General features: G+C 46.2%; 41 protein-coding genes and 1 tRNA gene. 26 read left to right on the top strand and 16 right to left on the bottom strand.

Features of this window, described 5'->3' with window-relative positions:
- The first annotated feature begins 56 nt into the window (after window positions 1-56).
- The 4 genes from QZZ36_RS08005 to QZZ36_RS07990 all read left to right on the top strand — a co-directional run bounded on the left by QZZ36_RS08005 (window position 57) and on the right by QZZ36_RS07990 (window position 3,818).
- Window positions 57-1,688: a recombinase family protein gene (locus QZZ36_RS08005; protein ID WP_295079651.1), complete on the top strand. Its 1,632-nt coding sequence runs from the start codon at window positions 57-59 to the stop codon at window positions 1,686-1,688.
- A gap of 381 nt (window positions 1,689-2,069) precedes the next feature.
- Window positions 2,070-2,342 carry a hypothetical protein gene (locus QZZ36_RS08000; protein WP_295079648.1) on the top strand — a complete coding sequence of 91 codons (273 nt, stop codon included), beginning with the start codon at window positions 2,070-2,072 and terminating at the stop codon, window positions 2,340-2,342.
- 66 nt (window positions 2,343-2,408) lie between these two features.
- Entirely contained in the window at window positions 2,409-3,074 is a 666-nt protein-coding gene (locus QZZ36_RS07995) for a methyltransferase domain-containing protein (protein ID WP_365686013.1), read from the top strand.
- A gap of 150 nt (window positions 3,075-3,224) precedes the next feature.
- Entirely contained in the window at window positions 3,225-3,818 is a 594-nt protein-coding gene (locus QZZ36_RS07990) for an FMN-binding protein (protein WP_295079645.1), read from the top strand.
- Window positions 3,819-4,262: 444 nt separating this feature from the next.
- Here the strand turns inward: QZZ36_RS07990 and asnB are convergent, their stop codons facing one another.
- The 6 genes from asnB to gltB all read right to left on the bottom strand — a co-directional run bounded on the left by asnB (window position 4,263) and on the right by gltB (window position 15,341).
- Window positions 4,263-5,843: an asparagine synthase B gene (asnB, locus tag QZZ36_RS07985; RefSeq protein WP_295079642.1), complete on the bottom strand. Its 1,581-nt coding sequence runs from the start codon at window positions 5,841-5,843 to the stop codon at window positions 4,263-4,265.
- A 153-nt stretch (window positions 5,844-5,996) separates the two neighbouring features.
- A complete protein-coding gene (purF, locus tag QZZ36_RS07980; protein WP_295079639.1) occupies window positions 5,997-7,418 on the bottom strand; it encodes an amidophosphoribosyltransferase in 1,422 nt (473 codons plus the stop codon).
- A gap of 14 nt (window positions 7,419-7,432) precedes the next feature.
- Window positions 7,433-8,014 (bottom strand): ANTAR domain-containing protein, encoded by a 582-nt coding sequence (locus tag QZZ36_RS07975; RefSeq protein ID WP_295079636.1) that lies wholly within the window; start codon window positions 8,012-8,014, stop codon window positions 7,433-7,435.
- Between the two features lie 12 nt (window positions 8,015-8,026).
- Complete coding sequence (locus tag QZZ36_RS07970; protein ID WP_295079633.1) at window positions 8,027-9,304, bottom strand: glutamine synthetase family protein; 1,278 nt, start codon at window positions 9,302-9,304, stop codon at window positions 8,027-8,029.
- Between the two features lie 13 nt (window positions 9,305-9,317).
- Window positions 9,318-10,802, bottom strand: coding sequence for a glutamate synthase subunit beta (locus QZZ36_RS07965; protein ID WP_295079630.1), 1,485 nt, complete (start codon window positions 10,800-10,802; stop codon window positions 9,318-9,320).
- A gap of 3 nt (window positions 10,803-10,805) precedes the next feature.
- Window positions 10,806-15,341 carry a glutamate synthase large subunit gene (gene gltB, locus QZZ36_RS07960; protein WP_295079627.1) on the bottom strand — a complete coding sequence of 1,512 codons (4,536 nt, stop codon included), beginning with the start codon at window positions 15,339-15,341 and terminating at the stop codon, window positions 10,806-10,808.
- Window positions 15,342-16,102: 761 nt separating this feature from the next.
- On the opposite strand from gltB, the gene QZZ36_RS07955 reads away from it, so the two are divergent.
- The 5 genes from QZZ36_RS07955 (at window position 16,103) to QZZ36_RS07935 (ending at window position 22,576) form a co-directional block, all read left to right on the top strand.
- Window positions 16,103-17,695, top strand: a complete 1,593-nt coding sequence (locus QZZ36_RS07955) for a CTP synthase (protein ID WP_295079624.1) — start codon at window positions 16,103-16,105, stop codon at window positions 17,693-17,695.
- Window positions 17,696-17,842: 147 nt separating this feature from the next.
- Window positions 17,843-19,930 carry a glutamine synthetase III gene (locus QZZ36_RS07950; RefSeq protein WP_295079621.1) on the top strand — a complete coding sequence of 696 codons (2,088 nt, stop codon included), beginning with the start codon at window positions 17,843-17,845 and terminating at the stop codon, window positions 19,928-19,930.
- Between the two features lie 5 nt (window positions 19,931-19,935).
- On the top strand, window positions 19,936-20,784 hold the full coding sequence (gene dapF / locus QZZ36_RS07945) for a diaminopimelate epimerase (protein ID WP_295079618.1): 849 nt from the start codon (window positions 19,936-19,938) through the stop codon (window positions 20,782-20,784).
- Window positions 20,771-21,970, top strand: coding sequence for an LL-diaminopimelate aminotransferase (locus QZZ36_RS07940; RefSeq protein WP_295079615.1), 1,200 nt, complete (start codon window positions 20,771-20,773; stop codon window positions 21,968-21,970). The genes dapF and QZZ36_RS07940 overlap by 14 nt, the downstream gene beginning before the upstream one ends.
- A 312-nt stretch (window positions 21,971-22,282) precedes the next feature.
- Window positions 22,283-22,576, top strand: coding sequence for a hypothetical protein (locus QZZ36_RS07935; protein WP_295079611.1), 294 nt, complete (start codon window positions 22,283-22,285; stop codon window positions 22,574-22,576).
- A gap of 75 nt (window positions 22,577-22,651) precedes the next feature.
- Here QZZ36_RS07935 and QZZ36_RS07930 read toward each other — a convergent pair whose 3' ends face one another.
- The 9 genes from QZZ36_RS07930 to QZZ36_RS07890 all read right to left on the bottom strand — a co-directional run bounded on the left by QZZ36_RS07930 (window position 22,652) and on the right by QZZ36_RS07890 (window position 30,987).
- Window positions 22,652-23,929, bottom strand: coding sequence for a hypothetical protein (locus tag QZZ36_RS07930; protein ID WP_295079608.1), 1,278 nt, complete (start codon window positions 23,927-23,929; stop codon window positions 22,652-22,654).
- Between the two features lie 184 nt (window positions 23,930-24,113).
- Window positions 24,114-24,314 carry a hypothetical protein gene (locus QZZ36_RS07925; RefSeq protein ID WP_295079605.1) on the bottom strand — a complete coding sequence of 67 codons (201 nt, stop codon included), beginning with the start codon at window positions 24,312-24,314 and terminating at the stop codon, window positions 24,114-24,116.
- A gap of 5 nt (window positions 24,315-24,319) precedes the next feature.
- Window positions 24,320-25,183, bottom strand: coding sequence for a DUF4097 family beta strand repeat-containing protein (locus QZZ36_RS07920; RefSeq protein WP_295079602.1), 864 nt, complete (start codon window positions 25,181-25,183; stop codon window positions 24,320-24,322).
- A gap of 1 nt (window position 25,184) precedes the next feature.
- Entirely contained in the window at window positions 25,185-25,886 is a 702-nt protein-coding gene (locus QZZ36_RS07915) for a DUF1700 domain-containing protein (RefSeq protein WP_295079598.1), read from the bottom strand.
- A complete protein-coding gene (locus QZZ36_RS07910) occupies window positions 25,873-26,205 on the bottom strand; it encodes a PadR family transcriptional regulator (RefSeq protein ID WP_295079595.1) in 333 nt (110 codons plus the stop codon). Before QZZ36_RS07910 ends, QZZ36_RS07915 begins: the two co-directional genes overlap by 14 nt.
- A gap of 362 nt (window positions 26,206-26,567) precedes the next feature.
- On the bottom strand, window positions 26,568-28,508 hold the full coding sequence (locus QZZ36_RS07905) for a serpin family protein (protein WP_295079591.1): 1,941 nt from the start codon (window positions 28,506-28,508) through the stop codon (window positions 26,568-26,570).
- A 160-nt stretch (window positions 28,509-28,668) separates the two neighbouring features.
- Window positions 28,669-29,571, bottom strand: coding sequence for a M15 family metallopeptidase (locus tag QZZ36_RS07900; RefSeq protein ID WP_295079587.1), 903 nt, complete (start codon window positions 29,569-29,571; stop codon window positions 28,669-28,671).
- 310 nt (window positions 29,572-29,881) lie between these two features.
- Window positions 29,882-30,430: a GNAT family N-acetyltransferase gene (locus QZZ36_RS07895; RefSeq protein WP_295079584.1), complete on the bottom strand. Its 549-nt coding sequence runs from the start codon at window positions 30,428-30,430 to the stop codon at window positions 29,882-29,884.
- An 11-nt stretch (window positions 30,431-30,441) separates the two neighbouring features.
- Window positions 30,442-30,987 (bottom strand): GNAT family N-acetyltransferase, encoded by a 546-nt coding sequence (locus QZZ36_RS07890; protein WP_295079581.1) that lies wholly within the window; start codon window positions 30,985-30,987, stop codon window positions 30,442-30,444.
- Between the two features lie 240 nt (window positions 30,988-31,227).
- Here QZZ36_RS07890 and nudC point away from each other — a divergent pair, with 240 nt between their 5' ends.
- The 5 genes from nudC (at window position 31,228) to QZZ36_RS07865 (ending at window position 37,798) form a co-directional block, all read left to right on the top strand.
- Window positions 31,228-32,058, top strand: coding sequence for an NAD(+) diphosphatase (nudC, locus tag QZZ36_RS07885; protein WP_295079576.1), 831 nt, complete (start codon window positions 31,228-31,230; stop codon window positions 32,056-32,058).
- Window positions 32,059-32,236: 178 nt separating this feature from the next.
- Complete coding sequence (locus QZZ36_RS07880) at window positions 32,237-34,147, top strand: EAL domain-containing protein (protein ID WP_295079569.1); 1,911 nt, start codon at window positions 32,237-32,239, stop codon at window positions 34,145-34,147.
- Window positions 34,148-34,312: 165 nt separating this feature from the next.
- Window positions 34,313-35,758, top strand: a complete 1,446-nt coding sequence (locus QZZ36_RS07875; RefSeq protein ID WP_295079566.1) for an efflux RND transporter periplasmic adaptor subunit — start codon at window positions 34,313-34,315, stop codon at window positions 35,756-35,758.
- A 5-nt stretch (window positions 35,759-35,763) separates the two neighbouring features.
- The gene (locus QZZ36_RS07870) at window positions 35,764-36,477 is read left to right on the top strand and encodes an ABC transporter ATP-binding protein (protein WP_295079562.1); all 714 of its coding nucleotides are present in this window, start codon (window positions 35,764-35,766) and stop codon (window positions 36,475-36,477) included.
- Window positions 36,437-37,798, top strand: coding sequence for an ABC transporter permease (locus QZZ36_RS07865; protein WP_295079559.1), 1,362 nt, complete (start codon window positions 36,437-36,439; stop codon window positions 37,796-37,798). Before QZZ36_RS07870 ends, QZZ36_RS07865 begins: the two co-directional genes overlap by 41 nt.
- Window positions 37,799-37,847: 49 nt before the next feature.
- Here QZZ36_RS07865 and QZZ36_RS07860 read toward each other — a convergent pair whose 3' ends face one another.
- A complete protein-coding gene (locus QZZ36_RS07860; RefSeq protein WP_295079555.1) occupies window positions 37,848-38,348 on the bottom strand; it encodes a GNAT family N-acetyltransferase in 501 nt (166 codons plus the stop codon).
- 232 nt (window positions 38,349-38,580) lie between these two features.
- Between QZZ36_RS07860 and QZZ36_RS07855 the strand changes: the two genes are divergently transcribed.
- The 12 genes from QZZ36_RS07855 (at window position 38,581) to QZZ36_RS07800 (ending at window position 55,033) form a co-directional block, all read left to right on the top strand.
- Window positions 38,581-39,951, top strand: coding sequence for an FHA domain-containing protein (locus tag QZZ36_RS07855; protein WP_295079552.1), 1,371 nt, complete (start codon window positions 38,581-38,583; stop codon window positions 39,949-39,951).
- Between the two features lie 12 nt (window positions 39,952-39,963).
- Entirely contained in the window at window positions 39,964-40,743 is a 780-nt protein-coding gene (locus tag QZZ36_RS07850; protein WP_295079549.1) for a PP2C family serine/threonine-protein phosphatase, read from the top strand.
- 16 nt (window positions 40,744-40,759) lie between these two features.
- Window positions 40,760-42,451 carry a serine/threonine-protein kinase gene (locus QZZ36_RS07845; protein WP_295079546.1) on the top strand — a complete coding sequence of 564 codons (1,692 nt, stop codon included), beginning with the start codon at window positions 40,760-40,762 and terminating at the stop codon, window positions 42,449-42,451.
- Between the two features lie 14 nt (window positions 42,452-42,465).
- Window positions 42,466-42,858 (top strand): hypothetical protein, encoded by a 393-nt coding sequence (locus QZZ36_RS07840; protein ID WP_295079543.1) that lies wholly within the window; start codon window positions 42,466-42,468, stop codon window positions 42,856-42,858.
- Entirely contained in the window at window positions 42,858-43,772 is a 915-nt protein-coding gene (locus QZZ36_RS07835) for a hypothetical protein (RefSeq protein WP_295079540.1), read from the top strand. Before QZZ36_RS07840 ends, QZZ36_RS07835 begins: the two co-directional genes overlap by 1 nt.
- Window positions 43,769-49,504, top strand: a complete 5,736-nt coding sequence (locus QZZ36_RS07830; RefSeq protein WP_295079537.1) for a hypothetical protein — start codon at window positions 43,769-43,771, stop codon at window positions 49,502-49,504. The genes QZZ36_RS07835 and QZZ36_RS07830 overlap by 4 nt, the downstream gene beginning before the upstream one ends.
- A gap of 328 nt (window positions 49,505-49,832) precedes the next feature.
- Window positions 49,833-51,038: a sugar-binding protein gene (locus tag QZZ36_RS07825; protein WP_295079534.1), complete on the top strand. Its 1,206-nt coding sequence runs from the start codon at window positions 49,833-49,835 to the stop codon at window positions 51,036-51,038.
- A 142-nt stretch (window positions 51,039-51,180) separates the two neighbouring features.
- Window positions 51,181-52,716, top strand: a complete 1,536-nt coding sequence (gene mmsA / locus QZZ36_RS07820) for a multiple monosaccharide ABC transporter ATP-binding protein (protein WP_295079531.1) — start codon at window positions 51,181-51,183, stop codon at window positions 52,714-52,716.
- A 19-nt stretch (window positions 52,717-52,735) separates the two neighbouring features.
- The gene (locus QZZ36_RS07815; protein ID WP_295079528.1) at window positions 52,736-53,917 is read left to right on the top strand and encodes a sugar ABC transporter permease; all 1,182 of its coding nucleotides are present in this window, start codon (window positions 52,736-52,738) and stop codon (window positions 53,915-53,917) included.
- A gap of 77 nt (window positions 53,918-53,994) precedes the next feature.
- A complete protein-coding gene (locus QZZ36_RS07810; RefSeq protein ID WP_295079525.1) occupies window positions 53,995-54,330 on the top strand; it encodes a hypothetical protein in 336 nt (111 codons plus the stop codon).
- 20 nt (window positions 54,331-54,350) lie between these two features.
- The gene (locus tag QZZ36_RS07805; RefSeq protein ID WP_295079521.1) at window positions 54,351-54,773 is read left to right on the top strand and encodes a hypothetical protein; all 423 of its coding nucleotides are present in this window, start codon (window positions 54,351-54,353) and stop codon (window positions 54,771-54,773) included.
- Between the two features lie 184 nt (window positions 54,774-54,957).
- Window positions 54,958-55,033: transfer RNA gene (locus QZZ36_RS07800), tRNA-Trp, on the top strand.
- Window positions 55,034-55,133: the final 100 nt, after the last annotated feature.

The raw sequence follows: 55,133 nt of genomic DNA, 5'->3' as shown, positions 1-55,133 counted from the left end.
TATTGCGCTATAATGATAACATAGCTTGCTGTATCTGTCGGAAAGAGAGGTTTAATATGACAGACAAGATCACAGCATTATATTGTCGCCTGAGCCAGGACGATATGTTACAGGGTGAGAGCAACAGCATCACCAACCAGAAGGCTATCCTCAAGAAGTACGCAGAGGATAATGGTTTCAGCAATACCGTGTTTTATGTAGATGACGGAGTTTCGGGAACGACATTTGAGCGTGACGGCTTCAAGGCTATGATGGCTGACATTGAGGACGGCAAAGTAGGTACGGTCATCACTAAGGATTTGAGCCGCCTTGGTAGAGACTATCTGAAAACCGGAGAATACATCGAGATCATTTTCCCTGATTACGATGTTCGCTATATCGCTATCAACGATAATGTAGATACCTTCAAGTCAGAAAATGAGTTGCTTGCATTCAAGAACATTTTTAATGACTGGTATGCTCGTGATACAAGCAAGAAAATAAAAGCTGTTTTCAAGGCTAAGGGACAGTCGGGAAAGCCACTTTCTGTGCCGATTTACGGCTATAAAAAGTCCGAAGCTGACAAAAATCTGTGGCTCGTTGACGATGAAGCTGCTGAGGTTGTCCGCAGGATATTCAAGCTCTGCATAGAGGGTTACGGTCCGGTACAGATTGCCCGTATTCTCACGCAGGAAGGTATCCCGACTCCTACAGCCTACGCTCTGTCACAGGGTAGGGATAACGGTCACAAGAACGCTAAGCTGCACCGCTGGAGCGGAAAAACCATCAGCCACATTCTTGACCGTCCTGAATACATCGGTCATACGGTCAACTTCAGAACACACAAGAAGTCCTACAAAAACAAGAAGACCGTGAGAAATCCACAGGAAGAATGGCTCATCTTTGAGAATACTCATGAGCCTATCGTAACTCAGCATGAGTTTGATTTGGTGCAGGAGCTTCGCAAGAACAAGCGCCGTCCCACCAAACATGAGGAAGTCAATCCATTTTCGGGTATGGTCTACTGTGCGGACTGTGGAAAGAAGATGTATCTGTGCCGAGCGACAAGTCTGACCGCCGATCAGGAACATTTGAAGTGTTCCACATATTCCTCAGACAAGGACGCTTGTTCCGCTCACTTCATCAGAACTGTTGTACTGAATGAGATCGTGCTGAACGAGCTGAACAAACTGCTTGCCAGGGTTAAAGAGCATGAGGAAGAGTTTGTGCAGGCGGCTATGGACAATTCCGTTCAGAAGCAGTCCTCGGAACTTACAAAAGCAAAGAAAGCCCTGAAACAGGCTGAAAAGCGTATCATTGAGCTTGACAGACTGTTTACAAGGCTTTATGAGGATAATGTTTCAGGAAAAATCTCCGATGAGCGATTTACTGTTATGTCATCAGGCTATGAGGATGAGCAGAAGAAACTAAAGGCAAGCGTTACAGAGCTTACTGCCTATATCGAAACCGCCGAACAGAAGTCCGCCGATGTGACCGCATTCATCAGCGTGGTGCAGAAGTATGAGCGTATCACGGAGCTTATTCCTGAGATCATGCATGAGCTTATCGAGAAGATCGTTGTCCACGCTCCCGACAAGAGTAGTGGGCATCGCACTCAGCAAATTGAAATTCACTACCGCTTCAATGTTGCCGTAACGACTGCCGTTGCTGACAGTATGAAGTACGACAAAAAGAGAAAGGTTGCGTAACCAAGGCAGTTACGCAACCTCATCTTAAAATCTTAAATACTTCTTTATCGGCGCTCCTCTAACTGAAGAAGCTTTTTTATAGCTCTGAATAATACTGAGGAACTCTTCTGCACAGCGCCTGTCAGTTGATGATGTTTCTGTAAGTCTTTTTATCATGAATATTGACAAAGCAGTTTATCTGTGATATAATTAAACAAATGTTATTATATGCTAACAGATAAAAATATTATGCATCATAGTATGGGTGATGAGACATATAAAGACTTTTTTGGATTTCTTTCGTCATAACCATCCTGAGATCGTATCACAAGAGAATAGCGGTCAGCGGGAATTATTTTTTGACTTCAAGTTTGCTAACGCTAACAAATTTGAGATATAAATATGTATACCGTCCGTGATATCATGTGTCACGGCAGAGATATTCCCGAAATTTACTTTGCGACTGCACACGGCGACTTCCGCAATGCTCCCATGACGCATTTCTGTTACGGCAGTGTGGAAACGCTGTACGCCTTGCACCAGGCTATGCGGAGAGTTATCGGAAAGCAGGGGCAAAGTGCGTTATTCATGCGGAGCGTCTATGTATTTCTGATACTGAAATATTATCCGTTTTTCATTCTTCATGATTATCCAAAGGATATTCATGCTGCGTGATCTTTACGGTCGGGAATATGAAGATTACTGCAAGCGTGTCAGCCGATGCATAACATGGAAACGGAAATGAAAGGAATTATCAATATGACAAGCATAGAATACAAAAACTTATCCGTAAAGGAATTCACAAAAGCTGCCGAGATATATGAATCAGGTCATGCAGGCATATATAATATGTGCAAGAAAGACTATCCCGACATACTGGCAGAGCTTGAAAAAGAGCCGTTTAACGATTTGCTGGACTGCGGCTGCGGAACAGCTCCTATGCTGACGCTGCTGCATGAAAAATATCCCGACAAGCACTATACAGGAATAGACCTGACGCCGAAAATGATCGAGGTTGCCAAAGCAAAGAAAATGAAAAATGTAGAGCTTGTGGTCGGTGACTGTGAGAACCTTCCTTTTGCAGAGAATTCCTTTGACGCGGTGATATGCTCCGAGAGCTTTCATCACTACCCGAACCCGCAGAGCTTTTTTAACAGTGTTTACCGTGTGCTCCGTCCGAATGGCAGGCTGATACTGCGGGATATGACGATGAAATCAAATGCAATGCGCTGGTTTTGCAATCGTATTGAACTGCCGCTTGCGCATCTGGCCGGCAAGGGTGATGTTCGCATTTATAGCAGAGAGGAAGTTCAGAATTTTTGTAATAATGCAGGACTGCATATGGAGATCTTTGAAGTAAGACCTGTTTTTCGCCTGCACGCCGTTATCAGAAAAAGCGGGGCTTGAAAGCGAGTGTAAAAAGTATGCTTTTAACTGTTTTTCCGGCAGCCTCCGCACTTGCGGCTTGGATCCGCACATTTTTTAGCAAATATTAACGGTTTATTATAAAGCAAGCTGTTAATTAATTATCAATATACAGTAAAGTGAGGTCAAAAAATGAACAAGAACAAACTACGAAAGAAAAGGATTGTATGCTCTGTATTGTCTGCAGCTCTTCTGACTAATTCTTTTCATGTTGCTGCTGCAGCCAATGCGGCTTCTTCTTATAAAGACGGAACGTATACAGGCACAGCAAGCGGATTTCTCGGTGATATCACAGTTTCCATAACTGTCACAGACGGGGCTATAGCTGCCATAGACGTTACAGATCAAAAGGATACGCCCTCATACTGGGAAAGGGCTGAAGCGGTGATACCTGAGATAATAGCTGCAAACGGCACTGAGGGAGTCGACGCTGTAAGCGGTGCGAGTAAAAATAAAGTCACTGATACAAGTGCTTCGATAAAGCGTACTGCTGACGGTGACCGTGAGATAACTATCACTGACAGCAAGGGGAATGTGCTTGACAAATACACTGTTGATCCACAAACAGGAAAGGGTGTAAATTCAGCAAATGAAGCCGTTGATTTACCGCAGACAGGTATTAATTCAATGTACAAGCTGTTTATTATTTTCGGTGCGTTTATGATGATCGGACTTGGAATACTCTGCATTAAAGGCAGCATGACTGCGCGGCGCAGGGAAGAATAAGTACAAAAAACAGGGCAGGGAATAAATATCCCTGCCTTGCTTTTATATGTTTGGGAGTATATAATTCGAGTTATCTTTTTTTATAAGCGGAATTATCATACCGCCTGCCGCAGCTGTCAGTATGTACAGTATATCCCCCGGAAATGTTCCTAAACATGGTTCAATTTAAAATACGAAAAAGGGAAAAATTATATAAGGAAAGATAAGCTGTTATTGTTCCTGTTCATTATCACTGCAGGGCGTTGATTATTTTCCGTGCATGAAAGTCATATGATTCGTACAGATAACACAAGATTTTAGTTTATATCCCGGTAAATCCGAGTACAGGCTGTTTTCATAAATGTACCTGACGACAATAATTATTATTAATCCCCCTGACAGGTATATCAGAGGGATCGTTGCAATCTGAAAACGACTGAGTGTATTCTCAGTCGTTTTACTTTATTATTCACCGCTTGCGCCATAGTTTGAGAGAACACGCGCAGACGGGTCGTTTACGTTGCAGCCCTCCCATTCCTTGTTAGGCATCCAGAAATCGACTACCATTTCGCTGTTGCCGGGGTAGTATTTCTCGAATATCTCGCGGTAAAGGAGAGACTCCTTCGTGAACGGCTTGGCATGAGTATATTTTGTGCAGTCAAGTTCAAATTCCTCGTCGGAATAATAATTCTCGGCATATTCCTTGAGATAGTCAACCATTGAGTGACCCACAGCGTCTGAGAACGCTGCCTTTTCGCGGTAGAGAATGTCATGCGGAAGGTAATCGCCCTCAAAAGCGTGACGGAGCAGATACTTGCCCTTGTTGTATTTGTTGAGCTTCATTTCCGGGTCTATCGCCATGACGTATTTTACAAAGTCAAGGTCGCCGAAGGGGACACGGGCTTCGAGAGAATTTACTGATATACAGCGGTCAGCACGGAGTACATCGTACATATGTAGCTCACGGACGCGCTTTACGGATTCCTGCTGAAATGCTTCTGCCGACGGTGCAAAATCCGTATACTTGTAACCGAACAGCTCATCGGATATCTCGCCTGTAAGAAGTACGCGGATATCGGTCTGCTGATGGATAGCCTTGCATAGCAGGTACATACCCATACTTGCGCGGATAGTCGTGATATCATAAGTGCCGAGGAGATGTATAACATCGTCAAGGGCTGCGATAACATTGTCCTTAGTGATGATGACTTCAGTGTGGTCACTGCCGATGTAGTCTGCCACCTGCTTTGCGTATTTGAGGTCGATAGCGTCTGTGTTCATACCGATCGCAAATGTGCGTATCGGCTTGTCGCTCTCGCGCTGAGCAATGGCGCATACAAGTGAGGAATCAAGTCCGCCGGAAAGCAGGAATCCTACCTTAGCATCTGCGTCAAGGCGCTTCTTTACGCCTGCGACAAGCTTGTCATGGATATTCTTGCAGACTGTATATATATCGTCGTGTATGACATTGTCAACTGCCGTAATATCACAGTAGCAATGGAACTGACCGTCCTTATAGTAGTGACCCGGAGGGAAAGGCATTACCTTTTTGCAGATATCAACGAGGTTCTTTGCTTCGCTTGCAAAGACAACGGTACCGTCATCGGACTTGCCGTAGTAAAGTGGACGTATGCCTATGGGATCTCTTGCAGCTACGAACTGGCGCTCTGTGCTGTCATATATCACGCAGGCAAATTCGGCATCGAGCATAGAAAACATATCAGTGCCGTATTCTCTGTATAAAGGAAGAAGTATCTCGCAGTCGCTGTCACTTCTGAAACAGTAGCCCATATCGGTAAGCTTGTCTCTGAGCTTGCGGAAGCCGTATATCTCACCGTTGCATACTGCGAAATCACCGTTCAGCTCAAAGGGCTGCATACCCTCTGGAGTAAGTCCCATTATCGACAGACGCTGAAAGCCGAGTATTCCATCAGGTACTTTCACTATCCTCTGGTCGTCAGGACCGCGGCTGACAGTTGCTTTCAGCCCGTCCATAACTTTTCCGGTACCGCCGCTGACGCCGCAGTAACACATTATTGTACACATAGTAAATTCCTCCGAATAATAGGTATATTATATTTATTTCCGCTTGTACATCGCCATTGATGTACAGCGTTTGTTTTGGGCGGATAATCAGGCAGTGTGCCGTATCTTTGATATGATCGGCAATGCTGTATGCGGCAAAGCCGAAATCCGCCCTTACTTATGTATCTTTTCATCGAATTTGTTCTTGTTCCCTGCACCTGAAGTATCTACAGGATAGGAGCCGGTGAAACAGCCCCTGCAGTAGCCGAAGCGGTCGTCCACCAGCTCACCGAGACATTCAACCGGCAGGTACGCAAGGCTGTCAGCGCCGATGTACTGCGCTATCTCCTCAGTTGTACTGCATTTGCCCGCAATGAGGTTTTCCTCGGAGTCGATGTCCGTACCGAAATGACAGGTGTGCAGGAATGGCGGTGATGAAATACGCACATGGACTTCCCTGGCGCCTGCCTCACGCAAAAGCCTTACGATCCTCGCGCTCGTTGTTCCGCGGACTATGGAATCATCTATCATTATCACACGCTTGCCCGCGACGCTCTCGCGGACTGCGTTGAGTTTTATCTTGACCGCATTTTCGCGCTGGTGCTGTTCGGGCTGAATAAAGCTCCTGCCGATATATTTATTCTTTATAAAGCCGATACCGTAAGGTATGCCGCTTTCGTTTGCGTAGCCGAGTGCTGCATCAAGTCCGGAATCGGGAACACCTATAACGATATCCGCGTCAACAGGACTGCTCTTTGCAAGCAGCCTGCCTGCGCAAAGCCTTGCGTGGTGGACTGATATTCCCTCGATTACCGAGTCCGGACGTGCAAAGTAGATGTATTCGAATATACAGATATTACGCCTGTTGGTACAGTTAGTGCGTATTGAACGCAGGCCGTCACTGTCAATTGCGACAATTTCTCCGGCATCAATATCACGAAGGAATTCCGCACCAACCGTTTCAAGAGCACAGGATTCCGAAGCGACAACATATGCCCCGTCATGAGTTTTACCGATACACAGGGGACGAAAGCCGTCAGGGTCGCGGAATGCTATCAGTTTGGTTGCGGTCATGAGTATGCATGAGTATGCTCCCTTTATGTTAGGCATAGCGCGTTCGACAGCCTGTTCAGTAGAACCGGCGGCAATCCTTTCGCGGACTATGGAATAGGCTATCGCCTCCGTGTCGGAGGTGCCGTGGAAGATAGCTCCCGACATCTCAAATGAGCGCCTCAGCTCTGCCGCATTGACCAGATTGCCGTTGTGTACAAGAGCCATATTGCCCTTGATATGACGTATAACAAGGGGCTGTATATTATTGTGATTATGTCCGCCTGTTGTAGAGTACCGGACGTGTCCCACAGCCATATTTCCGCTGCCGAGCTTGTCCAGTTCCTCTCTGCTGAACACCTCCGAGACAAGTCCGTCCGCACGTTTATGCCTGAAGATACCGTCATCACAGACAGTTATGCCACAGCTCTCCTGACCTCTGTGCTGCAGGGCATACAGCCCGAAATAGACAGACGCGGCAACGTCAGAGGTCTTGTTTTCGTATATGCCGAAAACTCCGCATTCTTCGTGGATGCTGTCAAACATTTTCTTCGCCTCACTTATAAATACTGCTCACTCAGCTTATCTATTATCGCCAGTGCCGCAAGACTTTTCTTCTTGCGCTTGTTCATGGCGTACTGTTCAAGATAAGTGTGTGCTTCCTCCTCAGTCATACCCTTGTACTGCATGAGCATGAATTTCGCCTTGTCTATCGCCTGTATCTCTTCTATCTTTTCTTCGAGCCTTCGGTTCTCCTCGTACAGTTTCAGAGAGCGGTTCACGGCGATATCCAGTGTTTTCACCAGCTGATATAGCAGAGTACGGCTGAACGGCTTACCGACTATGATTATACCTGTCTTTTCGGCTCGTCCCGCTATCTTTTCGGTCTGCTCCTCTTTTATCATAAATATGCAGTTTGCAGTAGTATTTTCGATGATGTATTCCGCAAGCTCAAAGCCGTTCTCGTCCATAAGCGGAGAGTTTATTACTGCCAGCTCAACGGAGGGGTCGGCATCGAAAACGGTTTTCGCCTGATATGCTGATTCAACGAGTTTTGGCGTACATCTGAACGAATCGCGGAGGAAATTCACAAGAGCTTCAGAGGCGGTTTTATTACTTGAAACTACAAGAATTTTTTCCAAAGCTTACCTCCGTCAGAGACTGTAAAAATATTGTTTATCCTCAAATGCGCCTTTGTCATATGCTGAGGAATACTCGCGCCATTCAGCACGGCTGTAGTTCATCAGCACGTCAAGTATATTTACAGGCACGTACTTCTTAACGAAGTCCGAGCTCTCAGTGCAGGAAACTGCCTCCTCAAGCGTGGAAGGAAGTCGCTCCGAGCCGGTGTTCTTTTCCGGCAGAGCGTACTTTTCCTCTATGCCTTCAAGTGCTGAATATATCATAAGACCGAGAACAAAATACGGATCGCAGACGCAGTCCGCAGCGCGCAGCTCCACGCAGGCGTTGTCGCTGTCGGGATTCATACGGATAAGCTGAGAGCCCTCCTCGTCCGACCATATAATGTCACGTGGAGCAGTGAACTCTCCCAGTCTCGCATAGGAATTCACCGTCGAATTAGTGAACAGCGTAAACTCACGTATATGCTTCATTATGCCTGCTGCCGCACATCTGAGGAGGTCGTTATCGTTCTGCTTTGTTTCCTCAAGCATATCGTTGTCAGGGAAAACATTGAAGCTGATATGCATACCGTTTCCGCAGTCATCACGCAGCGGTTTGGGCATGAAGCTCGCGTGTACATCGTGTGTTTCCGCGACAGATTTGACCGCGGACTTGAAGCTGAGAAAGGTATCAGCGGCTTTCAGGGCAGAAGAAGCATTAAAGTCTATCTCGTGCTGACCGCAGCCGCTCTCATGGCGTGAGGATATTGGGTGAATGCCCATCTGTTCGAGAGTGAGACATACATCGCGGCGGATATTTTCTCCCTTGTCGTCCGGAGCGATATCGCAGTAGCCGGCATAATCATGGGGAGTTTTCGTTGGCAGTCCGTTGCTGTCCCTGCGGAAGAGAGTGAACTCGCATGATGTTCCGAAGCGGAAGCAGTAGCCTGCCGCGATCGCGGCTTTCATGGCTTTTTTCAGGAAGTATCTGCCGTCGCCTTCAAATGGAGTGCCGTCTTCGTAACGGATATAGCAGAACATTCTTATGACTCTGCCCTGCTGAGGTCTCCACGGGAGAACGGTCATTGTCTGAGCGTCGGGGAAGAGGAAAAGATCCTTTCCGTTTGCAGCCTCAAAACCTGCGATCTTCTTTGCCGTTATGCGGACTCCGCGCTCAAAGGTAACTGCGAGCTCAGATGAAAGAACAGAGATATTTTTCAGTCTTCCTTTCAGATCGCAGAATGTCAGCTTGACGAACTTAACATCATTTTCCTCGATATACTGCAATATCTCATTTTCTGAATAGATCATTTTAGCCTCCGTATCATAAATTGGTGTAACCCATAAGGTATTCGTCCACCTCTGACGCAGCGTCGCGTCCCTCACGGATAGCGCGAACTACAAGTGACTGACCTATGTGCATATCGCCTGCTGTGAATACCTTATCAACATCTGTGGAATGTTTGCCGGGTGCTGTTTTTACATTTGTGCGCTGGTCAAGTGATACGCCGAAAGCGTCTGCAATATATTGCTGACAGCCCAAGAATCCCGCCGCTATGAGACAGAGCTCGCATGGGAGTACCTCCTCGCTGCCCTCGATCTCATTCATAGTACGTCTGCCTGTTTCGGGATCTGTGCCAAAACTTAGCTTTACTGTCTTTACAGCAGACAGTTTTCCGTTTTCGTCCTTGATGAATTCCTTGACAGTTGTGCAGTAGATACGCGGGTCGTGAACGAATAAAGCTATTGCTTCTTCCTGACCGTAGTCAGTCTTGCATACTCTCGGCCACTCAGGGAATGGATTGTTCTCTGCTCTCACGTCGGGGAGCTTGGGCATCATTTCAAGCTGAACAACGGACTTGCAGCCGTGGCGGACAGATGTGCCCACACAATCATTGCCTGTATCGCCGCCGCCGATTATAACGACGTTTTTGTCCTTTGCGGAGATATACCTTCCGTCCTTGAGTTCGGAGTCAAGCAGGCTCTTTGTAGTAGCTTTCAGGAAATCCACCGCGAAGTAAATACCCTCTGCGTCTCTTCCCTCAGCTTTGATATCACGCGGATTAGACGAACCGCAGGCAAGTACGACAGCGTCAAAGCTGCCGAGTATATCATCTGCGGAAACATTTTCACCCACGTTTGAATCGGTTCTGAACTCTACGCCCTCAGCCTTCATAAGCTCCACGCGGCGTTCAATGATATGCTTTTCAAGCTTCATATTCGGGATACCGTACATGAGCAGTCCGCCGACACGGTCTGAGCGCTCAAACACAGTTACGCTGTGACCGCGCTTGTTTAGAGTGTCCGCAGCGGCAAGTCCGGAAGGACCCGAACCGATGACTGCGATACGTCTGCCGCTTCTTACAGCGGGTATCTGAGGCTTCATAAGACCGCTTGCGAAGCCGAATTCAATTATGGAGTTCTCGTTCTCCTTAGTTGTTACAGGCGAATCGTAGACTCCGCAGATGCAGGCCTTTTCGCAGAGCGCGGGACATACCCTTGACGTGAATTCGGGAAAGTTATTGGTCATCAGCAGACGGCTGAGCGCCTGTTCCTTCTGACCGTGATAAAGAAGGTCGTTCCACTCTGGAATAAGATTATTGAGCGGACAGCCCGACATCATTCCGCAGAGCATTTTTCCGTTCTGACAGAAGGGAACTCCGCAGTCCATACAGCGTGAAGCCTGCTGACGGCGCTGCTCCTCGCTGAGCGGTACGTGGAATTCATTGAAGTCCTTTATACGCTCAATGGGGTCTTTCGCAGTTGTTTCAGTCCTTGTATATTCAAGGAATCCGGTTGCTTTTCCCATGGCTCACGCCTCCTTTCTGATGAGCTCGAAGGCTTCGATCATAGCCTGTTCGCTGCTCACGCCTGATTTTTCAAGTTTAGATACGGTTTTTTGTATCTTTGCATAATCGTGGGGTATAACCTTCTTGAAGCAGGGGAGATAATGCTCAAAGTCAGCAAGTATCTGCTTTGCCTTTTCTGAACCTGTAGCTTCTGCGTGTTCGGTTATTATAGCTTTCAGCTCAGCGATATCCTCTTCTTCTGTTACTGTTTCAAGTGAAACGAGAGCCTTGTTGAGACGGGTGTAAAGATCGTGCTCCTCGTCGAGAACGTAAGCTATACCGCCCGACATACCTGCGGCGAAGTTCTTGCCTGTGCGTCCGAGAATAACAGCGCGTCCGCCTGTCATATACTCGCAGCCGTGGTCTCCCACGCCCTCACATACAGCTGTCGCTCCGGAGTTTCTTACGCAGAATCTCTCGCCTGCGACGCCGTTTATGAAAGCCTTGCCGGAGGTCGCACCGTAAAGTGCAACATTTCCGACGATGATATTTTCGTCAGCTTTGAATTTCGAAGCGCTTGGCGGACTGAGGATCAGCCTGCCGCCTGAAAGTCCCTTGCCGAAATAGTCGTTGCTGTCTCCGCAGAGCTGAAGCGTAAGTCCCTTTGGTATGAATGCGCCGAAGGACTGTCCGCCGCTGCCCGTGCATTTAACTGTGAATGTATCATCTGCAAGTACGTTTTCCCCGTGGATACGTGTTATCTCAGCACCTGTGAGAGTTCCTACGGAGCGGTCGGTGTTCACAACGTCAATGGAAATAGTCTTGGAAGTTCCGTTTTTCAGCGCACTTCCCAGCTTCTTTATTATAACACGACGGTCTATGGTCTTGTCAAGCTCAAAATCGTAAATATCATCAGCGTCAAAGTGTTTTTTGCCGTCTGCATTGCTGTGTGCAAGTATATTTGTGAAGTCGATGTTCTTTTCAGCAGCGCTGTCCTTTATGCAGAGCAGGTCTGTGCGTCCAACGAGCTCGTCAACTGTGCGTATACCGAGCTTTGCCATATACTCGCGGAGCTCCTGTGCGATGAAGTGCATAAAGTTAACTATATACTCAGGTTTGCCGCGGAAACGCTTTCTGAGCTCAGGATTCTGTGTAGCTATACCCATCGGACAGGTATCCAGGTTGCATACCCTCATCATAACACAGCCCATTGTTACCAGCGGAGCTGTTGCGAAGCCGAACTCCTCAGCACCGAGCAGTGCAGCAACAAGTACGTCGCGTCCTGTCATGAGCTTTCCGTCAGTCTCAATGCGTACTCTTGAACGGAGACCGTTGAGCATAAGTGTCTGGTGTGCTTCTGCAAGTCCGAGCTCCCAGGGAAGTCCTGCGTTGTATATGGAGCTCTTGGGAGCGGCGCCTGTACCGCCATCGTAGCCGGAGATAAGGATGACCTGTGCGCCTGCCTTGGCAACGCCTGCCGCAACAGTTCCCACGCCTGCTTCCGAAACCAGCTTTACTGAGATACGAGCCTTGTCGTTAGCGTTTTTAAGGTCGTAGATAAGCTGTGCCAGGTCCTCTATGGAGTAGATATCATGGTGAGGAGGTGGTGAGATAAGACCAACGCCTGCCGTTGAGTGACGTGTCTTGGCTATCCACGGATAGACCTTTCCTGACGGAAGATGTCCGCCCTCGCCGGGCTTGGCGCCCTGTGCCATTTTTATCTGTATTTCCTGTGCGGAAACGAGATATTCTGATGTAACGCCGAAACGTCCCGAAGCGACCTGCTTGATAGCGGAGCACTTGTCGGATTTCAGACGCTCCGGACTTTCGCCGCCCTCGCCGCTGTTGGACTTTCCTCCGATGCTGTTCATAGCCACAGCCATGCATTCGTGAGCTTCCTGAGAGATAGAGCCGTAAGACATAGCGCCTGTCTTGAAGCGCGTACAGATACTCTCAACGGATTCTACCTCGTCGATCGGTATCTCATTGGCACTGTCGAAATTGAAATCAAGGAGACTGCGGAGCGTGAGTTCATTGTCCTCGCGGGTAAGAGCTTCTGAATACTTTCTGAATGTGTCATAGCTGCCTGTCCATGCTGCCTGCTGAAGCAGATGTATGGTCTCCGGAGTATAGAGGTGCTCACTCTTTCCGCTGCGGAGCTTGTGGCTGCCTGCGCTCTTTACATCGCTGCTCACATGAAGTCCCAGCGGGTCATAAGCAGCTGTATGGAGAGCTTCTGTACGGCGGCTTATATCAGCAAGTCCGATACCGCCGATACGGCTGACAGTTCCTGCAAAGTAGCTGTCGATAAGCTCCTGTGAGATGCCCACAGCTTCAAATAGCTTGCTTCCTTGATAGGACTGTATAGTTGAAATGCCCATTTTTGAAGCTATCTTTACTATACCGTGGAGAACAGCACTGTTGTAGTCGTCCTCGGCGGCGTAGAAGTCCTTGTCAAGCGAGCCGTCCTCAATGAGAGAGCGGATAGTTTCATGTGCGAGATAAGGGTTTACGGCGCAGGCACCGTAGCCGAGAAGTGCTGCGAAGTGGTGTACCTCCCTCGGCTCTGCGGATTCGAGTATCATAGCGACTGCCGTGCGCTTCTTGGTTGAAACAAGGTGCTGCTGGAGTGCCGAAACCGCAAGGAGAGAAGGTATCGCACAATGATATTCGTCCACGCTGCGGTCCGAGAGTATAAGGATAGAAGCTCCGTCGCGGTATGCCTTGTCAGCCTCGATGAAAAGGCGCTCGATAGCCTTGTCCAGCGATGTTCCGATGTAGTAGGTTATCGGGATAACTGCGCTTTTGAGTCCCTGCTGATTAAGGGATTTTATCTTGAGCATATCAGTCTCGGTGAGGATAGGATTCTCGATTTTGAGAACGTGGCAGTTCTCAGGACGCTCCTCAAGGATATTTCCGTCCTTGCCGATGTAAACACTCGTGTCGGTCACAACTTCTTCACGGATAGCGTCAAAGGGGGGATTTGTAACCTGCGCAAAGAGCTGACGGAAGTAGTTGAAAAGGGGAGGAGACTGCTTGTCAAGCGGAGGGAGCGGTATATCGCTTCCCATGGAAGCGATAGGCTCAGCGCCTTTTTCAGCCATCGGCAGTATGGATGTACGAATGTCCTCATAGGAGTAGCCGAATGCCTTGTGAAGCCTTGCAAGCTCGTCCTTTGAGTAGGTCTTAACTCCCTTGTTCGGGATATGTAGATCGTGGAGGCGTACAAGGTTAGCGTCAAGCCATTCGCCGTAGGGCTGGCGTGAAGCATACATCGACTTGACCTCTTCGTCCTCGATGATACGTCCCTGCTTTGTGTCCGCAAGGAGCATTTTACCCGGACGGAGACGGTCTTTTTTAACGATCTTCTCAGGCGCAATGTCTATACAGCCTGTCTCCGATGAAAGAATGAGGAAACCGTCGTTCGTTATGCAGTATCTTGACGGACGCAGACCGTTTCTGTCGAGAACTGCTCCCATTACGTCGCCGTCAGAGAAAAGTATTGATGCGGGACCGTCCCATGGTTCCATCATAGTAGCGTAATACTGATAGAAATCGTATTTTGCCTTGGAGATGGTCTTGTCGTTCTTCCAAGGCTCCGGGATCGTTATCATAACTGCCAGCGGCAGGGGCATACCCGACATTACCATAAATTCAAGGGCGTTGTCAAGTCTCGCCGAGTCAGAACCGTTTACATTTATCGCGGGAAGTATCCTGTGCATATCATTTTTCAGCGTATCACAGGTCATAGTTTCCTCGCGGGCGAGCATTCTGTCAGCGTTGCCTGTGATAGTATTTATCTCGCCGTTGTGGACGATGAAGCGGTTTGGGTGAGCCTTCTGCCAGCTTGGATTTGTATTTGTCGAGAAACGTGAGTGTACCATTGCGATAGACGATGTGAAGTCCTCACTCTGAAGGTCTGTGTAGAATCTCCTCAGCTCGTCAACGAGGAACATACCTTTATATACGATAGTACGGCTTGAAAGTGAGCATACATATGTATCCTCGTTGGACTGCTCGAATTCGCGTCTCGCAATGAAGAGCCTGCGGTCAAATACCAGTCCCTTGGGACATTCATCGGGGCGCTTTACGAAAGCCTGCATTATACATGGCATACTGTCAATAGCCTTGTGACCGAGTATTGAGGGAGAAGTCGGGACCTCACGCCAGCATACAAAAGTCATGCCGTTATTGTCGATTATCTTTTCAAAGAGCTTCTTTGCGCGGTCGCGTCTGAGCTCATTCTGCGGGAAGAAGAACATACCCACACCGAAGTCGCCGTTCTCTCCGATATCAGCGCCAAGTTTTTTTGCTTCTTTTATAAAGAAGCTGCAGGGCATCTGTACAAGTATTCCTACACCGTCGCCTGTTTTGCCCTCTGCGTCCTTACCTGCGCGGTGTTCCAGCTTTTCAACGATAGTGAGAGCATTTTCCACAACATATCGTGACTGTTCGCCATTGATGTTCACTACTGCTCCGATACCGCAGTTGTCATGTTCAAAACGCGGACTGTAAAGTCCCTGCTGTCGGTAAGGAGCCTCTGTTCTGAAATTGTCCATATCATTCACTAACCTTTCAATAATCCGAGCGCCATTGATCGGATTATAATAAAAAAGACGCTTCAGCATACAGATAGTCTGCTAAAACGTCTTTGTTCCACCATTTATATTAGCACTTCAAAGCGGAAATGTCAATAGGTTAATACAGGTTTTTTGTGCTTTCGTGAAATTTTAACAGTTATTTAATACTAACAACGGGATAAAAATATGCGATACGTCAAATTTCAGAAAAGCTATTGACAAATCATTCGCAGAGAAATATAATGATAATGTAAACGGCAAGGGAGCTGCGGATATGGTATCCGTAGCTCTCTTTTTTTATATACAGCGATGATTTCATACACAAGGAGATGTATGAGGCCTCAGAATTTCTGCATCTGTTGATTTTTATGCTGCAAAAAACTGGCGTACAGGCAAAATTATCAGATTCAATACAGGCGGGGAAGGCTGTACCACATTTCACGGTTCGGCAGAATGAGAAAAAGCATAAGCTGACAAGGGCGTCTGCGGATATTACCGAATCTCCCATACTCCGCGGACTGCCTTTATCACATATCTGCCTCTGCTGCAAAATGTACAGCGTACATTTTGCAGACTGCAACGCAGTCACAAATCCGCTCTGCGGATTTGCAGAGGCAGTATAAACGGAGCGTTTATGGTGCTTTGCACCGTCTGTCGTTTTATACGGCAGATTTCATAATGTTCACCGGACATTTGAAATAGCGTGTATTATAAATGTATTTCAAGGAGCATAAGTAAAAATGTCAAAGTTCATTTTTGTAACAGGCGGAGTCGTTTCGGGACTCGGAAAAGGTATCACAGCTGCTTCACTTGGAAGACTTCTCAAACAGCGGGGCTACAAGGTCACCATTCAGAAGTTTGATCCCTACATCAACGTAGATCCTGGTACAATGTCGCCGTTCCAGCACGGTGAGGTTTTCGTTACAGACGATGGTGCTGAGACTGATCTCGACCTTGGTCACTATGAGCGTTTCGTTGATGAAAATCTTTCGGTACATTCAAATGTCACAACAGGAAAGATCTACTGGAACGTCATCACAAAAGAGCGCCGCGGCGACTATCTCGGCGGTACCGTTCAGGTAATACCGCATATCACCAATGAGATAAAGGACAGAGTTTACAGCGCCGCAAATGAGGCTAATGCCGATGTGGTAATCACCGAGATCGGCGGTACAGTCGGCGATATTGAATCCACACCTTTCCTTGAGGCGATACGTCAGGTGGGTACAGAGCAGGGACGCGAGAATGTATGCTACATACACGTTACACTTGTTCCTTATATAACCGGTTCTGAGGAACTGAAATCAAAGCCCACACAGCACTCCACCAAGGAGCTCCTTTCAATAGGCATCCAGCCTGATATAATAGTCTGCCGCACGGAAAAACGCATACCCGACGATATGGCGGAGAAGATAGCTCTCTTCTGCAATATCCGCAAGGAGGACGTTATACAGAACCTTACAGCGCCGTCACTGTATGAAGTTCCCCTGTGGCTTGAAAATGAAGGACTTGCACATTCGGTCTGCCGGCATCTCGGTATCGCAGACAGTGCTCCTGATCTTACAGAATGGACAGAAATGGTACACCGCGCAGAGAATGCGCACAAAAATGTTACAATAGGACTTGTCGGCAAATACGTGGAGCTCCACGATGCATACCTCTCGGTTGCTGAAGCTCTGCGGCACGGCGGTATCATCAACGATGCGGCGGTTGAGATAAAGTGGATAGATTCCGAGAATGTAACGTCTGACAATGCCGCTGAGATTTTCAGTGACTGCAACGGCATCATTGTCCCCGGCGGCTTTGGTCACAGAGGAATCGAGGGCATGGTGGAATCCATACGCTACGCCCGTGAGAACAAAGTACCGTTTTTCGGAATATGTCTCGGTATGCAGATGACTGTAATCGAATACGCCCGCAATGTGTGCGGACTTGCAGGTGCGGATTCTGCTGAGTTCGGTGAAACACCGTATCCTGTCATCGATATTATGGACGAGCAGAGGAACATTTCGGAAAAAGGCGGCACAATGCGTCTGGGACTTTACCCCTGCAAGCTGACGGAGGGCTCACGCTGCCGCGAGATATACGGCGAGGAACTCATCTATGAGCGACACCGCCACCGTTATGAATTCAACAACGCGTACCGGAAGGTACTTGTGGAAAACGGACTTCAGATCGCAGGATTGTCTCCCGATGAGAAGCTGGTTGAGATAGTGGAGCTTCCGGATCACCCGTGGTTCATAGGAGTGCAGTTCCACCCCGAATTCAAATCAAGACCGAACAAACCTCAGAAGCTTTTTGCAGACTTTATAAGAGCTTCGCTCTTAAATTGATTCGTAATTGTTGTGTCCGCTTACGCGGAATGATTTTAATTTCAATTAATCGCCGTAAGGCGATACCATTAATTTCGCACTCCTAATTCCGAATTCAAGATCAGTTCAGTGCTGATTAATAAATGATAAAAACTGGAGGTAAATATAATGGAAAAGGTAACAGAGTATTTTGGTTCAATGGTATTCGATGAGAGAGTAATGAAAGCTACCCTCTCCGAGAAGGTTTACAAGTCGCTGAAAAGGACTATTGACAGGGGAACTCCGCTTGATATCTCAGTTGCTAATGCTGTAGCAGCAGCAATGAAGGACTGGGCTGTTGAGAAAGGCGCAACTCACTATACTCACTGGTTCCAGCCAATGACAGGCGTCACTGCCGAGAAGCACGACAGCTTCATTTCTCCGGCTCCCGACGGCAGAGTTATCATGGAATTCTCAGGCAAGGAGCTTGTAAAGGGCGAACCTGATGCTTCTTCCTTCCCGTCAGGCGGACTTCGTGCCACGTTTGAGGCAAGAGGATACACGGCGTGGGATCCTACTTCCTACGCATTTATCAAGGACGGCACACTCTATATACCCACAGCGTTCTGTTCATACACCGGCGAGGCTCTCGACAAGAAGGTACCTCTTCTCCGTTCAATGGAAGCTCTCAACAAGCAGGCAATGCGTGTACTGAAACTCTTCGGAAACGAGAACGTCAGAAGCGTCCGCACATCAGTAGGTCCCGAACAGGAGTACTTCCTTGTTGACCGTGAGATGTACAGGAAGAGAAAAGACCTCATAATGACCGGACGTACTCTTTTCGGCGCAATGCCGCCAAAGGGACAGGAAATGGAGGATCACTACTTCGGCTCTATCAAGTCAAGAGTATCCGAGTATATGGCTGATCTCGACAAGGAGCTCTGGAAGCTTGGCATTCTCGCAAAGACCAAGCACAACGAAGTAGCTCCCGCACAGCATGAGCTTGCTCCTATTTACAAGACTACAAACATCGCTGCTGACCACAACCAGCTCACAATGGAAGTAATGAAGAAAGTGGCTGAGCGTCACGGACTTGTCTGCCTCCTTCACGAAAAGCCTTTCGAGGGCGTGAACGGCTCAGGCAAGCACAACAACTGGTCTATATCCACTGATACAGGAGTTAACCTTCTCTCTCCCGGCGAGACTCCATATGAGAACGCACAGTTCCTGCTCTTCCTTGCAGCAGTTATCAAGGCAGTTGACGATTATCAGGACTTACTGAGGCTTTCTGTTGCTACAGCAGGCAATGACCACCGTCTCGGCGCAAACGAAGCACCGCCTGCTATCATCTCCATATTCCTTGGCGATGAGCTCACAGCTATACTTGAAGCTATCGAGAATGACAAGCCCTACGGCGGTACCACCAAGGAAAAAATGAAGCTTGGCGTTGACGTTCTGCCGCAGTTCAGCAAGGATACTACAGACCGTAACCGTACATCGCCCTTCGCATTCACAGGAAACAAGTTCGAGTTCCGTATGCTGGGTTCATCAAACAGTATCTCCTGCGCTAACATTCACCTCAACGCCGCTGTTGCAGAGGTATTAAAGCAGTTTGCCGACAAGCTCGAAAAGGCTAAGGACTTCAACAAGGCTCTCCACGACCTCATCAAGAAGACTATCAAGGAGCACAAGCGCATAATCTTCAACGGCAACGGCTATGATGACGCATGGGTAAAGGAAGCAGAAAAGCGCGGCCTTTCAAACCTCAGGACTACTGCCGACTGTATGCCTAAGATATGCGATAAGAAGAACGTGGAGATGCTCACATCACATGGTATCTTCACCGAGGCTGAGATATACTCGCGCTGCGAGATAATGCTGGAGAACTATGTCAAGTCAGTAAACATCGAGGCTCAGACAATGGTGGATATGGCACGCAAGGAGATAATACCTGCTGTTTCAAAGTTCGCTGCTGATACAGCTTCCGCAGTTTCAGTTAAGAAGAGCGTTTCAAAGGCAGCCTGCAAGTACGAGACCAAGCTGGTTGAGGAGCTTTCAGTCCTCATTGATGAAATGGACGACGCTACAACAAAGCTTGAAGCAACAGTTGCTAAGCTTAAAACTATAAGCGATATCAGGAAGGAGTCCGAATTCGTTCGTGACAAGATGATACCTGCAATGGATAAGCTCCGTGCGGCTGCCGACAAGGCTGAGACTATAACAGCCGAGGACTACTACCCATTCCCTGCATACGACAAACTTCTTTTCGGAGTGTGATATAAATGAGATTCACCAAAATGCATGGCTGCGGAAACGACTATGTATATATAAACTGTTTCGAGGAGAGCGTAAGCTCTCCCGAGCAGCTTGCCAAGGCGGTCAGTGACCGCCATTTCGGCGTTGGCTCGGACGGACTTGTGCTGATACTTCCAAGTGATACTGCGGACTGCCGTATGCGTATGTTCAATCCCGACGGCAGCGAGTCCGAGATGTGCGGCAACGCTATACGCTGCGTTGCGAAATACGTCTACGACAAGGGCATAATTCATAAGCCTGTTGTCACTGTAGAGACGCTGGCAGGCATAAAAATCATTGAGGTCCATACCGACGAAAATAACATTGCAAAAACTCTTACAGTAGATATGGGAGCTCCCGTCATTGAAGCTGCGGAAGTTCCAGTTATTGCCGAAACTTCACCTGTGACAGACCTTGTTCTCGCGGCTTACGGAAGGGAGTTCCGGTTTACCTGCGTTTCAATGGGCAATCCCCACGCTGTCACATTCATCGGAGAGGACGTAGGCAGATTTGAAGTTGAAAAATACGGAAAGATATTCGAGTGCGATGAACATTTTCCACGGAGAGCTAATATTGAATTTGCGGAGATAATATCTTCCGACCGCCTGAAAATGCGCGTGTGGGAGAGAGGTACAGGCGAGACGCTTGCCTGCGGAACAGGCACCTGTGCAACAGTTGCTGCGGCTTGTCTGAACGGCATATGTCCACGCAAGCCCGTGACCGTTGAGCTGCTGGGCGGCGAACTTGTTATCGAGTGGAAAGAATCTGACGGACATATCTATATGACAGGTCCTGCTGAATATACATTTGAGGGAGATTACTATGGCAAGGTTTAATGAAAGATTTCTTGATCTGAAGGAGAGCTACCTGTTCAGTGAGGTGGCAAAGAGAGTAAGCACATTCAAGGAGAAAAACCCCGATGCCGACGTTATAAGGCTGGGTATCGGCGATGTTACACTGCCCCTTGGCAAGTCTGTGGTGCAGGCTATGCACTCTGCCGCCGATGAAATGGGAAAGGCTGAGACCTTCCGCGGCTACGGTCCCGAGCAGGGTTACGACTTTCTCAGAAAGGCTATTGCAGGACATTACAGGAATATAGGCGCAGATGTGGACGAGGACGAGATATTTGTATCCGACGGCGCAAAGTCTGACACGGGAAACATCACCGACCTCTTTTCTGCGGACAATACCGTCCTCATTCCCGACCCGGTTTATCCGGTCTATGTTGATACAAATACGATGAACGGCAGACATATCATCTATATAAACGGAACAGCCGAGAACGACTTCCTTCCCATGCCTGACAGGAGCGTTCATGCTGATATAATCTATCTCTGCTCTCCTAACAATCCCACGGGAGCCTGCTACAACAAGCAGCAGCTGAAAGAGTGGGTGGATTACGCACTTGAAAACGACGCGGTGATACTCTTTGATTCAGCATATGAGAGCTTCATATCGGACAGTGAGCTCCCGCGGACTATATATTCCATCGAGGGCGCGAAGAAATGCGCGGTGGAGTTCTGCTCACTGTCAAAGACAGCAGGATTTACAGGAACTCGCTGCGGATACACGATAGTTCCTAAGGCTATAAAGTCCGTTTCTCCAGACGGACGCGAGATGAGCCTCAACAAGATGTGGAACAGGCGTCAGACTACTAAATTCAACGGTGTGCCATACATCGTGCAGAGAGCTGCAGAGGCTGTGTTCAGCGAAGAGGGACAGAAGGAATCAAAGGCAATGACAGCCTGCTATATGGAGAACGCGCGTATAATCTCAAGCACTATGGACGAGCTTGGTATACGCTACACAGGCGGTATCAATTCCCCGTATATATGGTTCGAGTGTCCCTTCGGAATGGACAGTTGGACCTTCTTTGACCATATGCTCGAAAAGGCAGGCGTTGTAGGCACTCCCGGTGCAGGTTTCGGCAAAAACGGAGACCGCTGGTTCCGTCTGACAGCCTTCAATAACAAAGAGAATACCATTGAAGCTATGAAGCGCTTCAGAAAGCTGTTTGAATAGGCACTTTCCATACATATTATCTTTTCAGTCCCGGAAACGGTTGTGATATACCGCTTCCGGGGCTTGTTTTATATGTACGTCCGCTCGGCTGTAAAAATAATCAGCTGAAGGATATAATATGGAGAATGACTGCATTGACTTTTATTGTAAATTATAGTATAATATTGGTGTCTGATTCACGTAAAATTTTTAAAAAAGCAAAAGCGGCTGCGATCGCAGAATAATGAACCGGTGATTACCGCGGAAACGGATACGATCTACATAACGGTATTATTGCAGTGTCTTGAAGTATTGCTTTAAGGGAGTGAAATTATGATAAAGGGTTTGGGCGTATATGCACCGATGGCATTACTGCCGGGTATAATAATTGATAAGATACGCCGGAGATACAATCCGGATATTTACAGGACAAGCTGCATGATATTAAAGATGGTCTGCGGAGATAATGTTAAATACAGGTTCTGGATCGACAGATCTCCTGAGGCGATGACGTATAATGACATTGTAGTGGTAGAGGTATCAGCCGATGAACTTACATCAGGAGAACAGACTGTAATAGATACGGTCCTGAAGGTAGGCGCTACGTCAGCGATAAAGGAAATATAGAATTACAGGCAGAGTATGTGCATACACTGAAAAAAGGACTTCCCATGCGGGAAGTCCTTAATATTTTAAACTGGATCATTTCTTTTTCGGCTGGATATAATTGCCTTCCTTGAATTCCTTGATGGTTTCTTCAGTGAGGTCGTTATCCATACCGAGGACGTACAGCGAGTCGTTAAGGCGCTCCTTAACAGCTTTTTCATATGAACTCTTATCCGTTTTCTCTCCGTTCACAACATATGTGACTTCAAAATTTGCGTCCTGTTGTTTGCTGTTTTCGGAATTAGCGCAGGTGAATACCTCGGAGAACTTGTAGTTTTCATTGAAGGTATAGATACATTCTGCGGTATAATTCGGATTATCCTCCTTTGAGTAAAGCTCGTTGGCTTTGTCGTCATAGCCGATGGTACCGTCTGAGTTGCCGAAGCTGCCTACAGGTACCGGACAGCCGTTCCATGCGAAGATATTGACATAAGGAGCATAGTGATAAGCACCGGAAATAAAGAGCTCTGGGATATCGTCGCCGTTTATGTCCATAAGCGAGAAGTGGTTATCGTCATTAGCCTTTTTGGTTTTGAGGTAGTCGTTAAGTACAGCTGCAAAGGCTTCCTTCCATTCATCGTATTCATATTCGCCGAGAGCAGCCTTTATAACATCGTCATCAAAGCTGTGATCCTCGCCCATGTTCTTTACGAAACCTGAGAGGAAGTGGTTGTAATCCTCGGTATACTTTTCTTCCGTTACGAAGTTTCCGTCTTCCTTTACAGCCGAATTGGAGCGCTGGAAGGAACCGACATTTGCAAGCGCCTTGCCCTTCAGGCGGTAGAGCTGTATATTCATTACCTGTATATCGTCGTGGTATCTTGTGGTGGTGATGAGGCTTCTGTCCATTATATAATTGAGCATACCGCAGTCTGTGATAGGATCAAATTCGGTATAATATCCTTCGCAGAGGCTCCTTATGAGGTATGTCTTGTTTCCGTAAGGACCATATGAGATAATGAGCTCAGGGACCTTATCGTCGTTCATATCATATATTGTGAAACGTGCGGTATCATCGTATTTATCCGATTTTTTGAAATCCTCAAGAGCTGCACGGTATATTTTAGCCCAGTCTACATTAGCGACCGTGGTCATATCCCTGGAATCTCCGAGAACGAGGATCTCCGAGGGATCGCTGTCGAGCACGGGGTCTGTGGGAGCAGGCTCTGTAGGAGCCGCAGAGGAAGAGCCTTCATCCGTCACGTCGCTGACTGTAGTTGACTGAACTGTGGAATTGTCTGATTTTACATTGCTCTTGCCTGTGCATCCACAGAGAAGAGCGGTTATACATAGTAAAGCAGTTAGCTTTTTCATGATCTGACCTCCATAGAAGATTTTATTGACCGTATGTATTATAACACATATTTTAGGATTTGTCATCACACTTATTGCGATTTTCGTTAATTTTTCATTTTTCTGCATTACTATGATATATTCGTGATCATTCTGCGTTGAATAATGATCCCCCGTACCGGAAAGCACGGAGGACATAACTATATCATGTATTTTCTTCTTGTGTTTGGAGAGGCTCAGGTTCGAGACCTGACACAATAGCGCACAGCTTTCGCGTTGTGCCGTTGTCAAACTCGATGGTTACGACGGTATCACCGCCGAGGGGGAGTGTGTCTGTGACTGTTCCTTTGCCGAAAAGGCGGTGCTTTACGCGGTCGCCTTTTTTGATCTCAACATTGTCGGGCATAAAGATCATCCCTGATTGTAGTAAATGTTTGACGAGCCTACGCCAGTGTCAACATCAATCCTGTATTTGCCGCCTTCCTTGTAGAAATCTTCGGGAGGATTTGTAAGGCGGAATGTCATCGAACCTACCCCTCCGTCAGCATTGATATTGCCGTTCATAGTACCGGTGAACTCGAAATCGCCTACGCCCTGATCTATGTCGATCCCGCCGAGAACTCCGTTTACGGATATCTTTCCGGCGCCGCCGTCTATGTCGAGCAGACCCTCACAGATTATATTGTTTATATCCACTTCTCCCGCGCCGCAGTCGATAATGCCGTTATCGCAGCTTATATCGCTGAAAGTGACTTTTCCTGCACCGCAGTTTATATCGAGACTGCCGCAGCTCAGACCTCTGATATCTGTTTTGCCTGCGCCGAGGTCGAGCACAAGGCTGCTGTAAACCTTTTCGGGAAGCTGTAATGTGATCACGGGATCGATCCTGTCATCACCGAGAAAAGTAGAAAAGGGAACAAAATTGACTTTCTTTTTACCGAAGCCGATCTTGAAGGTATTCCCGGAAACAGATGCGTGAAATGATTCCGGAACGTCCTTGGCATTGATATATATATTGTCATCTTCGCTTTTTCCGATAGTAAGATCTGCCCATTCTATATCAAGGTCAAGTTCTCTGACATCAGAGGCGATGAAGCTTTCGTTCATGTCTTTGACATTGTAGCGGTTTTTTGAACCGAAGGTCCTGTAAAGTATAAGACCTGTGATAAACAGTATTATTCCGAGCAGTATGCATATTATTCCAACGCTGATACTGCCTTTCTTTTTCTCCGTACCTGAAGGTTCTGTCTGTACAGGGATATTATTCTCATTCATTTTATCTTCCTCCTTTTCTGAAAAGACCTGTGAGCCAGCTGAAGAAGCGTTTTACCGATCTTCCGCAGGCAGGTATGACTACATTGAAAGCCGGCTTGAATATCAATATCACGATACCAGCGAATACAAGTCCGCCGCCAAGGAGCATAAGTCCTTCACTGGGGGAGTGGAACATTGCGGGTACAGAAGCAATAAGAAGTCCGACTGCTGTCGCTATTGCTGCAAAAATAAGTGAAGCAAGTACGACGATAAGCACAAAGAGGAGCACTACAACTACAATAAGCAATGGCAGCCATACAGGGAAGGTGAGCACAGCAAGTATTATAAGTGCGATAGTTGCTCCGACACTTCTTTGCTTTGGCTGCGGAGCGGGGGGCGGTACGTATCCGTTCTGGTATGAACCGGAGTTCTGGTACGTTCCGCTGCTGCTGTTCTGATATGTCTCCTGATCCTTCTGAGGTGTATCTGTTCTCTGGGGAGGCATAACGGGAGCAGCGTTTACGTGTATACCGCTCTCACGGAGTATATTTACCGCGACGTCCTCCGGAGAACCCATGGAAGCGGCAGTTTCCTCCTCTTTGCCGAAGCCGGCGTCGAGAAAGACCTCTTCATAATATGTAAGAGCATCATTTATATCCTCTGCGGGAAGACCGCCTTTTTCAAGACTGTTCCTCAGTCTTGTAAGAAATTCAAGTTTGTTCATTATTTTCAGCTCCCTCATTCAATAAAATACTGTCGATCTTTTTCTTATGGCTTCGCCATTCCTCACGATATTCCTCAAGGGAATCGTTTCCCTGAGGAGTTATACGGTAGTATCTCCTGTTCCTGCCCATGAACTCCTTGTCATATGTTTCAAGAAGCTCATTCTTTTGCAGCCGCCTCAGGACGGGATAAAGGGTAGATTCTGATATATCCACAGCCTTGCGGAGATATTGGGTGATCTCGTAGCCGTAGGTGTCATTGTTCTGGACGATAGACAGCACCATTGCGTCGAGAAGCCCTGCATTGATAGAAAAACCCATAGCGCAGCTCCTTTCTGAAAGTATATAATATTTTAAAGCTTGTAATATCTGAGCTCTGATAATATTATATGGCGTATAATATTGTTTGTCAATACAATATTATGAAATTTCAGTAAGACTGTATATCTGCACAATCGTGGCACCGAAAAATAATACTCAGATTGGCAATATATAACAAAAGAGCCTGCTTTTGCAGACCCTTTTCCTGATGATGTGCTTATTCAATAACTGCCGTGGAGAGGGTATAATGCGTTGCGGCGGCTTCCATTATATATAATACAGACTGAGGAGGGAACACAGTCGCTTTATGAGATCGGGCAAAAAGATCCGCCGCTACATGAGCAGCGGCGGAGATAAGTTTATTATGATTCAAGCTGAGTAGCTGCTCCTATGAACAGCGGAACATTGTTCTTGTCAACGATCATGTAAACGAAAGGTCTGTCAAGGTAGATGTATACTTTCTTCTTCTCTATAGGAGCTGCAGAGCCTGCGCCCATAATGACTGCGGTCGCGGCGGCTGCCTTGGTGCCCTTTTCTGTTACCTCTATTTTTGTCTTGTGGAGAACATCATCTATATAGAGGGGAAGAGAGTCCTTAACAGAAAGATCGTTTATCTTTGAAAAATCTGCCTTATCCGCATTGAATGCTGTTTCCATGCCGAGAGCGGGAAGTATTTCCTTCAGAGACTTACCGTAGTTGTACTTGAACTTCGGTATCATTACGTAAAGGTCAACTTTATCAGGATCCTCATATTGCTTCAGACCTTCACAGAGAGCGTCGGCGTCGAGATTGCTGATATACTCATTGAAGTCAACGTCCTCGTGAGGAAGTATTCCGACGAAGCTGTAATTGCCGTTCATATAAGGTTTTTTGAAGGCGTCCGCATTGCCGAGATCGAAATACTGTCTTTCCATGCTGTTCATTTTCTGTATCGGATGCTTGCTGCCGTCAAGGTCAGTGAAGGTTCCGTCCTGTGTGGAAAGATAGGGACTTGCCCATTCTGCTTCAAAATACAGGGTATTTATGAGCAGCATCATGGTATTGGACTTGATATTCGCAGGAGTGATTAGCGTAGGTATCATGCCCTTTGTATTCTTGTTTACCCAGCTGTTAACATCATTTGCTATGCTGTTGGGTTCAAATGAGCTCTTGTATATTTCGGAATTGTAGTATTTCTTATTGGTCTCAAGGAATTCGTCGTATACCTTGAATGTTGGGTCGTCCTTGAACCATATGGAATCGGCGAGATAGATCTTTTCCTTTTCCTTGTCAGGGAGCTGTGATATATAGTAAGCCATATACTCATTCAGCTCGTCGATCGTCAGACCGTTTCCGAGGACTTCTTCCATTTCCTTCAGCGTCTGGTTATCAGCTCCGTTTGCCGTCATCGAAAGAGCCGCGGAAATGGAAAGCGGAGACAGAAGAAGATTCTTTTCGCTGCTGTTCTTGGTCTCATAGCATTTTTTCAGAAGGTCTACGCCTAATTTCATCTCTGCCTTCGCAAAGGAGCTGTCAGTAGCTTTTCCTTCTGATGCCTGAACGCTTACGGTGTTGTCAAGACGGACGCTTCCGATATTTGACATACCGTTGAAGGACTTTTTGCTGCCAAGTGTGAAATCGACTACCTGAGCGAGATCGTTTTCATCTATTACGGTATCGAAATTGATATCAGCATTGAGAAACTGATCATCGTTCAGCTTGTAGGAAAGATTTCCTGCAATGTACTTTTTATAGACAAGTACGTCGAAGGCGTCAACAACGCCGTCGTCGTTGATATCTCCGTAGAAATGCTCGTTCGGGTCTTTTACGGAAATTATCTGCTGTATCGAATATTCAGTTCCTCTGCCTCCATAGCCAGCCCAGTAGCCGGTTTTGGTAAGATCATCGTATTCTTTTACAGAGGCGACCTTGATGTTTACTCTTTGTTCGGGGACGAGCTCCTCAGCCAGCTCACAGCTCGATAAAAAATCATCTAAAGATGTACCGTCGCTGTATGATCTCTCAAGTCTCAAATTTTTGAGGTTTTCATAGTAAAATGTATTTCCGCCGTTTGACGGGAGAAGTGTGATGTTTATTGAATAGGAATCTGCAGATACATTATAGATATAAGCGTCAATGAACTCGTATTCATACATTCCTGTGTTTTCACTGAAAGCGACCTTGATATACTGGTTCCCCTCATCTTTGGTCTCAGCTGCGGTTACAGGAGCGTTCAAAGGCTTTACATAGCCTGTATAGCAGAAAGTAAGAGCAGCGCTCATAACAGCGGCTGATATCCGTTTTAATTTTGTCAGATCTCTCATTTAAAAAACTCCTCTCATGTCATATCGGATATATATTCCGTGCTTTAATTATAGCATTATATTCCTGATTTGTCAATAAAAAATGTAGATTTTCAACAACAGGCAACAGGCCTTTTATAAAAAGATCCGTATCCTTTCCGGATACGGATCATGCAGGTGGTTATTCTTTGTATGCTGAGTCTATGCCGAAGTATTCCTCAAGTGTAAGGCCGCTGTCATGTACAGCGTATGAAAGGTCTGTACCTACATAGCGGATATGCCAGGATTCGTACTGATAGCCTGTTATGCTCTCCTTGCCCCTGGGGTAGCGGAGTATGAATCCGTACTCATGGCAGTGGTTTTCAAGCCATACAGCCTCAGGAGTACCTATAAAGCTGTCGTCTATCTGATTTACGTCTATTGCAAGTCCGGACTGGTGCTCGGAATATCCCGGACGTGCGGAATATGTATCTGCAAGAGCCTGTCCGTCGCGGGCAACGTAATTATTGTATATCTGTGCCTGATAGTCATAAGAGCGGAAGCCGGAAGCGAACCATATGTTCAGTCCCTGCTGTGCCGCGTCATTCTGCAGCTTGTAGAACTGGTTTTCGCAGGTGGAGTCAAGTCCGGGATTGAAGTCGGCAGGAAGTGAATAGGATTTGTTTGCTATGAGAGTGCCCTGAATGTATGTGATACCGGGAATATCATACTGTACCGGAGCGGGAGCATAATCTGCGTCACCCGGTGAAGGAGCCGTATCACGTGAACGAGTCTGAGCCTGAGTCTGCGGCTGTGTTGCTGCAGAGGCCTCGGTGTTTTCTCCTCCTCCGACTGATACCGCTTCCTCTGTGACTGTTGTCACTTCCTTGGCAGCAGAGGTCTCTGCGGTCGTATCCTGATAAGTATCTGTTGCTGTTTCTGCCGAAGCAGCCTCATCGGTAAGACTGGCAGTATCCGGAGATGCTGTGGTCTGTGTGCCGGCTGTTGAGACAGGCACATCAGCCTTACCTACTTCCGTTTTACCGCAGGCTGTGCATGAAAGGACAGCTGCAACGGCTAATGCCGTAAAAATACTTCTTTTCATTTTTATATCCTCCTTTGGCGGCTCAAATGCATTACCGCCTTCTGTCAGTATCTTTCGCAGCAAATACAAAAGATACAGATGTTTAATGACATAAATAGACTTCTATATTCTCATTGTAACACATTATTTCCGATATTGCAAGAATAAAAAACGATTTCTTTCGTTGTTGACACAAAGTGCTTCTGTGGTATGATCCCTGAATCAAGAAGAAGGACCCTTTTGAAAAATAGGTCCTTCCTCAATAGCTTATGTAAAAACTTCTTTATAAAGTTCCGTATTTAGCTTCAGGGCTGTTTTGCTGTAATGGTGTTCAGTCCACAAATTCCATGGTGAACAGCTTTGAGAGTATGCTTCCTGCGTAGGACTTCATAAGAGCTACGTATTCGTCGCCCTCTACATCTCCGCCCGTGCCGAGTATCTCATATGTGACCTTACCCTCGCGGAGCTTCTTATGGAGCTCTTTAAAACCGTTGCGCAGGTAGAAATTGCGGCGGCTGACACGTTCGGCGTAGTTTTCTGAATTTTCATCCAGCTGTTCAATGGCAAGAAAAAGCCTTCTGCCCTTGTAGAGCTTCTGCGCATTCTGCAGTACAGCACTGCCGATACCTCTTCCGCGGCATTCCTCTGATACGGCAAGATAGAAAATGTAGGAGAGGTCGCGGTAGTTTACGATATAGAGAAAACCTGCCCATTCGTCATTGCAGCGGACAGACCAGAAGTCTACATTTTTCTTCTTGGCTTTAAGTACGAGCATAAGGAAGGGAGCGCGTTCATCATCGGGAAAGGCTCTCATATAAAGCTGTTTTATCCTGCGGAAATCGGGACTGCTTGGCTTCAGCTTGGTGAAATTGAGTTTCATAGCATACCTCCTTATTCAGCTTTTTCTATGCAGTAGCATACCTCACCGTCAGGGATAATGCCCTGCTGTCTGAATCGTTCGACGTTGTCGGTTTTTATCATTTCCGACTTTTCCAGTACCCGTCCCGATTTGCGGTTTTCCGCGCGGTGATAGGCTTCAAGCCTTTTAAAGCCGGTATTTCTGAATGTATATGATATTACTGCTGAGAGCGCTTCACCGGCATAGCCGTGTCCCTGAAATGCGGACCCAATGCAGTATTCTATCTCTGCGGTGCGGATTTCCTCATATACTCTGCAGAAGGCTATCTGACCGATATTCCTGCCGCTTGATTTTTCTATGACAGCCCACCTGTAAAAGCTGTCAGACTCATATCCGTTCATGTATCTGTCAAGAAGCCCCTGCACCTCATCGGCTGTGGTGTAGACAGGCTCTCCGTATTCGGTCTGTACTGAGGTCTCGGAAGCCCAGCCGTGAAGCATATCGCCGAGGTCTCCGGCTTCAAATCTGCGCAGCAGAAGGTGCGGTGTATCTATGGCTTTTGTACCACTGTGACGCATTGTAAAGAACTCCTCACGAATTTGTTACATATATTATAACATATAATTGTTAACAATTCAAGCTGCCGCTGAGCGATAGTAGCATAACAATTATTTCAGCCGTAAATATAGCAGATTTTGCTCCGATTTTATAATATAAAACCGCTGACTATACAAGCAGCAGGCAAGCTATAAGGGGTTGACGTTCCTTTTCGTATATTGTATAATTATCCTATCGTTCAGAAAAAGGAGAGTATATATATGATACAGGATATTTTTCCGTGCAGGCTCGATAACGGCTACCATGACACAAACGACAAAGCGAAGCCTGAAAACAGCTTTGTGATATATTTCAGGGACGGAAGGATGTTTGCAGATGCAAGCGGCGGAGATGTTCTGTTTCCGCGTCCGGTTTCAATAGATAAGGAAAGAATGACATATCTGTTTTCTGTTGACGATGAATTCTTCTTCCTTGCCGCTGATGGGTGCCCGGCTGAAGCTGAAGGCGGCTTCGGCTATTATACTATCCGCGAGCTGAGGGACAGGTGCAGCGGAAAATACCTTTTTGCTGCGTTTACAGCTTTCCATCTTGCTCAGTGGTACGGCAGCAGCAAATACTGCGGAAAGTGCGGCGGAGCAATGGTGCGTGATACCATTGAAAGAGCAATGGTGTGCCCTGAATGCGGAAACAAGGTATATCCGAGGATAAATCCCGCTGTGATAGTCGGAGTCATAAACGGGGACAGGATACTGATAACACGCTACAGGAGAGGTTTTGCGCATAATGCCCTGATAGCCGGATTTACTGAGATAGGAGAGACACTTGAACAGACTGTGGAGCGCGAGGTTATGGAGGAAGCAGGGCTCCGCGTAAAGAATATCCGCTACTACAAGTCTCAGCCATGGGGAATGGCTTCTGATCTTCTTGTGGGATTTTTCTGCGATGTTGACGGAGAAGATACAATAAAAATGGACGAATCCGAGCTCAGATATGCTCAGTGGGTCGCCAGGGAGGATATAGAGCTTCAGCCCTATGAGCACAGTCTTACAAACGAGATGATGAAGCTGTTCAAAAACGGTCCGGAGTTGTAGGAAGGCAACAATCCTTGTAGTTGATTTTTGTGCAATAATAACATCATTTCTTCTGAGAATAAATAATATCTGTCATTTTTTTGCTTTTATGTTGACTTTTTTAATGGAAAATGTTATAATATATGTGTGTGCAAAAGTATTAGACAGGTGCGACTTTTTTCACAGGGGGGGTGGAAATATGTTTGCGAAATCGGATCTTAATATTGGAAGTTATACTCCTGTCGGCGATATAATTGCTCTTTCGCTGTGCATAATAATGATTATACTGGTAAAACAGACATATCTGAGGAAAGAGAAGGACAGATTCCTAATAATCATGCATATCCTTTCTTTCATGCTGATAGCTGCTTCGGCAAACATCTTCATGCAGACATATCTTGTAAAGAAGAATGTGGTGCCGGCGTTTATCTATACGATGCGTATGCTGCATCATGTCTGCCTTTCCATGACGATGTTCCTTTACATAAGATATGTACAGGGTTCGCTCTGGCTGATGCCTAAGGACAAGAAAAGATCGAGGATAGCTATTGCCTTTATAATAATTTTTACCATTCTGCTCGATATCACGGCGTCAGTGTTAAAGATAGGCTTCTACATAAATAAAAAGCATGAGTATAATGCGGGCCTTGACTTCTTTGAGATACTCTATGTTGTGTTTGCGGTCAATATGATCTATATGCTCATAAAATACAGAAAAAGACTGCTTATGAGGGTCTTTACGGGAATTCTCAGCGTTCTTGTGATGTCAAATCTTCTTTTGTGCATACAGGGCATATTCAAGCAGATCTCCTATACTACGATATGCTGTCTGCTGCCGATAATCAGCATCATTTTCCTGTTCCATTCAAATCCCTACAATACCGATACAGGAGCTGTATCCGGCGAATTCTTTACAGATGAGGTAAAGGATAATCTCGCAAAGGGAAACGAAATGGTGATAATGTGCTGCCATATGCCGGGATTTTCGGTATATATCGCCAAGTCTCCGGTACTGAAGGCGGAATTTATGGATTTCTTCCGCGTCAATATCAAAAAGTCTATACTTTACAGCTTCCCGAACGACTGCTTTGTTCTTACATTTACAAAGCAGAAGAACAGCGATTATGAAAAGATAATCGATAAAATGCTCAGTAATTTCTCTGAGAGCTATTCAAAGTTCAACATAGATTACAAGATCATAATCATGGAATCGTCTGACGCTGTAACAGATGTAAACGATTATCATAACATCATTGATTATACTGACATGAAAATGCCGTTCAATTCTGTTGTGCGAATCAATGACAGTGATATAAAGGATTACTACGACAAGAATTATATCCTTACTCAGCTTGAGGATATAGCAGCGAAGAAGGATCTCTCGGATCCGCGTGTACTTGTCTACTGTCAGCCTGTTCTGAATATAAATACGGGACAGTATGATACGGCAGAGGCTTTGATGAGGCTGAAGCTCGAAAAGACCGGAATGGTATTCCCGGATCAGTTCATACCGCTGGCTGAACAGTTCAACCTTATCCATAACCTGAGTATGATAATCCTCAACAAGACCTGCGCCGCGTTGCGCCGCTTCCTTACTGACGGATATATCGTAAAGCGTATTTCCGTAAACTTTTCAGCCATTGACCTGAGATATGATTCGTTCTGTGACGAGGTCAAGAGCATTATCGAGAAAAACAGTATCGAATACGGAAAGATCGCGGTAGAGATAACCGAGAGCCGGAGCGAGGCTGACTTCAATCTTATGAAGCAGCGTGTTCTGCAGCTGCAGGATCTTGGCATAAAGTTCTATCTCGATGATTTCGGTACCGGCTATTCCAACTTTGAGCGTATCATGGAAATACCCTTTGATATAATCAAGTTTGACCGTTCTCTGCTGATCGAATCACTGAAGAATTCTTCATCGCAGTATATGGTCAAGACCTTTGCGAATATGTTTCATGACCTGAAGTATTCCATACTGTTTGAAGGCGTTGAGAACGAGTATGACGAGGACCGCTGCAAGCTTATGATGGCGCAGTATCTCCAGGGGTACAAGTATTCAAAACCGATACCTATCGAGGAACTCACAAAGTTCCTGCTGCACGTATAAAACAGCTTTGATGATGATTAAAGACCGCCTGCGCCGCAATGGCACAGGCGGTCTTTGCTGTAGATGTAAAAATCATTGACGTTGCAATGAAAATATGTTATTATTAGATTACCGGTAATTAGTATGTGTTCAATAACTTGACTTCCGGCAGAAGGAGAGAATGAAATGGAAAAAAGAGGAAAAAGAATAAAGGGGATAATAATCCTTCTTGTTGTGCTGCTCATAATAGGAGGAATAGCGTTTTTTGTAAGAAACGCCATACGAGGCGCAGCATCAAAGATGTCTTTTCGTTCAGATACGTGCGGCAGGGTAAAATGTCAGGATCTTGTAAACTATTCAAATATGTCGGGATCAATATCGAGCAGCGATAAGCTGATAATAACCGCTGATCCGACACTGAAGGTAAAAAAACTCAATGTGAAGGTCGGAGACAGTGTCAAGGCAGGCGATATCCTCTGTGAGTTTGACAGTACAAAGCTCAAAGAGGAATATGACGCTATGGTGAAGAATAACGAGAAGGCGGCAGGTGCTGAACAGCACAGCCATGATCTCACTGTCCGTCAGCTCAATAAAGCTAAGGAACAGAGAAGAGAGCTTATTTCCAAGGCTCAGAAAGCGATAAATACTGCCGTTGAAAAGCGCGACAGAGCCTATGATGAGTATAACAGAAAGGTCGCAGAGTACAATGAGCTCAGCGCAGCTGTAAATGAAGCATACATGGCATGGGTAAATGCGGGAGATGAAGACTCCGCTCAGCTGGAGAAGGCGTATAAGGCGCTTGATACAAAGCTTTCATCGGCAGATACGCTCCTCGAAACAATGAAGGAAGCTCTTCCCGAATATGACGAGGCTATAAACAGTGCAAATGAAGCATATAATCAGGCTGTAAAATCTGGTGATGAGCTCGTGCAGTCCGCTCAGGACGCTATCGACGCCGAGAAGTACAGTATATCTGATAATTCTGCTGATAAACAGCTTGCCGAGCTTGCTGAAAGAATTGAAAAATGCGTGGTAAAGGCTGAGAAGGGCGGAGTTGTTACAGAGCTGAATATTTCCGAGGGAAGCGTTCCGGAATCAGTGAACATCATGACTGTTGAAAATACGGACGAGCTTGTAGTTGCGGGTAAGGTCAGCGAGTCCGATATCCTGAAGCTGAGCGAGGGTATGGAGGCAGAGATAAAGACGAGCGCTACCGAGGACAAGATCATCAAAGGTACTGTAAAACGTATCGAAAGGATAATTTCCTCAAACAGCGCCGAGGCAAGAATGGGCGGATATACCGTGGAGGTCAGCATTGATGACAAGGAGAGCGGTCTGCTCATAGGAATGTCTGCAAAAGTAAAGATAATACTCGACAAGCGCGAAAATGTGCTTAGTGTACCGTATGACGCCATTTCAGGCGGAGAAAACGAGGGGTATTTCGTATACGTTGCAACTCCGGCTGAGGATGGAAAGTATGTATTGTCCAAGCGCAGTGTTTCAGTGGGCTTCGTGGGTGATTACTATACCGAGATAACTTCAGGCAGCTTAATGGAAGGCGATATAGTCGTTACAGATCCTTATGGCGTAATTGACGGCGATATCATTGAACTCAGGGTACCGGAGGAATAATGCCGATGAGAAATGTTATCTCAATGCAGGGGATATTCAAGAGGTTTTATATCGGTATGCCCAACGAGCTGGAAATACTTCACGGACTGGACATGAAGGTGCGTGAGGGCGAGTTTGCTTCGATAGTAGGCCCTTCCGGTTCGGGAAAGAGTACCCTCATGAATATAATAGGAGCCCTCGACCGCCCGACAGAGGGCATATATATGCTCAACGGCTCCGATATATCACAGCTCAACGATTCCGAGCTGAGTGCGATCAGAAACAAGGAGATAGGGTTCGTTTTTCAGAACTTCAATCTCGTATCACGTACAAATGCCATAGAAAATGTGGAGCTCCCGATGCTATATGCAGGGATAGGAAAAAGAGAACGCAGAAAGCGTGCTGAGAAGCTGCTTGAGATGGTGGATATGAGCGACAGAGCTACCCATAATCCAAACGAGCTTTCGGGCGGTCAGAAGCAGAGGATCGCCATAGCAAGAGCTATCGCCAACGAACCCTCCATAATACTTGCCGATGAGCCTACAGGCGCTCTTGACTCCGCGACAGGTCATATGGTCATGGATATTTTCCACAGGCTCCATGAGGAGGAGCACAAGACCATAATCCTTATCACACACAGCAGCGAGCTTGCTTCCGAGACTGAAAGGATAATCACTCTCAGCGACGGACGTATCGTTGATGATACGGGAAAGGCTGGTGACGAAAATGTTCTTCTTTGAAAATGTTCGTCTTGCCTTTGCTTCACTGAAATCGAACAAGATGAGGTCAATACTGACCATGCTTGGCATAATCATCGGTATATGTGCTGTTATAACGATCACTACCCTGGGTACTTCGCTGAAAAAGACCCTTGCCAATTCCTTCAACAAGCTGGGCGGTCAGACCTTCTCAGTCGAGTACCGCTTCAAACGCGGCAGCTCCGATGACGATGATGGGTATTCCTACAGAGATATGACGGAGGATGATTATATCACCGAGAATATGCTTGACGAACTGGAGGAAAAGTATCCCGGTCGTTTTCTTGTATGCAAATCAAACACCTGCGGCACCGGAAATGTCACAAACAAAAAGGGCAATAAGCTTAATGTCAGGATAGACGGTGTTTCAGAAGGTGGGATGAAGTCTGATTCCCTGATAAAGATGCTCAGCGGAAGAACTATAACTGAGGAAGACGATAAGCTGTATAAACACGCCATTGTTGTGTCCGAGGTATTTGTCAAGCAGTATTTCGGCAGCGAGAACGCCAATGCTATCGGCTGCGATATAAGTATAGATGTAAACGGAGCATGCGATTCGGATTTTACGATAGTCGGTATATTCCAGTATCCTAAGATCCTCGAAAAGTATCAGCAGTCAACCGCGAATTTTATGGACAGGTTCACTCCTGTTTATATCCCTTATAATACCGCAAATAAGCTCATAAGGGCAGATGAACGGTTTTCAGGGGAATACGGCGTTGATTTCATGCTGAACGATATGTCTGTTGACAGAGATCAGGCAATTAATGAACTTGATGAATTCTTCAGTGAAAAGTACCGCGACAACAAATACTGGGGGACAGAGATCTATGACCCGCAGACAGAGCTTGGAATAGTAAACAAGGTGCTGAATATAGTTACGCTTGTTATTGCCATAATTGCGGCTATTTCACTTCTTGTAGGCGGTATAGGAGTTATGAACATAATGCTGGTGAGCATCACCGAGCGTACCCGCGAGATAGGTGTCAGAAAGGCTCTCGGAGCCAAAAGGCGGCATATCAAGACGCAGTTCATAGTCGAAGCGATAATACTCTGTCTTGTAGGCGGTATTATCGGGGTGCTGCTTGGAATATTCAACGGTTTCCTTATAGGCTATATCGCAAGGTATGCTCTTAGTCAGATGCCGGAATATCAGGATTTTGTCGCACTTTCCATACAGCCCTCCATAAAGGCTATACTGATATCGCTGGGCTTCTCTATGCTTATCGGAGTATTCTTCGGAAGCTATCCTGCAGGAAAGGCTGCAAAGCTCGATCCTATCGAGGCTCTCAGATATGAATAATATCCGGAAATATAAAAAGCCGATGTCTGAAATAAGACACCGGCTTTTGTCATTTCTTTATGCGTACAAAATAGGACTGTTCGTCTTCGTGGTGTATATAACCGCCGTTTTTTAGCATAGCTTTCAGAGAGGCAGGATTATCCTTGTGTACTCTGAGGTATATCTCCTCTTCGAGAATGACCTTGCGCGCAATATCAGCGATAAGTCCGAGACCGCGTGTGCCGAAGCCCTTTCCGCGGTGCTCCGGAGCTATGTAGTAGCCTATGTGTCCTGCGCCGTTTATAAGGGAGTCACAGAGATAGTGCCGCAGGTCAAGCTTGCCTATGATGTCGTCATCGTTCCACAGAAAGTATGATGTGGCGGGAACATAACCGTCCGGAAGCATTTCTCCTTGTGAATTTGCGATAATGGTCTTCAGCGCATCAACGAAATCATCGCGGCTTATGCCGTGGTATTCGTTTATATAGCCGTTTTCGTCCTTGGGAATATCCCTGACGAAGAGGTATTCCTTTTCAATATCGTCAGTGTTGGCAGGTTTTAGGCGGAGCATTTTTTTATCTTCTTTCTTTGGATATTTTTATTATACTATGTCCGGCGCTGAAATGCAATAAAATAATTTCATATATTGTGTAATGTGTATCATATGTTTTGTTCAACAATCTCAAAACTTATTCAAAATATTGACAAGTCTCATATAAAGTGATATAATTAAACCACATATAAGCCTTGGTAAGACGGGTCCCGGATCCGTCAGACGGGATAATTGTTTTTGGAGTGAGGATATGGCAGGTAATGTTTCAGTTAAGATAGTATATCAGAATTGCGATACGTATCTTATTGCAGGACTAAAAAAGAGAGACAGGATAAACGAGGACGCTCTCAGAGTCGTTAACCGCAGCCTTGATGACGGCTTCCTTGAGGTAAAATGGGAGAAAACAGCTGCGAGGCACGTCCTGAAATATAATATCAGCAATCTGACAGCTCTGTCGGAATACGTCAGACAGCCGCTGTCGCAGGAAAAGTATTTCGGGATACTGGGACAGCTGCAGCGGATACTTGAATTCTGCGGTGAGAATTCCCTCACAGCGGACAATGTTATACTCACTGACCCGAAATACGCGTTTTATGATGTGGAAAAGCGAAAGGTGCGTGTGGCTTACCTTCCGTTAATGATAAATATGTATAAATGCTCGAATCTGGCGAAATTCCTATACAGGCTCCATAAAAATGAAGGCGTCGAGGTATCCGACGCAGCCGTCATGGAAAAGTATGCCCAGTTCCTTGAGGATAACCTGAAAAGTCAGCGGGACCGCAGTATAGGTCTTACACATAATCATCTCTATGCCTTTCTGCATGATGTTCTTGGAGTGCCTATGAGCTCGGCTTCAGTAAGAGCTGCGGAAGCTGCAAAGGCAGCTGCAGCCGGCAAGGAGGTCGACACCGGAGCGTCAGCTGCCCCGAAGCAGGACGACCAGGATCATACTATCGTTGTAAGCAAGCCTAAGGTGTCTGAATGTGCCGCATTTCTGAAAGATTCCGGTAACAGGGATATACCTATTACCGAATTTCCGTTCACTATAGGCAGAAAGGCTGATAACAGCCTTGCGCTCACGGACAAGGGCACTGTCTCAAAGGTCCATGCTGTCATAACCTTTGAGGACGGTACGTTCTACATAGAGGATAAGGACTCGTCAAACGGAACTTTTCTCAGCAGCTTTGCGGAGGGAAGGGAGAAGATAAAAAAGCAGCCGCTTAATTCGGGAGATATAATCTATATCTATGATATCCCCTTTGTGTTCAACATCAATTCAGGGGACTCTCCCACTGTTATCGTGGGCAGGAAAAACGAGCTTAAAGCAAAGACCGACGAGTTCAAAAAGACGGGCATGAAGCATATAGCGTATCTGCTCAATACCTCAAGCAAGGAAAAGGTCCCGATATTTGTTTATCCGTTTACCTGTGCGGAACTCTCCGGTATTATCATCAGCCGTGATAACCGTAAGAACCGTCACAGTATCTGCATTGAGAATATTTCCTGCACTTCGCTTACCGTTGAGGGAGATGAGATACCGGCCGGTGAGAGGAGCAGTATATTTTCAGGCTGCAATTTCCTTTATTACGGCATTTCGTATACTTTCTACGAAGAGAACTGACGGTGACGTTTTATGAAGTATATTTTTTCTTTTGTTACCACTGAGGGTGCGGTCAGAAAGATAAATCAGGATTCACTTTTCATAAATACCGCGGAGTATGAAGGTGAAGAGATATTCTTTGCCGCGGTATGCGACGGAGTCGGCGGTCTCTCCGGCGGCGAAAAAGCCAGTGCATACGTCTGCAAGCGCATGAGCGAATGGTTCGCTTCTGATTTTGCGGAGCTTATGAGAAATAGTGCTTCCATACTTAAAATAAGGGAAGCTATGGACGACCGCCTTCATGAACTCAACAGCCGCATAAATGACTATGCAGCTTCACATTCAACGGATATGGCTACGACCTTTACGTCTGTTCTTATAATACCGCAGCTGAAGCATATGCTTATCGCTCATGTAGGGGATTCCCGGCTTTACAGGATAACAGACGAAAGTACGGATATACTTACCTCGGATCATTCTGTTGTCGGACAGGAAGTAAGGAGCGGTATCATCACCGAGGAAATGGCTGAAAAGGATCCGCGCCAGAATCAGCTTACAAACTGCATAGGCGCAGGTCTCGAAGATACATCATACGATTTCAGCATATCTGATTACAGCGAGGGAGAATGCTATATGCTTTGTTCTGACGGCTTCCGGAAAAAGATCTCGTCAGACGATATAAGAAAGACATTGTGCCCCTCTGCGAACAAGGACGAAAAGGCTATGACAGCCAGTCTTGAAAAGCTGAAAAACAAGGTGATCGAATGCGGTGAAAAAGACAATATAACCGCGCTTATGGTAAAGCTCTGCTGAAAGAGAGGAGATCGTTTTGCTTAACAAAGGATTTATCCTTGAAAACAGATACAAGATCGACAGCGTTGTCGGAAAGGGCGGTACATCCATAGTTTACCGTGCCCTCGATACTAAAGCCAATGACGCACAGCGAGCTGTAAAAGAGGTAATGAAGACCAACGGCACTGATGCCTACAATGCGCGTCAGGAGTCACTGCTTATCAAGCAGTTCTATGAAAAGGACGTGAGCAATTCCTATTTTCCCAATATTATCGAAATAATCGACAATGACCCGGACGCACTTTATATAGTTCAGGATTATATCGACGGCGTTACTATGGAAAAGCTGCTTAAATACGATCCCATAAAGCCTAAGACGCTGCTGCGTTACGCAAAGGATATCTGCTCGGTAATGTCTTTTATACACAAATGCGGTTTCATACACAGCGATATGAAGCCGGACAATATAATGGTCGTAAGGAATACAGAGGACTTTGAAAATACCAGGCAGCCGGAAAAAATCGGAAGGCTGAAATTTATTGATTTCGGCTCCGTTATCGAGCGAAGAGAGGGTACATTCGCATACACTCCGGCTTATGCCGCTCCTGAGCAGTTCCGCAGGGAGGAACTCGACGAGAAAACGGATATATTCAATATCGGTGCCACCTATTATCATATGCTCACTGGAAAAAAGCCCATGAATGTTTCTGTCAACGGAAAGCTTGTCAGCTCCGCGGAGCGCTTTGTATTTGACAAGAATATGAATGCAGCGATAGTTCGTATAATACGCAAATGCGTAAGCGATGACAAGGCGAAGAGATACCGCTCCTGCGATGAGCTTTACGCCGATCTTGACAGGGCTGAGAATCATACCTATGTCAAGGTGACGGGAATAATAGCGGGACTTGCTGCCGTTTCGCTTGCTTTTTCTGGATTTGCCGGAATGATGGCAAAAAAAGGCAGGAACGAGGACTTCAACAAGCTGCTTGCAAGGGCTGAGAATGCCAGTACCTATGAGAGCAGGGCTGCCGCTTTTGAAGATGTTATAAATGCGGACGGTTCTTACTCGGACGCATATCTGAAGCTTATCGAGCTTTACAAGTCCGACGATGTCTTTGATGAAAAGGAAGCAGGACAGATACTGAAGCTCATAAACGAGAACATAAACCTTATGCAGAAGGACGCGGGATACGAGGACGTTGCCTTTGAACTCGGCATACTGTACTGGTATTATTATTTCTACGGGAGCGATCCCTCTGCGGAAAGCAGCACTTCAGGAAAAATAACGGCTGTAAAATGGTTCAGGGAAGCACAGACACCCGCTTTCAAACGCCGTGAACAGGATAAGTACGAGATAGCAAGGGTGTACTGCACTATCGGTGATTTTTACTCACAGATGCTCAAAAAAGAGAATAAGCTTCTCAAAAAGGATTATTCCGCAGACCTGTGGAACAGCATGAACGAGCTTAACAAGCTTGTGGAAACTGAAAATGCGGGTTCTGACCTGATAATCCTTGAGACATACAAAACCCTTGTAAATCTTGAAAATGACAATATGAACGAGCTTGCAAAATCGGATATATCTTACGCGGAACAGGCGGAATTCCTTGACAATATAAGTGAAAAGACCGGAAATATAAATACTGACGATGATTCCGCAAACAGCACAAAGGAGTATATACTGAGCGCCTGTGAAAGCATTAAGGAGAGAATAGAAGGCTCGCAATAAAAAGGAGGTGCAGGATGAGTTCATTTTACTGGCAGATACTTTCTGAAATATTCCTTGGGATAGGTATCGTTCTTATGCTCACTGCGATACTTATCGCGGCAAGGTACAGGATAGTTTCGGGCATGATCTCAGAACTCAGATCCGGAAGAAGCACCGCGTCTCATGCAGTGACGGTCCCGCAGGTAATGAACGATATCACGGATATTGCCGGCGCAGAGGAAGAGGAGCTCCGCAGAGAGCTTGAAAACGGTGAGATAACTGTAGTGGTCGCACCAAAGAAGGATGACGAAACAGACGCAACAGTAATAGTAAACAATGAGGATAAGAACAGTGATTTCAGGATAACGCGGAATATACTTGTTATAAACGCTGATCCTGATGTTATAGACAGTAATTGGAGAAGATGATGGATAAGAGATCAGTATTCGGAGGACTGGCAGCAGCGGCGATCGCAGCTTCAGCGGTAAATATCAGCATAGCAGAGGCGGTATATTATCCGCCGCCTGAGAACCTCGGAGTTTCCGCCGGCAGCATAGAGATAGAAAAAGACAGCATGAACGGGGATATTGTTGCCGAAGTGCCTTTGTACGTGCATAATAATCCCGGCTTTTCAGCAATAAAGGTCATAGCGGAGCTTGACAGCAGGCTGAGCTTTGACACGAATGTCGTGAGTACGGATATAGACGGTATAGCAGGAGTGCTTGTCAGCAGCTGCGGCGGACAGGGCAATACCTTTTCGCTCTGCTTTACCGCGGACGGCGAGAGATTTCAGGGCGACAGGGAAATAGGACGCCTTAGAGTGAATGTGCCCGCCGGCGCTGAGACCGGAAGATATGATATATCTTTCCTGAGAGAATGCGGTGATGAAAAGATATTTATAGATACATACAATAAAAGGTCGGCTCGTTTCTATGAGGAGTATTTCTCTGACCTTGAAGGCGGAAGTATAACTGTGACCGACAATAATGCCGTTCAGGAAAGCACCGGAGCAGCCCAGGAGCAGGAACCTGTCCGCGGGGAAGCAGCTGAGGAAACTGTCACTTCCGAAGCGGCAACGGTTCAGGTGCAGACTGAATCCGCTGTTATTATGACTGCGGTGACGACTCAAAAGGATACCGCGCTGAAAACTGTAGTGCCGGAGGTATATGATTCTCCCGAAGAACAGGCAGCGACAGCCGCTGCAGCAGAGGAGATCCCTGAACAGACGGCGGATAAAGAGAAAAAACATAACAGTATGCTCGTTCCTGTGATTATTGCGGTCTTGCTCGAACTCGGAACGGCAATAGTGCTTATATTGAGAAGAGGAGGTAGATCAAAGTGAATAACGGGATATTCGATTTCAGGAAGAATATTGCCTTTGTGGCTGCTCTCGTTTTCCTATCGCATTCCATGTGCGTACTGCCTGCGGCAGAGGTGTCGGCTGCTGTTGCGGCTCAGACTGACGATCATGGGATAACTGAAGCTCCCGACGAAGGTGCTGCTCCGCCGCCAGGTCCCGGAAGCCCTGTTCCGGAAGAACCGGAAGCTCCCGAAGAGCCTGATCCTGACGGTAACGATGATGATACTACTACTGCTGAAACTACTACTGTAACAACTACCTCTGTCACTACTGCCGAGACCACTACAACAACTGCCGTCACAACGGCTGCAAAAAAGACCTACAGACTTATCGCAGATAACGCGGATATAAACGAAACGGATACCAGCTTCCTTATAGGCAGTGTATTCAGAGGATACTTTTTTGGACCGAACGAGATCGTTTCGGGAGATCATGAGAAGCTTTGCACTGTTCCTGCGGATCAGGAGATCAATAAGGACGACGTATGGGCTATCTCAAATCAGTACCTGTTTATATTCAATGAAGAAACATCAACTGATGATGAGCTCCATTTCACTGTATATTACAAATATTCCCTGATTCACGACAGGAATGACAATACCGATGATTCGATAACTGTATCGCCCAAAGAGGCTGGCAGCAAGGAAACAAGGGGAAACTTTGAATACTACAAGGCGGGTTCAGAGCTGACAATAACTCCGTCTGACCTGTTTACAGTCAACGGCAGCTCCGATCCTTTAAGCGTAAAGCTTGAAAAAAGTGCGGAGCTCAGAAGAGAAAACCGTGAAAACGATCAGTATGTCCTGAAGAATAACGGCAACAGCGATATAGTCGTTGCTCCGAGATGCTTTGTGCTGAATCTGTCTTCAAATACCGATTATACACTTGAAGGCGGCGGTAAAAGGTATCCCTCTGGCAATCAGAGATATACTGTCAGATGGAGCGATATTGATTTATTGTCTGTAAGATCGGGTGAAGACACTAAGAAGTGTTTCTTTAACATAAAGGGCGACGGAACAGACAAATTATTCAATGCTGACGAAAACGGCGTACTTGAACTGAATAAGATACTTGAAGCAGAAGAGTTCAGATACAGGAACAATATCGAGCTGACTGTCTCGGGTGTTGATGAATCGGTAAGAGTCATCGTGAAATATGAGGGAAGCGATGATGTTCAGGATACATATTATGTTCCTGTCAGAGCCGCAAACGCCGGCTTTACCTATGAAGTGCCGCTGCTTTGCGACGAGGACCGTTTCCTGAACAGCTATATTTACGCAGGCGCTGAAAATGATATATACCAGAACATCTTCACAGAGCTTGAAAAAAAGAATAATTGCATCAGTTTGGGCTACAGGGATGATATGACTTCCGTTACCCTGATATACAGGAAATTCACTAAGAGCGGCGAGGATGATACATTTATCTACAAGCCTGACAGCAGTATAGTTCAGAGGAGCGAAAACTGCTATACAATAGAATCTATGGATACGTCAATCGAGCTTATGAAGTTCGGTGATGATTTCCAGAACAAGAGAGCTATCATAAACACACTGAAAAACGGCGCTCTGAAATCGGAAAGCTATGTGCTGAAGGACAAAAACAAGAAGATAGTTATGACTATAGACGATCCTGAAAAATCGGGATTCATTCTTGTAAGAAATCTTGTTGACGGAGAAGACGGGAATTATACCGACAGTCTGAAAAACAGCATATGCTTCTATCTGGACAGGACAGCTCCAAAGATAAGCTCCGTGCATACCTCGGCTGACAGTACAGGCGGCTGGTCCGGCAAAAACGGACTTGAAGCGGAATTTTCGGTAACTGATAAGGACGAGCTTAAATTTGATGGAAGTACGCTTTCATATTATGATAAAAAGGAGCTCCGGAATATATATGACCGGTTTATAAATGCCGGTTCCGGAGACAGCGGTGAAATAGCTTCGATAATTGTGAAGAATTACCGCTTTGACAGACCTGAAAATGGCTGGAGCGATACGGATAACCTGAAACCATATATCGAGACCGAGGATATGCGTCTGGCTGAAGCTGCTGTTATCAGTGAGCTTTCCGAGTTCAGACTTGATGAAGTAGCGGAAAAGTATTCGGACTATGAGAATACCTACGGTTATTTCAGGGATCTGCTCAGAACAGACGCCGCAGGGCTGAGAAGCGATATAAGCAGATACTATTCTGCTCTGATAACTGCCGAAAAGGCAAAGCTAAGTGCTGCAAGTGAGTCGGAGGAGCTTGAAGACGAGGAAAAGAAAGCTGCTGTAAATAAACTCAAAGCCTCTGTGAGCAGGCTCACGGCAAGTGCTTCGGACATCGACTCACTGCTGGAAAAATACATAACTGCCGATAAAAACAAGACAGCTGATTCACACTGTGTCCCACGGCTCTCATTCAGCTCTGACGGCAGGTTCAAAGTAAATTTCACAGCTGACGATGAAATGAAGAATTCTCTTCTTAAAGAGGATATTGATATTCTTGCAGCAGACAACAGCTTCAATATAAGCGCCGATAAAGTGACAGTCCATGTTATGATAGACGGCAAAGCCCCTGTTATAAAGAACGACGGTATAAAACTGAACGGTGCTCCCAATGTGCGCGGAAGCAGCAATATCTTCGTGCTGAAAGCGGGGACCGGTATCAGCGTTTATGCTGATGATGAAAAAGGCTCCGGAGTAAAGGCTGTGAAGATGCGTCTGGGCGAGGGGACAGACGGTATCCCCATGAAATACGACCACAGCAGCGGAAGCTTCTCCTGCATGATCTCGGAAAGTGATCTTAACGGCAGAAACGATAAGATACCTGTCATTATTGACAGCGAGGATATGATGGAGAATAAGTCTTCATGGAAGAGCAGCGAGAACGGTGAAAAGTATTACTTCATCATTGACAATGAAAAGCCTGTATGCGGCATTAAAGATATTTCCGACAGTAAAAAGACCTATACCGAGGAAACAGCCGGCGGTACAAAGACCTGGTTCAGCGAATATTCGGATATCATTCTTTCCGTAAGTGCAAAGGATGTAAATCCTGAGATATGCTCCGGTATCGCGGCATTAAATATTGAAATAAACGGTAAGATGTCCGTTATTGATGCAGCCGCAGACGGTCTCGACGATGAGAAGCTCGCAAACGGTGACTACCGGCTCGTTTTTGCGAAAGGTGAAGGTGCGGAAGGCTTTACCGCAAAGCTTATATGCGGTGAAACAGAGCTTCCTCTGGGCGAAGAGCATACGCTGAACTCAGACGGCAGTATAAACATCAGGCTTTCTGCCACCGATCTGGCAGGCAAAACCAGCGTTATCGCAGGCAGGGATATATTCCTTGACAGCTCTGTGCCAAAGGTGACGGAGATCAGTGTCAGGGGCAGGAACATTATAAGCAGCGGCGATTTCAGATATGACGTTTTCGCAAACGGCGGAACGGAACTCAGGGTAGTTGTTGACGAGGGAATACACAGTTCCGGTATCAGAAGCGCGGAAGTGACGTTCCTTGACAGTGACGGTAATACTGTCAGGACCGAAACTTTTGATAATTCGGCAACTCCGCACAATAATACCTTTGTACTGAACATACCGGCAGATTTCAAGGGCAGGGTACGTGCAAAGGCTGAGAGCAATGTGTCCAAGGTTTCTTCCGAAGCTGAATCATACGGCATAATAACAGAAAGCTATGATATGCACAGAAAAACTTCTTCTGTTCTGATCGAGCTGCCTGAAACAAAATATACCGACGCTGACGGAAAGCCTCTTTACAGGTCAGACGTCAGCGCAAAGCTCACTGTAAAGGACAGTTTTTCGGGTATTGCCGGAATAGAACTGTCAGCTCCGGGAAATTCTTCCGAAACAGTTGTCAATCAGGATGGTGCCGGTGAGTGGGAAATACCGGAAAATGCCATAATCGACGGGCTCGTTACAGAAGCCGCGCGGGAAATAACTGTTTCCGAAAACGCAAACGGTAATAGTATCGGTCTCAGATTTACTGACAATGCCGGAAATACTGCTGAGCTGACAGAAGCAGGACTAAGCATAGATAAAGTTGCTCCGAAGGTGAGCGTGAAGTTTTCAGACGGTGCGGATCCCGGCAAAAAGATATTCAGCTCCGAGCGCCATGCCGTAATAGAAGTGAATGAGCGCAATTTCGACGAGAAACGTGTCTCTGTCACTGTCAACGGCGTGCAGGAGAAGTTCGAATGGAAGCTTACAGGCGGAGTTGAAGGCACAGACAGCGCTGTGTACAGTGCTGTGAGGGATTTCAATACTGACGGCGATTATGTGATGAAAGTAAGCTGCACCGACAGGTGCGACTGGGAGTCAAATGTCGTTGATGAGAGCTTCATCATTGATATGACACCGCCTGTGCTGAAGGAAGCGTTTGATGGCAGTATCGCCAACGATCATTACTACAATCAGGCTGTCAGGGCAGTATTCACGATCACCGACAGCAACTTCGATCCGCAGCTGATAGAGGTAAGCGGCACTTATAACGGCGGTACTGACGGATTCCCTGCTTTTTCTTCGTGGCAGACAGCGGGCAGGGAAAGCACCTCATCAGTTTATTTTGATAAGGACGGCGAGTATGTCGTAAGGATATCCGGTAAGGACAAAGCCGGAAATCCTCTTGAGACCTACACGGGCAGATTCTGTGTCGATACGGCGAAGCCTTCGATAGATGCGGGAGAGGTGCAGAGATCCTACAACGGTTCTGAGATAAGACCCCGTATCGCCTTTGAGGATACAAATATCAACAAGGACAGCATAAAGGTAAAGGTAGACGGCGCAAACCGCGGCGATAACATTGACCTCGGAGGAAAGCTTAACGAGGTCTCCGGCGGATATGAGTACGTTTTTGACAATATCCCCGATGATGAAGAAAATGATGATATCTACAAGGTAAAAGCAAGTGCCAGGGATAACGCCGATAACAAGATAGAGAAGGATTTCAGGTTCTCAGTAAACAGGTACGGTTCGGTATTTGAGATAGATCAGGATACAAGAAGCATTCGCGGAAGATTTATTTCCAGAGAACAGGATATCGTGATCGTTGAGCGCAATCCCGACGCCCATGCGGCTCACCAGAGCGTTTTCATCACAAAGGATTCGGACATGGTTGAGCTGAAGGAAGGCGAGGATTACAGCGTAAAATACTGCGGCGGAGATGATGAGTGGTCGGAGTATACATATACTGTATTCGCCAAGAACTTTGAAAAGGACGCAAAATATTCAGTTTCCATACATTCAAGGGACGAGGCAGGCAATATCAATATAAGCAATTCCGATAAAAAGGACGCTGATGTCGAGTTCTACATCGACAAGACTCAGCCTCTGTGCATACCGCTTAATTTCTCCGAGAATACAGCTTACAAGAATGAAAGCATTACCGCGCGTCTTGCTGTATCGGATAATATCATGCTAAAGAATGTAAAGGTATATATCGACGGCAAGGAGATCAGAAGAAGCTATTACGGTGACGAGTGCTCATTTGAAATATCCAACGCGAGCCACGCCCATGACGTAAGAGTTGTCCTTACGGACATGGCTGACAATGAGCGTGAATTCAATTACAAAAATATTCTTGTTACCACAAGCGGGATGAGGATACTTATTCACAAGACATGGTTCAAGGTGTGCTGCGGAGCTGCTGCTCTGCTTGCAGGTGGTGCTGCAGTACTGATAAGAAGAAGGAAAAAGAGACTTTATTGATCTGTGAGAGGTCCGGACGTGTGTCCGGATCTCTTTCTTTGTTGCAGATGACGAAACAGCAAAAACTACGGCGCAGATATGTTTTCAGTGGATTATTTATGTTCGGTTTATTAAAAAATGGCACAAAAGTGATATCTCAGGGATAGTCAATTGGCATTTTGTACATAATTATTACTGCTGTATTATACAATCCACCAAAGATAACATATAACGTATTGACATGAGAGGCAAAATTGTGTAGAATACTAAGTATTAGTATAAGTTATTTGTTAATGTATGGCAACAATTTTTTCACATATTAATTTTAACATTTAAGGAGGAAAATCTAATGAAAAAGTTTATTGCAGTACTCTCTACTATGGTTATGTTGGGCACACTGGCTTCATGTGGTGACAATTCAACCACAACAGACAATGGCAGCAGCAACAACGGAACCAAAACAACCACAACAGCCAAGGCTGACGAAACTACCACAAAGGCTGAAGAAAGCAGCAGCGGCTCCAAGACAGTCGGAATCGCTATGCCTACAAAGTCTCTCGAACGCTGGAACCGTGACGGTGAATACCTCAAGGCTCAGTTCGAGGATGCAGGCTATAAGGTTGACCTGAAGTACTCAGATAATAAAACAGAGCAGCAGAACAACGATATCCAGTCAATGATCGCTGATAAGGTAGACCTTCTTCTTATCGCTGCTATCGACGGTGAGACTCTCTCTCAGACACTCGCTGACGCTAAGGCAGCAGATATCCCTGTTATCGCTTATGACCGTCTTATCATGAATACAGACGCTGTTTCATACTATGTATCATTCGATAACTATACAGTTGGTAAGCTCCAGGGTGAGTATGTACGCGACGCACTCAAGCTTGACAGCGAGGCTGGTCCTTTCAATATAGAGTTCACAGCAGGTGACCCTGCAGACAATAACGCAGGCTTCTTCTTCAACGGAGCATTCGACGTTCTCAAGCCCTATATTGACGAAGGCAAGCTCAAGGTTCCTTCAGGCAAGACCACATTCGAGCAGGTTGCAACTCCTACATGGTCTACAGACAAGGCTTTTGAGAATATGCAGAACACTCTTGCTTCATATTATTCAGACGGTACACAGCTCGACGTTGCTCTCTGCTCAAACGACTCCACAGCTCTTGGTGTAGCTCAGGCTATCACTCAGGACTACGGCGGAAGCAATGCACCTATCGTAACAGGTCAGGACGGCGATATCGCCAACCTCCAGAACATCGTTGACGGCAAGCAGTCGATGACAGTATACAAGAACGTAAGCGATGAAGCAGGCGTTACACTTGACGTTGCAAAGGCTATCCTTTCCGGTCAGACACCTGACGGAAACCTCAGCCTCTCTGCTGAAGCTACATTTGATACAACAACATATGACAACAAGGTCAAGGTCGTTCCTTCATACCTCCTCGTTCCTTATGTAATCACAAAGGATTCACTGGATAAGCTTGTAGATACAGGTCTTTACAAGTGGGACAGCAGCAACAAGTACCTTGAGTCAACAGCTTCAACAACCTGATTGAACAATAAAAAAGAATAATGTCTGAAAAGGGGGGCGGCTGAAGTCTGCCCCTTTTTCTGAATGAAATAGGCGCATTCGGGAAATATTTCCTGTATCAAGCTGCGAAAAGCTTGTCAGACATGGTAAAGGAGGGATATAATTGGCAGAATTTATTCTCGAAATGAAAAATATCACTAAGGAATTCCCCGGTGTAAAAGCCCTTGATAATGTTAATCTTCAGGTGAAGCCCGGAGAGATACACGCTCTCGTCGGCGAGAATGGTGCCGGCAAGTCTACACTTATGAACGTACTCAGCGGCACATATCCTTTCGGAACATATTCCGGTGATATTGTTTATAACGGCGAGGTTTGCCAGTTCAAAACGCTGCATGACAGCGAGGAAAAGGGAATAGTAATCATACATCAGGAGCTTGCGCTTATCCCGGAGCTTTCCATAGGTGAGAATATGTTCCTCGGAAACGAGCGCAAGGGCCGTTTCGGTATAGACTGGGACAAGACTTACTACGAAGCAGGAGAGCATATGAAGCAGGTCGGTCTTAAAGAAGAGGCGACTACTCTGATAAAGGATATCGGTACCGGCAAGCAGCAGCTTGTTGAGATAGCCAAGGCGCTCAGCAAGAATGTAAAGCTGCTTATACTTGACGAGCCGACATCCTCCCTCAATGAAGAGGATTCAAAAATGCTCCTTGATCTCCTTCTCGGCTTCAAGAAGGACGGTATGACTTCGATAATCATTTCACATAAGCTCAATGAGATCTCATATGTTGCCGATAAGATAACAGTTCTTCGTGACGGTTCAACTATCGAGACCATTGACAATGAAGGTCATAATATCGACGAAGCACGTATCATACGCGGAATGGTAGGCCGTGAACTCAGCGACCGTTATCCTTCCCGTGAGCATAATGTAAGCGACAAGGTCGGCATGGAGGTAAAGAACTGGAGCGTTCACCATCCGATATATAATGAGAAAAAAGTCGTTGACAATGTATCGTTCAACGTCCACCGCGGCGAGATAGTCGGTTTTTCCGGCCTGCAGGGTGCAGGACGTACTGAGCTCGCAATGTCTATCTTCGGAAGGTCATACGGTACCAATATAAGCGGTGACCTGAAGATCGACGGAAATGAAAAGAATCTCAGGAACGTCCGTGACGCTATAGAGGCAGGTCTTGCATACGTTACCGAGGACAGAAAGGGCAACGGTCTTATCCTTGAAGAGAGCATTGCCCAGAATATTACGCTGTCCCGTCTTGAAAAGGTGTGCAAAAAAGGTATCGTAGATGTCAACAAGGAAAACGCTGTCGCAGAGGACTATAAGGAAAAGCTGCGTACAAAGACGCCTTCTGTCCAGCAGGCTGTAGGCAACCTTTCAGGAGGAAATCAGCAGAAGGTACTGCTCTCCAAATGGATGTTCGCCGATCCTGAGGTGCTTATCCTTGACGAGCCCACAAGAGGTATCGACGTTGGTGCAAAGTATGAGATTTACTGCATAATGAACGACCTTGTGGCACAGGGAAAATCAGTTATAATGATATCCTCGGAGATGCCTGAACTGCTCGGTATGTGCGACCGTATATACGTTATGAACGAGGGCAAGATGGTGGCGGAGATGCCTGCTTCGGAAGCGACGCAGGAAAAGATAATGTCTGCTATCCTCCAGTCCGACAAAAAATAAATGATCTAAGGAGTTAACTATGAACGTTAAAACATTCATAAAAAAATACACCATGGTCATTGCTCTGGTCGTGGTATTTATATTCTTCGCCTGGTGGACGGACAAGAGACTTCTTTATCCCCAGAACCTTTCAAATCTTCTGATACAGAACGCATATGTTCTGGTGCTTGCCTGCGGTATGCTCATGTGTATCCTCACAGGCGGTAATATCGACCTTTCGGTCGGCTCGACGGTCTGCCTGATAGGCGCTATAGCCGCTAAGATGCTGACAAATCATAATATGAATCCGATAATCGTTATATTGCTTTGCCTTGTATTCGCTTGTATCATCGGTATGTGGCAGGGCTTCTGGATCGGTTATATACACATACCGCCCTTTATCTGTACCCTCGCGGGAATGTTCCTGTTCAGAGGCTTCGGACGTGCGATACTGGATTCAAAGACTATAGCCATAACTCAGTCAGAGGGTTCTGTAGGTAAGAGGTTCCTTGATATCTTCGCTTCTTATATCGAGATACCGTCAGTTGACACGCAGAAGGTAAAGTGGTCGGCTTTTATCCTTGGTATAATCATCGCAGCCGTTCTTGTGGTGATTACTGTTCTTAACCGTATCAAGAAAACTAAGAAGGGCTATAAGCAGGCATCTGTCATATCTCAGTTCGCAAAGATAATTGTGATAGACGCTCTTGTGCTTGCTTACACATGGAAGCTTGCACATTATAAGGGTATACCTGTAATGGCTATATGGGTGCTCGCAATAGTATTTATCTATGCATTCATTACTTCCAAGACTGCTTTCGGACGTTACTTCTACGCAGTCGGCGGAAACGAGAAGGCTACAAAGCTCTCAGGTATCAATACAAATAAGGTATACTTCATGGCTTATACTTCAATGTCGCTCCTCGCAGGTCTTTCGGGACTCCTTGTTGCGGCACGTGTAGGCTCTGTAAACGGCGATACAGGTAACTCCTTTGAAATGGACGCTATCGGCTCATGCTTCATAGGCGGAGCTTCTGCATACGGCGGAAGCGGTACAGTAGGAGGCGTTGTAGTCGGAGCTATACTCCTCGGTGTTATCAACCAGGGTATGTCAATCAAAGGTCTTGACAACAACTGGCAGTATGTAGTCAAGGGTGCAGTTCTTCTTATAGCTGTTATCTTTGATGTTGTATCAAATAAAAAGACCGGTAAGGCAGGTTAAAAATAAGAATACGGCTCGGAGTTGTCATGGGGAACTCCGGGCCGTAATATGTATAAATATGCGAGAGGATATAAGTTATGAATCAGGTAAAATATGATGAAGAAAAGCGCTCAAGAGCTTGTAAGGCTGTTGTTCTGAGAATGGTAGTAGCTGTTTATATATGCTGGATTGCCTTTAAGATATCATCTGCTGAGGATACCTCAATGAGCAGGACAGTGTGCTGGATAATCGGCGGTGTTTTTATGGCAGCAGCTATAGCGTTTATTATCTATTCGAGAAAACGGTTCCTTACTGACCTTGATGAAGCCAGGATAAAAGATGATCATTCGGCTGATGATGAAATTGTCGAAGCGGAAACGGTTGAGGAAGAGGACAGTGCGGAAAGCAATGGATCTGAAAGAGGGACTGTCTGAAAGGGGAGAAGCCTGTGATTTTGGATAAGGTAAAGGAGCTTTATGGCGAATATATAGCGCAGGTGCAAAAGCTTGAAAAAGAGAAAAAAATCGGTGACGGGCTGTTTGGTATGGGTAAGAAGATATCTGATGATCCATGCCATGAATGCTTTTCAGATAAACTGGAAAAACTCCTGAAGGAATATGCGGTTTCAAAGCCTGCTTCTGCAGAGATAAGAGAAGTCCTTTCATATATTTACAGCGTTCAGAAAGAAAATAAGGAATATTTAAGCGCTTATTGGCTCATGAATGCGGTACATGGCTTCACGTTTGAACTGATAGATATACTTTCCAGGGAGGACGCCTCCGCAGTTTATGAGTTGTATGACAAGAATTGTCCTCGCAGGGAGAGGTTCCCTGTACAGAAGAAAGTTCTCAAGGCACTAAAAATTGCCGCAGAATAATATGGGAATATAGTCTTTATTATTATCGGTCCTTATAGGACAATACATTGTAATGCTTTGAATCAGTTATGCATAAAAAAACAGTCTGAATAAGTTAAAAAATAAATATTTCTCAAATGTATTGACAGCTTGCTGCTCTTTTGATATAATTATTATGTTGCATTGATAAAATACATTTGTTAATAGGGGTATAGCTCAGTTGGTAGAGCAGCGGTCTCCAAAACCGCGTGCCGAGGGTTCAAGTCCTTCTGCCCCTGCCAAAACGATAAAGCCTGTATTTCGAGGAAAACACCGAAGTACAGGCTTTTCTCTTACCTACAGAAAACAGATGTAACTGAAATTTTGCAGCTCCGTGTGCAT

Origin of the sequence: Ruminococcus sp. (genome assembly GCF_016287535.1) — a bacterium.
GTDB lineage: Bacteria > Bacillota > Clostridia > Oscillospirales > Ruminococcaceae > Ruminococcus.
Note: the sequence above shows the minus strand (reverse complement) of the source record. Positions and strands in the feature narration are given on the sequence as shown.

Excerpts from the sequence above, each read along its gene's own strand:
- QZZ36_RS08005 (WP_295079651.1), top strand. The coding sequence starts at position 57 with ATGACAGACAAGATCACAGCATTATATTGTCGCCTGAGCCAGGACGAT.
- QZZ36_RS08000 (WP_295079648.1), top strand. The coding sequence starts at position 2,070 with ATGTATACCGTCCGTGATATCATGTGTCACGGCAGAGATATTCCCGAA.
- QZZ36_RS07995 (WP_365686013.1), top strand. The coding sequence starts at position 2,409 with ATGAAAGGAATTATCAATATGACAAGCATAGAATACAAAAACTTATCC.
- QZZ36_RS07990 (WP_295079645.1), top strand. The coding sequence starts at position 3,225 with ATGAACAAGAACAAACTACGAAAGAAAAGGATTGTATGCTCTGTATTG.
- asnB (WP_295079642.1), bottom strand. The coding sequence starts at position 5,843 with ATGTGTACAATAATGTGTTACTGCGGCGTCAGCGGCGGTACCGGAAAA.
- purF (WP_295079639.1), bottom strand. The coding sequence starts at position 7,418 with ATGTTTGACAGCATCCACGAAGAATGCGGAGTTTTCGGCATATACGAA.
- QZZ36_RS07970 (WP_295079633.1), bottom strand. The coding sequence starts at position 9,304 with ATGATCTATTCAGAAAATGAGATATTGCAGTATATCGAGGAAAATGAT.
- QZZ36_RS07965 (WP_295079630.1), bottom strand. The coding sequence starts at position 10,802 with ATGGGAAAAGCAACCGGATTCCTTGAATATACAAGGACTGAAACAACT.
- gltB (WP_295079627.1), bottom strand. The coding sequence starts at position 15,341 with ATGGACAATTTCAGAACAGAGGCTCCTTACCGACAGCAGGGACTTTAC.
- QZZ36_RS07955 (WP_295079624.1), top strand. The coding sequence starts at position 16,103 with ATGTCAAAGTTCATTTTTGTAACAGGCGGAGTCGTTTCGGGACTCGGA.
- QZZ36_RS07950 (WP_295079621.1), top strand. The coding sequence starts at position 17,843 with ATGGAAAAGGTAACAGAGTATTTTGGTTCAATGGTATTCGATGAGAGA.
- dapF (WP_295079618.1), top strand. The coding sequence starts at position 19,936 with ATGAGATTCACCAAAATGCATGGCTGCGGAAACGACTATGTATATATA.
- QZZ36_RS07940 (WP_295079615.1), top strand. The coding sequence starts at position 20,771 with ATGGCAAGGTTTAATGAAAGATTTCTTGATCTGAAGGAGAGCTACCTG.
- QZZ36_RS07935 (WP_295079611.1), top strand. The coding sequence starts at position 22,283 with ATGATAAAGGGTTTGGGCGTATATGCACCGATGGCATTACTGCCGGGT.
- QZZ36_RS07930 (WP_295079608.1), bottom strand. The coding sequence starts at position 23,929 with ATGAAAAAGCTAACTGCTTTACTATGTATAACCGCTCTTCTCTGTGGA.
- QZZ36_RS07925 (WP_295079605.1), bottom strand. The coding sequence starts at position 24,314 with ATGCCCGACAATGTTGAGATCAAAAAAGGCGACCGCGTAAAGCACCGC.
- QZZ36_RS07920 (WP_295079602.1), bottom strand. The coding sequence starts at position 25,183 with ATGAATGAGAATAATATCCCTGTACAGACAGAACCTTCAGGTACGGAG.
- QZZ36_RS07915 (WP_295079598.1), bottom strand. The coding sequence starts at position 25,886 with ATGAACAAACTTGAATTTCTTACAAGACTGAGGAACAGTCTTGAAAAA.
- QZZ36_RS07910 (WP_295079595.1), bottom strand. The coding sequence starts at position 26,205 with ATGGGTTTTTCTATCAATGCAGGGCTTCTCGACGCAATGGTGCTGTCT.
- QZZ36_RS07905 (WP_295079591.1), bottom strand. The coding sequence starts at position 28,508 with ATGAGAGATCTGACAAAATTAAAACGGATATCAGCCGCTGTTATGAGC.
- QZZ36_RS07900 (WP_295079587.1), bottom strand. The coding sequence starts at position 29,571 with ATGAAAAGAAGTATTTTTACGGCATTAGCCGTTGCAGCTGTCCTTTCA.
- QZZ36_RS07895 (WP_295079584.1), bottom strand. The coding sequence starts at position 30,430 with ATGAAACTCAATTTCACCAAGCTGAAGCCAAGCAGTCCCGATTTCCGC.
- QZZ36_RS07890 (WP_295079581.1), bottom strand. The coding sequence starts at position 30,987 with ATGCGTCACAGTGGTACAAAAGCCATAGATACACCGCACCTTCTGCTG.
- nudC (WP_295079576.1), top strand. The coding sequence starts at position 31,228 with ATGATACAGGATATTTTTCCGTGCAGGCTCGATAACGGCTACCATGAC.
- QZZ36_RS07880 (WP_295079569.1), top strand. The coding sequence starts at position 32,237 with ATGTTTGCGAAATCGGATCTTAATATTGGAAGTTATACTCCTGTCGGC.
- QZZ36_RS07875 (WP_295079566.1), top strand. The coding sequence starts at position 34,313 with ATGGAAAAAAGAGGAAAAAGAATAAAGGGGATAATAATCCTTCTTGTT.
- QZZ36_RS07870 (WP_295079562.1), top strand. The coding sequence starts at position 35,764 with ATGAGAAATGTTATCTCAATGCAGGGGATATTCAAGAGGTTTTATATC.
- QZZ36_RS07865 (WP_295079559.1), top strand. The coding sequence starts at position 36,437 with ATGATACGGGAAAGGCTGGTGACGAAAATGTTCTTCTTTGAAAATGTT.
- QZZ36_RS07860 (WP_295079555.1), bottom strand. The coding sequence starts at position 38,348 with ATGCTCCGCCTAAAACCTGCCAACACTGACGATATTGAAAAGGAATAC.
- QZZ36_RS07855 (WP_295079552.1), top strand. The coding sequence starts at position 38,581 with ATGGCAGGTAATGTTTCAGTTAAGATAGTATATCAGAATTGCGATACG.
- QZZ36_RS07850 (WP_295079549.1), top strand. The coding sequence starts at position 39,964 with ATGAAGTATATTTTTTCTTTTGTTACCACTGAGGGTGCGGTCAGAAAG.
- QZZ36_RS07840 (WP_295079543.1), top strand. The coding sequence starts at position 42,466 with ATGAGTTCATTTTACTGGCAGATACTTTCTGAAATATTCCTTGGGATA.
- QZZ36_RS07835 (WP_295079540.1), top strand. The coding sequence starts at position 42,858 with ATGGATAAGAGATCAGTATTCGGAGGACTGGCAGCAGCGGCGATCGCA.
- QZZ36_RS07825 (WP_295079534.1), top strand. The coding sequence starts at position 49,833 with ATGAAAAAGTTTATTGCAGTACTCTCTACTATGGTTATGTTGGGCACA.
- QZZ36_RS07815 (WP_295079528.1), top strand. The coding sequence starts at position 52,736 with ATGAACGTTAAAACATTCATAAAAAAATACACCATGGTCATTGCTCTG.
- QZZ36_RS07810 (WP_295079525.1), top strand. The coding sequence starts at position 53,995 with ATGAATCAGGTAAAATATGATGAAGAAAAGCGCTCAAGAGCTTGTAAG.